This is a genomic window from Streptomyces sp. 11-1-2 (assembly GCF_003595545.1).
In the GTDB taxonomy this organism is placed as follows: domain Bacteria; phylum Actinomycetota; class Actinomycetes; order Streptomycetales; family Streptomycetaceae; genus Streptomyces; species Streptomyces hygroscopicus_B.
The window spans coordinates 10,179,476-10,237,146 of record NZ_CP022545.1 but is presented as its reverse complement, the minus strand read 5'-3'; the positions used below and the strand labels follow the sequence as shown (position 1 = coordinate 10,237,146).

The following is a 57,671-nucleotide window of genomic DNA, read 5'->3' as shown; positions in this document are numbered from 1 at the left end:
GTCGTGCCACCGCCCAGACGAGAGCGAAGGTGGCCAGGGCTCCCGCGAAAGCGGCACCGGACAGACCGAGGCCCAGCGCTCCCCCGGTGCCGAGGCCGAGGACGATGGCGGCGACGGCACCGAGGGAGGCGCCGTTGGAGACGCCCAGGAAGTACGGGTCGGCCAGCGGGTTGCGGACGAGGGCCTGCATCGCCGTACCGACCAGGCCGAGCCCGGCACCCACCAGAGCGGCCAACAGGGCGCGAGACAGGCGTAGTTGCCACACGATCAGGTCATTGGTGCCGGGCCGGGGGGCATCGCCGGTCAGTCTGCGCCAGACCACGCTCCACACCTCGCCCGGCGGGATCGACGTGGAACCCCAGGCGACCGCCGCTGTGAGGGCCGCGAGCAACGCGACCGCCAGGAGCAGCGCCAGCGGCCCGGCGGGCACGGAACGCCGCGTGCGTGCACGGGCATCGGTGCCCTTCCCTCTCACCGTGGCGTCGAGCGCCATCAGCCGACCTTGCCCGGGTAGAGGGCCTTGGCGATCTTCTGGACGGTGTCGGCGTTCTCGACTCCGGCGATGGTGATCCGCTCGGAGCCGATGCGCAGGAAGTGGCCCTCCTTGACGGCCCTCAGGCCCTTGGTGGCGGGGTTCGACTCCAGCCACTTCCGCGCCTCGTCGAACGCCTTCTCGTTCGCCACCTCGCTGCCCCGATCACGGACGCCCAACTGGATCCAGTCCGGGTTCCTGGAAATGACGTCCTCCCAGCCGACCTGCTTGTAGTCGCCGTCGCAGTCGGCGAAGACATTGCGGGCACCGGCCAGAGTGATCACCGCGTTGGCGACCTGGCGGTTGCAGACGACGGTGGGCTGCTTGGTGCCGGCGTCGTAGTCGAAGAAGAAGTACGTCGGCCGCTCGCCCTCCGCCGTCCGGCCGACGGCCTTGTGGACGGCGTCCACCTTCCCCTTCATTCCGTCGACGAGTTCCTTCGCCTTCGCGCTGGTGCCGGTGACCGCGCCGAGGGAGGTGATGTCGGCCTCCACCGCGGACAGGTCGGTCACCGCGCGTGTGTTCCGCGCCGCACAGGCGGTGGACTTGAGGTAGATGTGCTTGATCCCGGCCGCCTTGAACTCCTCCTCGGTCGGCGCGTCGCCCATGCCGCCGCCCATGTTCATCGAGGCGAAGGTGTCGATGTACAGATCCGCGCCGGAGCCGAGGAGCTTCTCCTTCGGGATCACCGATTGGCCGAGCACCTTCACCTTCCGCGCCTGCGCGTCGAGTTCAGCGGGCAGTGAGCCCTTGCCGGGCGGGAAGCCGGTGCCGATGACGTTGCCACCGGCGCCGAGGCGGAGCAGCAGCTCCAGGCTGGAGGCGTTACTGGTGACGATCTTCTTGGGGGCGTTGGAGAATATGGTTTTGGCGCCCATGCAATCGGTGACGGTGACCGGGTAGTCGCCGGTGGCCGACTTCTCGTCAGCGGGGCCCGCCTTGTCACCGTCGCCACTGCCGCCTCCGTCGCCGCAGCCCGCCACGAGGAGGCCGCCCAGCACGGCGGCCGTCGTACCCCACCACACACGAGAACGCATCGAAACTCTCCTGGATCCACTTGATACACGGGTTGCCCCGGATCAGTAGTCGTGGCGAATGCGGCATCGGTTCCCGCTCGTCGGGAGCCGGCGAGAGCCATGGTCACCGCGCCCGGCCCCTCGGCTCGGCCGGGGGTACAACCAGACCAGTAAGCGCGTAGAGGCAGACTACGTACGTGGCGTCGGTGACGCCCGGCTGATCGGGAGCGGCAGTTGATGGAGTCGACAGGAGAGATCGTGCACCGCAATTTTCGCCTGGCTCTGGGGCGACTGGCAGCCCTCGTCTGCGCGTCTGTCGTCGCCGTCACGGGCTGTGGCGGCGGCGACGACGAATCCGGGGCTCCGAAGCCGACCTCGAAGCCGACCGCCAACTCCGGGCTCGTACCTGTCGCCCAGGCCTGCGATGGCCTGTTCGACGAGGCCATCGCGAAGGAGGCCCGGGAGCCGAACGGGCCCGGCAAGGTCTATCCGGTCAAGACCGGGAGCACCGGTCACGTGGCGAAGGCGCTGCGGGAGGAGTCGGCCAGGAGAAGCACGCCCGAGGACCTCTGCACCTTGACGGACAAGGCTGAGGGGAAGGAACTGCTCGCCATCACCGTGGCGTGGACTCCCCACTCACCCCCGTCGGGCCAGTCGGCGCGCTACACGACCACCGTCGGTCCGGAGGACGCCGGCAGGCTCCTCGTCACGTGTGACATCGGCAGCGGCGGCGGGACGGAATCGGGAGGCGGGACGGAATCGGGAGGCGATCGTTCCCTGGAGTTCGCCATGCGCGACTACTTCACCGTCAGCGACCACTCCCACGCCAAACTGCTCATCGCCTCGGCGAAGAAGATAACGTCGCAGTTGAAGTGCCGGGAAACTCCCGAATACCCGGATCCGAAGGTTGTGGCACCGCCACCGAAGCGGGGGCTGCGGTAGCGCGGTCCTTTCACCTTGCGGCAGGTGATGGCGGTTTAATCGAGTCATGATCTACCACGTCGTACCGCTTGCCGAGTGGAACGCTGCTCCCGACCGCCCCTACAGCCCCGCATCCCTCACGGAGGACGGTTTCATCCACTGCTCTCCCGACGAGGAGACCACGCTGGCCGTCGTCAACGCCTTCTACCGCGATGCGCCGAGGCCACTGCTGGCGCTGCTCCTCGACGAGGACCGGCTCACCGCGAGATGTGAATGGGAGGCCGCTGACCCCGCCCCGCCGCCCGGCGTCGCCGAGAACAGTCTGTTTCCCCATGTCTTCGGGCCGCTCAACCGCGACGCGGTGGCGCGGATCCAGGAGGTCGCATGGGACTCGGAAGGCCGGGCGGTGGGGCTGACGGAGGTGAGCTGACGACGAGGGCCGTCACAGTGGCGCGAGGCGGGCCTTGAGCAGGCAGAACTCGTTGCCTTCGGGATCGGCGAGGACGTGCCACTGCTCCTCCCCGGTCTGGCCGATGTCGGCCGGGCGCGCACCGAGCTTCAGGAGACGTTCGAGCTCGGCGTCCTGATCGCGGTCGGTGGCGTTGACGTCGATGTGCAGCCGGGGTTTCCCGGGCTCCGGCTCGTCTCTACGGCTGAGGATGATCGTCGGCTGCGGACCGCCGAACCCTTCGCGCGGCCCGATCTCGAGGGTTCCGTCGTCCTCGCGATCGAGCACCACGAAGTCCAGGACCTCGCACCAGAATTGCGCCAGCACCTCGGGGTCGCGGCAACCGAGCACGAGTTCACTGATACGACATGCCATTGACGAAACCTACTCTCGGCGCGGGAACTGCCGGGGGTGGCCGCACGCAGATCTCAGGGGCTCCCCGCAGTGAGGACTCTCGGGACCGTACCGGGCCAGGCGAGCAGTGGCGAATGGATTTCACGCCCTCGCCTGCCTGTCTCCGTCGGGACGCTCGTCAGGACTGGGGCTAGGGCTGGAGCTGGGGCGGACGGCCTCGGCGGACGAGTGGGCAATGAGCAGCATCGGCGCGGCCGGCCATCAGCGTCGTGGACGGCCGAGTACGGCCACCGCGGAGACACGCAGCCAACCCCACCGCCACAGGACATCATCACGAGAACGAGCGTGGCCGCAGGCGTGCGAGGGGACAGGAGCCTTACCCCGGCTTCCCCGCGCCGCTCGTCTCGTTCCCTCCGGACAGCAGGGTGCCCAGCATGTACTGACGCGAGCGTTCGATGCCTTCGAGGACGACCTGTCTGATCTCCTCCTCCGAGCCCCTTCTGATGGTCTCGACCAACCGCCCGTGGTTGACGCTTGTGTAAGAGGGCCGGCCGAGTTCACCCCGGAGGTTGAGGAAGCGTTCGATCTCCTCGTGCAGCGTGTTGATCATCGGAATCATCAGCGACACGCGCGCGACTTCGGCGATCGCCACGTGCAGCAGCCGGTTCGCTTCGTTCAGGTCGGGACGTGAGGTGTTCGCCGCTACGGTCGCCGCGCTGAGTGCGTCCAGGCGATCCTCGCCCCCGTCGTGGTCCCCCTGGCGATGTACATCGGACTCTCCCCCCAGGCGGCGATGGTCTCCTTCATGATCGGGGACTCGGTCACCAACACCACGCCCATCAACGCCTACTTCGTCCTGGACCTGGGATTCCTCCAGCAGTTCCGGAAGAGCGCGGGCATCGGCACCATGCTCTCCTTCACGGTTCCCGTGGCTCTCGCCGTACTGGTCTCGTGGTCGTCCTTCTTCGCCCTCTGGTACGCCCTCGGAATTCCGCTCGGCCCAGGGGTGCCCGTCAGATGAGCCCCTGCCGCCCGTCCCGCCGATTCCCCGCGGACAACGGGCGCCCGATGACCGAAAGGAAGCCGCGAACGGCTGTCACGACATGACGGCTTCAGCTCCTCGCACGGCTCGGCAACACCGAGCCCACCCCCGCATCACGTCAGAACGGAAGAGTCACGCACTATGGGCAGCATCGCCATCATTGGCGCAGGAAACGTCGGCCAGGCAATCGCCGGTCATATGTCCTTCAAGGGAGATGACGTACGGATCTTCGACAGGTGGGGCCGCGACCTTGAACCGATCAAGGCCAACGACGGCATCGACATGACCGGCGACGTGGAGGGCCACGGCACACCCTCGGTGCTGACGACCGACCCCGGGCACGCCGTCAGCGGCGCCGAGGTGGTCATCGTCGCCGCGCCCGCCTTCGCCCACGCCTACCTGTCCAAGGAACTCGCGTCCGTCCTCGAGCCGGACCAACTCGTCCTCTTCCAGCCGGGCGTGCTCGGCAGCGGCGTCGAGCTCGCGCGCATGTTCGCGCTCGCCGGCCGGCAGCCCTGCCTCATCGCGGAGACGCCGACCAGTCTGTACACCTGCCGGCTGCGCCGTCCCGCGCATGTCTACATCGGGGCGATCAAGCACGCCGTCCCGCTGGCCGCCGTACCCAGTGCGGACACGCCCCGGGCCCTCGACATCCTGCGGACGTACTTCGGCGACCGGTACGTGCCGGACGAGGACGCGCTGACTGTCGGGCTCAACAACTGCAACCCCATCTACCACGTTCCGCCGGCGGTGCTGAACTTCAAGACGGTCGAAGACGCCGACTGCCACCCGCTGCACAGCCTGGTGACCCCGCGCATCGCCGAGGTCATCGACGCGCTGGACCGCGAACGCCTTGCCCTGGCGGACGCCCTCGGAGTGAAGGCGGCCAGCTTCTGGGACTTCCTCAACACCGCCTACGAGGTGACCGAGGGCAGCTTCGTGGAGCGCATCGTGCAGGGCTATGGCCGTCAGGGATTCCCCGAACCCGACTCGATCAAGCACCGGTACTTCACCGAAGACATCCCCTTCGGACTGGTCATCTGGAGTTCGCTGGCCGCGCAGATCGGACTCGCCCTGCCCCTGACCGACTCGTTCATCGCCTTGAGCGGGCCCCTGCGCGGACAGGACTTCGTGGCCGGCGGCCGCACAGCGCAGAAACTGGGCCTGCTCGGCTCCGACGTCGACGGCATCCGCGCCGCGTTCATCGACGGCGTGGTGTAGACGTGCGCCACACGCCGTGATCCGCCGCACGTCTTCGCGGGCGCCATGCTCATGCCGTGCTCCACCCGGTGGTCCGGGTCGGATGTCCTGGAATGCGAGAGGGCCCCCGGATGGTTCCGCGGGCCCTCGTGCGCCTGAGGCATCGTCAGTGCGTGGCGGTCGCCACCGCCCGGCCCTCATCGGCCGTCGCGGGCTTGGGATTCAGCAACCGCTCGGCAAGCTCGCCGAACAGGAGACCGAAACCACCCCACAGGACGACCTGCATGGCCAGAGCGGACAACCGGAATCGCCACAACACGGTGGCGGGGAAGTCCCCCGGCACCTCGTTGACCACGGGAAGGAAGGCATACGCCAGCCCGATCACCACGGCGAAAGCGGCCACCGCGGCCACGGTCGCGTACCAGGTACCCAGCCTCGGGGCGAGCCGCTTGCCCACAATGGTGGCGCCCACCGCGAGGAGCACGCTGAGCAGCATCATCAGGAAGTACAGCGTCGTGCGCTTGCCGATGGTGTCGCCGTTGCCGACCGCGGGCGGGTTGGCCGGGTACTTCAGGAACGGCACCACGTAGACCGCGAGCAGCGCGCAGCCGGACAGCAGCAGCGCGGTGGCCCGCGGGGTGAAGCGGCCGACGCGGCCCAGGGCGACGCAGTACGCGAGGGCGGCGATACCGCCGAAGGCGATCCCGTAGACCAGGACACCGGTGGCCAGCCCGGCCGTGGACTGCACACCACGCGAGACCAGCTCGACCTCGTGCTCATGCGCGGGGGCGTGGGCCCCCTCGAAACTGATCGCGCGGTCGACGCTCGGCTCACCGAGGAAGTAGGCGGCGACCAGGGCGAGCACGCCGGCCCCCAGACCGGCGAGCATGCCCCGGACGAGCAGATTTCTTACCATTGCGGAGTTCATGAGTGTGCGGCGTCCCTCGCGTCAGTGGCAGGGGAAGCCGAGCAGATGACGGGCGTCATGCACCCACTCATGGACGTTCTCACCGGAGACGACCGCGGTGGCGCCCTGCTCGGCACCGACGAAATACAGCAGGACCAGCATCAGAATGCCGAAGAAAACCGCCCACGGAGCTATCGCCTTCAGCGGCAGCGTGGCAGGCAGTTCGGGCGTGGTGGCTGTGGGCTGCGCGACATGCTGCGCCATGGCCAGGGCCTCCTTAAGGGAGTTCGCGTCCCATCTCGGTGGAGCACAGGACGACGGCTACGGGTCTGACTCACGAGAGACCCCGTCCGGGACCTCTCGCTCACAGTGGCGCGACCGTGCCGGATTCCCACCGGCTTCCGTCTTACCGTCGTCGATATCGCACCGACCGTACCGCGTGTCGGGTTCATGGCCAAGACCAGCCACCTGGCGAGACGCTGCGCTGGGGTGCCTGAGGACGGTGCGGGAGCCGGGGCCTGCCCCCGGGCAGGCCCTAAAGTCGCGGCATGCGTCCGTCCGCCGAAAAGCGGCAGGCCCGCGCGGCGGACGCCCCCACCGCTGCGATGACCGGCGCATGAGCGGGTGCTCGACACGTCTTGCCCACGATGTGCTGATGCAGGTGATGCGCACCGGTCTTGGCTCCCTCCCGGACGACACCCCGTGACGGACGTGATCCGCCGAGCCCTGACCGGCCGAGCCGCCCGGACCACGCCGCTGCTGGTCGTCTGCGCCCAGCTCCCGGTCACCCACTGGGCGGGCAACCGGCTCGATCTGCGCCGCTCGATGACCATCGGGCTGCTTCTCATCGCCGCCGGTTTCGCGGTGGTGGCCGCCGCGCGCCCTGCCGCCTGGACGGGCACGGTCGGATTGCTGCCCGCCGCGGGCTACGTCGTGCTGCTCACCCTCGGCCAGATGCTGGTCGTCCCGGCCGCCCGCGCCTGGGTGCCCGACCTCGCCGAGAACGGTCGGCTCAGCCTCTACACCGGCGCGCTGTCCTCCGTCTCCGGCCTGATCGTCCTCATCGGCAGCTCGGCCACCGGCGCCCTGCTCGACCTGGGCCTCCCGCCCGCCGCCCCCTGGCTCGTCCTCGCGGCCGTCCCGGCCCTCGCGGTGACACTGCTGCCCCGCCGCCCGAATCAGCCCAGGGTGAGCAGTTCCTCGTAGAAGCCGCCGAACTCCCGTTCCCGGTCGACGAGGTGGATCTCCTGGATCCAGTGGCAGCGGCGTCCGGCCTTGTCGGTGCGCCGCAGCGGGGTGTCGTTGTCGGGCGTGATGTACGACTCCACGCGCGCGCCGTCGATCGTCTCGTGCGGGAACTCCCCGACCAGGTGGCCGGCGTGCCAGCCGCCCAGCTCCCATCCGGCCTCGGTGGCCAGCCGCTCGACCTCGGCGTGCAACCGCTTCCCGGTGATCTCCGGGTCGCTCTCGAAGAACCGCTTGCCTGCGTCGAAGACCTTGGGCAGATCGTCCCGCAGCCGGTGCTTGACCGGGTCGTCGCCGAGGACGAAGGTCCGGCCGAAGTCGGCCTCGTACTCTTCGAAGATCGGCCCGAGGTCGGCGAATACGATGTCGTCCGTGCCGATCACCCGGTCCGGCGGATTCTCCCGGTATGGCAGGAGCGTGTTCGGCCCCGAGCGCACGATCCGCTTGTGCCAGTGCCGGGTCGTGCCGAACAGCTCGTTCGCCAGGTCCCGGATCCGGTCGCTGACCGCCCGCTCCCCCTCGCCCGGCGCCACCAGCCCGCGCCCCTCGATCTCCGCGAAGAGCCGTACGGCCTTCGCCTGGGCATCCAGCAACCGTTCCGCGCGCGTGGGTTCGTCGTCCGCCATGGGCCCGACGGTAGGCCGCTAGATCGTTTCCCGGCAACCGAATTAGGCAGTCCTCAGTCGGCCCGGCCAGTCGCCGCCACCGTCACGCCCAGGCCGATCATCGCGAGGCCGCCCGCCCCGCCGACCATCGAAAGGCGGCGGTCCGAGCGGGCGAACCAGGAGCGGGCCGCCGAGGCGCCCAGACCCCACAGGGTGTCCGTGACCAGGCCGATGGTGATCGGGACCAGGCCCAACACCATCATCTGGACGGGAACATGACCCACCGAGTGGTCGACGAACTGCGGTAGCACCGCCGCGAAGAAGACGATGCCCTTCGGGTTGGTGACGCCCACCAAAATGCCGTCCAGAATCGAACGCAGATCACCACGCCGCTCACCGGCCGGAGCGTCCATGTTCGCCACGCGCATCTCCCTGCGGTGCCGGAACGCCTGCACACCCAGGTAGACGAGATACGCCGCTCCCGCCAGCTTCACGCCCATGAACAGCGCCACCGAGCTCTCCACCAGCGCGCCGAGGCCCCAGGCCACGGCGATCACCAGGGCGTAGCAGCCGATCACATTGCCGAGGACCGTCGCGAGCGCCGTGCGGCGGCCGTGTGCGAGGGCCCTGCCGACCACGAACAGCACACTCGGCCCCGGGATCACGATCACCAAGAGCGACATCGCCGCGAACGTGAGAACACTCTCCGTGGACACCACGTGTCCGCCACCTCCTGAATCGCTCCGTCCAGGGGACATACAAACAGATGGTGGGTTGTCCGCTCCAGACTCAGGCCCCCGGCCGGGGCTCGCAAGAAAGGGGCCCCGGCCGGCGAGCCGGCTGCTTACGGCTGAGCGCTGGACACGGGCGCGTTGAGGTTCTCGTGGACCGCGCGGGCGATGCCCTCGATGTTGGCGATGCCATCGTCCATCGTGGCGTTGTCCTGCGAGAGCACCGTGATCGTGTAGTCGTGGTCGCCGCCGGTGAAGGCGCCGAGGCTGTGCACACGCCAGCCGTTCGTGGCCCGCTCCAGCCAGCCGTTCTTCACATGCACCTGGGCGTCGCTCGGCGCGCCGGCCGGGGTGCCCCAGCGCTGCGAGGGGATGACCTCGGCCGTCAGCTTCAGGATGTAGGCGCGGGAGTCATCGCTGAGCACCGGGTTGGTGTGGGTCACCAGTTGGAGGAGCTTTTCCTCGTCGTTCGCGGTGATCTGGGTGAGCCCCCAGTGGCCCTCGCTGTCGAGGGTGGTGTTGGTCATTCCCGCGGCCTGCAGGAACCCGTTGATCTTGTCCGCCCCGAGCTGCTTCCACAGCGCGGTGGTGGCGTCGTTGTCGGACTCTGTGATCATGGCGGTGGCATGATCCTTCTCCTCCTGTGTCAGGGCGCGATTGTCCTTCTGCGCGTCCCACAGCAGGGTGCTGAGCACGGTCACCTTGACCGTGCTCGCGGAGTCGAAGTGCCGGTCCGCATCCAGAGTGCAGGTGGTGTTCGTGGTGCGGTCGTGGAGGCTGATCGCCGTGGTGGCGGCGGAGCCCTCCAGCGCCGAATTGATGTCCTCGGAGAGCTTGTCGGCGAGTTCCGGCCGGTCCGAGGTGCAGATCGCCGCCTGCGGGGTGGCCGCGTGAGCCGACCCCACCGAGGCGATCGTCGGCACGAGCACCCCGGCGGCCAGCACCGCTCTTGTCGCCAGGGTGGTACGGGGAGGCTGGGTTATTCGTCGGTGTCGACCCATGGTGCGCTTGTCCATTCGTTCGTGGGGCAGTTGGACACGCGGTGCCTGCGCTCCGTTGCGAAGACATCCGGTGCTCCGACCCTGGATGACGAGCCGGAGGCGGGTGAGGTTCACGAACGCGTCCGAGTCTCACAAGATCGCTCCACAATAGGCACCGCGCCCGGGCGGGCCGGGCGCGGTGCGGCAGACGAACTGGGCGGCGACGGCCAGGACGGCGAAGAACATCGAGCCGCCCGGCTTCCACAGCCGACCCCGGCCCGGCTTCCACTGCCGACCCGGGACCCGGTCAGCGCTGAATGGCCGTGAGGAAGTCTCCGAGGGCTCGCGCGACGGCGCCGGGGGCTTCCGCGGGGAGCAGGTGGCCGGCGTCCGGGACAGTCGTCAGGGTCGCGTGCGGGATGTGGGGCAAGAGGTGTTCGCGCAAGATGTGCGGCGGCTCAACCACGTCGTTCTCCGCGGCCAGCACCGTCACCGGGACCTCGATACGCCGTGCGGCATCGGTGATGTCCCGCGCGATTCCGTGCAGGGGCCACTCCTGCCGGGCCTCGGCACCGGCGGCGAGGCTGTCGCGCTCCGCGGTGGCCCGCACTGCCTCGGGCAGCGGTGTGGCGGTCAGGACGTGGTCGAGGGCGTGCCCCACCGTCTCGGCCGAGTCATAGGCGTGTGACAGGCCCTGCCGGTACTCCTCGGTCACCATGGCGGGCGGCTGGGGCGGCGCGGGCGCGACGAGCACCAGGCCGACCAGGCCGGCCGGTCGGCGGGCCGCGACGAGCTGGCCCGCCTTGCCGCCCATCGAATGGCCGACGAGGACGAACGGCCCCGACACGCGCTCCTCGATCACACGGACGAGATCGTCGGCGAGCTGGTCGAGGTGATAGGGGCCGGGCAGCGCCCGCGAGGTGCCCCAGCCGCGCTGGTCGAAGCGGACCGTCGCCTGCCCGGGCGGCAGGTGGCCGATCACACCGTTCCAGGTGTCGGCGGAGCCGCCCCAGTAGTGGGCGAACACCAGCGTCGGGCCGGTATCGCCCCCGACTCGCACGTCGAGCGACCCGCCCGCCACGGGAACTCTCGTTGTCATTTCCATCATCTTCGCGCCTTCCCTGTCGGCCACGGAAGGCGACTCCGTCATCCTGCCGCAGCTCTGAACCAGTAACCTGACCTGCCGATCAGGCTCGGAATCGACCGTAGGCGAGGGGGTGTCCACTCCTTGACGGAAAGGAACACGTTCATTGTGGAAAACGGACACAGTGCGGTGCGGCAACTGCGCTACCTGCCTGCCGTGGGATCGGTGTACGGGGTGGAGGTCCTCGATTTCGCGGCGCTGCGTTCGATGGACACCCAGCGCCGTCGTACCCAGCCGCAACGCCCCGACTTCCATGTGTTCGCGCTGGTCGGTTCCGGAACCGGCAGCCACGAAGCGGACTTCCACAACTACCGGCTGAGGGAAGGCGGCGCCGTGTGGATCCGGCCGGGCATGGTGCACCGCTGGAGCGATATCGACGCCTGCGACGGCCCGCTGGTCCTCTTCCGGCCCGGCTTCCTTTCCGGCTTCACAGCGTCGGAGGCCACCGCGCCGGCGTGCTGGCACCTGGACCGGCAGCGCCTGTCCCTCGCCCTGCTCGCGGCCGAACATCTCGGCCGCGAGCACAGCACGGCAGTGCACACACCACGCCTGGCATCCCCCGCCCTGCTGTCCCACCTGCTGGCGGCACTGATCCTGCGCGCACTCCCCGGCACACCGCCCTCAGCCGGCCCGGCAAGCCCCGGCAGCCGACCTACCGAAGTGTTCCGCGCCTATCGGGCCGCCGTCGAAGAGCGCTTCACCGACTGGCACCATGTGGCCGACTACGCGCGGGCATTGGGCTACGACGTACGCACCCTCACCCGGACGACGCGTGCCGCCACTGGCACGGGCGCCAAGACATTCCTCGACCAGCGCATCCTGCTGGAGGCGAAACGGCTGCTCGCCCACACCGACCTGCCGGTCAGCGGCTGCGCCCGACGCCTCGGCTTCCGGGACGTCGGCAACTTCACCACGTTCTTCCGTCGCCAGGCCGGCCTGCCCCCCGCCGCGTGGCGCGCCGCATACAGCACCGCAGGCACACACGGCGGCTGACCCACCCTCAGCGGCCGGGGGCCTGGCGAGTCACTGTCGCGGGGGCAGGCTCACTGTTGCGGGGCAGGTTCACTGTCGCGGGGGCAGGTGCCGCAATCCGTTCTCCAGCAGGGCGAAGGCGTGTTCCATGTCGGCCACCGCACCCGCATAGCGCTCGTCGGCCGGCTCCCCGTACGCCAGGCGTTCGGCGTTGTCCTGCGCCAACGCCCAGTGGACCGCGACGATTTGGACGGCGGCGAGCCGCGCGGTGAGTTCCGGAGTGTCCGCCGTTTCCCGCAGTGCCTCAGTCAGTGCGCGCTCGGCGCCGGTCTTGAACCCTGCCATCCGGGCCACCAGCGAGGGCGCGTCGAGGATCATGCGGTGGAGCCTGCGTACCTCGGGCTGGTCGTTGAGCCCGGTGATCGGATCCCGCTCGCGCAGCCCCTTGAGGAAGTGCTCGCGCAGTGCGGTCAGCGGGGCGGTACGGGGCGGGCGGGCCCGCACGACGCGTGCGGATTCGGTCTCGTGGTCCGCCAGGCGGTGCACCACGAGGTCTTCCTTCGTCGGGAAGTAGGCGAAAAGGGTGCGCTTGGACACCTCGGCCGCTTCGGCCACTTGGGCCACCGAGACCTGGTTGAAGCCGTGTTCGAGAAACAGCGAGATCGCCGCGTCGGAGATCGCCGCGTGGGTCCGCTGCTTCTTTCGTTCCCGTAGCCCTGGCTTGCCGTCCACGGCGTCCACGGTAGCAGAAAACTGCCCCTGGTAAATTTCTGCACCGGGTATATATTTATCCTGAGTGAGCCGAGTCAGAGCGTTGAGATGAGATGGAGTGACGGTGTTGACGGAGAGCACGACCGAGGTCGTTGTCGCGGGTGCGGGCCCGACCGGACTGATGCTGGCGTACGAACTGGCTCTGGCCGGGGTCGAGACCCTGGTGCTGGAGAAGCTGCCCCAGCGGATCCAGCAGGTGAAGGGCGGCACGATTCAGCCCCGCACCGCCGAGCTGCTGGAGTCCCGCGGCCTGCTGGAGCCGCTGCTGCGGCGGGCCATTGCGCGTGATCCGGTGGGCGGCCATTTCGCGGCCCTGCCCGTGCCCTTGGACTGCGCCCCCTGGCGGACCGAGCACCCCTTCCCGATCGGGATCCCTCAGTGGGAGATCGAGGAGGTGCTCGAAGAGCGGGCGACCGCCGCCGGCGCGCGGGTGCTGCGCGGCACCGCCGTCTCAGCGGTCGCGCCGGAGGACGACGGTATGGTCGTCACGGCGGACGGCCTGCGGGCGCGGGCTCACTATCTGGTGGCGTGCGACGGCGGCCACAGTACGGTGCGCAAACTGCTCGGGCTGCCGTTTCCCGGCAGGGCCGGAACGCATCCGGCGGTGCTGGCCGATATCCGTCTATCCGCCGTTTCCTCGCTGGTGCCGCGGCAGATGGGGCATATGAGCACCCTGACCCGTCATGCGCGCGGCTACTGGTCCATGCTGGTCCCTCTCGGCGGCGACCGGTACCGGTTCACCTTCGGGCACGCGGACCAGGCGGACACCGCACGCGACACCTCCGTCACCCACGAGGAGATCGCGGCCGCGCTGCAGGCCGTGTACGGCCCTGAGACCACCCTCGGCGCCGTGGACAACTCCTCGCGGTTCTCCGACGCCACGCGACAACTGGAGCACTACCGCACGGGCCGTGTCCTCTTCGCCGGGGACGCCGCGCATATCCACCCGCCACTGGGCGGCCAGGGCCTCAACCTCGGCGTACAGGACGCGCTCAACCTCGGGTGGAAACTGGCCGCGGTCCTCCAGGACCGGGCGCCGAACGGCTTGCTGGACAGCTATCACGCCGAACGGCATCCAGTCGCGGCCCAGGTCCTGCATCACACCTCGGCGCAGCGCGTCCTGGCGGTTTCGAACCCGAGCGAGGACGTGGCCGCCCTGCGCGACATCTTCACCGACCTGCTGCGCCTGCCCGACACCAACCGCCATCTCGCGGGGCTGATGTCCGGCCTCTCGCTGCGCTACGACCTGCCCGGCGATCACCCGCTCACCGGACAGCGCATACCGGACGCCGATCTGGTGACCGAAACCGGCACCACCCGGCTGTCGACGCTCTTCGGCTCCGGGCACGCCGTCCTGCTCGATCTGACCGGAGCCGTCCCGGCCGACCTCCCGCTCCCGCCACGAGTCGACCTCGTCCGCGCCACATGCGCCGCCGACATGGGCGCCGCCGCCCTGCTCATCCGTCCCGACGGCTATGTCTGCTGGGCCACGGACACCTCCGCCGCCTGCGGCGACACCCTGCTGGCCGCGCTCACCGGCGACCTCGCGAGGGTGCGCTGAGCCGGGTGACAATGCGCTGAGCGGGGTGACAAAGAGGACGCCTACGCGAAGGCCCTCAGAGTGTCCTCGCCGTCGGTCCACCAGACGCCGAGCCGTTGGCGGACCAGGAGCCAGCCGTCCGGGCCCCGGCGGAATTCCCAGTCGTAAGGGCCGCCCATGGAGTAGGGAGAGGAGGTGCTCCCGGGCGCGGTGACGGCGACGAACCACATGTAGCCGATCCCCGTCGCCCGGTCGCCCGCCACGTCGACGTGCATGTTGAGGATGTGATGCTGCATGCTCGCGTAGGGTGCTTCCACCTCCTCCACCTTGGCCCGGACCGCCTCTTTTCCGTGGATCTTCTCCCACGGCCCGAACTCCAGCACCGCGTCCTCGGCCCAGCATTCGATCCAGGTCTGCCAGTCCTTGCGGTCCAGCGCACGCCATCCGCGGATCATGAGGGCGCGCAGGGCTTCCTTGTCCTCCAGGGCCTGCAGCCGGCGGGCCAGGCTGTCGTAGTCGGCTGTCGCTGTCATGACGGGCCTCTTTCGTCCATGGGTGGGGATCTGTCCTGCCCGACCGAGTCTGGACCGGTCGAAGACCGCCGACCAGGCCGAACGCCGCCTAGGAGCACCGCACCCAGGCGGCACACCGACGGCCTTATGGAGGGCAGTTGGGCACGGCCAGGGGTGAGCCGACCCCGGCCGGTCATGTCTCCAGCAGGTCGGGGGGAAGATCTCCTCGCTCGTCCAGCGGTGTGTGGTCAGGCCCTGCTCGTGGTGGTAGCGATCCCGGTGCGCCGGCCTGGGTCGTGTCGTACCGGAACCGTGTGCCCGATCCACCGTAAATCCGCCGGACGAGGCGACGTGGCCGCCGCACGCCATCGGGCGGCCGGAGCGGCCGAAGACCCCTTGTTCCCGCTGTCAGCCGCTGCCGCCGCCGTGGTCAGGGGGAATGAGGGGGATGTTTAGGGGACGGCCCGCTCGCTGCCGGAACAAGAATCACAACAACAGCAGCGAGCTTTCTCAAGCTCGTTCGAGCTTTCTCTCCCGGGCCTTCTTTCCCTTGGGCCGCGCAACCGGAGCGCGGCTGTCCCGCGCAAGGGGCGATCCCGCGCGGGTCGGTCGCTCCTCCCGCGCGCCCTGCTTCGAACCGAGAGGTGTGGCGGCATGCTACGGACTGACCTGATCCGGCCGGTGCCCGAACTGCTCCGGGCCAACGCGGATCGCTTCGGTGACAAGCCGGCCTGTTCCGACGGACACCGCACGGTCAGCCATGCCGAACTCGAACGCCGTACCCGGCGGCTGGCCGGTCATCTCGCCGGGCTGCGGCTGCACCCCGGCGACCGCGCCATGATCTGCCTGGGCAACCGCGTCGAGATGGTGGAGAGTTACTTCGGCGTCCTGCGGGCGAACGGCGTGGCGGTGCCGGTCAACCCGCGTTCGACCGATGCGGAACTCTCCTATCTGCTCGCCGACAGCGGCGCCCGGCTGGTGCTCACCGATGTCGCCCACGCCGACCAGTTCGACCGGCTGCGGGAACAGTTCCCGGAGCTGAGGGTGGTGGTCAGCGGGGACGGCCCGCTGCCGAAGGGCTTCATCGCGTTCGAGCCGCTGCCGGACACGGAGCCGCAGCTGGCAGCCCGCGACGACCTGGGCCTGGACGAAATCACCTGGATGCTCTACACCTCGGGCACCACGGGCCTGCCGAAAGGCGTGCTGTCCACACAGCGGAACTGCCTGTGGTCCCTGGCCGCCTGCTACGTACCCGTGACGGGGCTGACCGCCGAGGACCGCGTGCTGTGGCCGCTGCCGCTGTTCCACAGCCTTTCGCACATCGTGTGTCTGCTGGCGGCCACCGCCGTCGGGGCCAGCACCCGGATCGTGGACGGGGTGTCGACGGCCGATGTGCTGGACGCACTGCGTGAGGAGCGGTCGACCTTCATCGCCGGAGTGCCGACGCTCTACCACCACCTGATCGAGGCGGCCCGCGAGCGCGACTTCGCCACGCCCGAGCTGCGGATCGCGCTCGTGGGCGGGGCGGTGGCCACGGCGGACCTGGTCAGGTCGTTCGAGACCGCCTTCGGAGTGCCACTCGTCGACGCCTACGGCTCCACCGAGACCTGTGGCGCGATCGCGGTGAACTGGCCCACCGGCCCGCGGGTCGAGGGGTCGTGCGGGCTGCCGGTGCCGGGGCTGACGGTGCGGCTGGTGGACCCGGACACCGGTGTCGACGTTCCGGCCGGGCGGGAAGGCGAGTTCTGGGTGTCCGGGCCGAACATCATGGCCGGGTACCACAACCAGCCGGAGGCGACGGCCTCGGCGCTGCGCGACGGCTGGTACCGCACCGGGGACCTCGGCCGCCGCGACGAGGCCGGATTCTGCACGGTGACCGGCCGGATCAAGGAACTCGTCATCCGGGCCGGGGAGAACATCCACCCCGGTGAGGTCGAGGCCGTGCTGCGCACCGTGCCCGGTGTGGCGGACGCGGCCGTGGTGGGCAAGCCGCATGCGGTGCTCGGCGAGGTTCCGGTGGCCTTCGTGGTGCCCGGCCCGGACGGCTTCGACCCGTCGGCGCTGCTGGCCACGTGTCGCGAGCGGCTGTCGTACTTCAAGGTCCCGGAGGAGATCTACGAGATCGCGCGGGTGCCGCGCACCGCCTCGGGGAAGATCACCCGGCACGTACTGCTGGAGCTGCCCGCACGACTGCGGGCCGCCGGAGACGGCCAGTACGACTCGCTGCTGCGACTGGATTGGGTGCCGCAGTCCGCGCTGCCGGACGCCCCGGCCGGGACCGGTACCTGGGCACTGGCGGACGCCGACGCGCTCGGGCTCGCGGTGGGGCTGCGGGCGGCCGGAGTGGACGCGCGGGTGGTGGGCGAGCCGGTGGCCGACTCCGTGGCCGGTCTTGTGGCAGGCTCCGGGGCCGATCTCGTGGCCGACCCCGCGACCGACCCCGTGACCGACCTCGCTGGAGATGACGGTGCGGCCCCGGATGTGGTCGTGGTGGCGCCTCCGGTGGCGGGCCTCCCGGATGAGACCGGGGCCTCTGACGAGGCCGGGGTCACGGTTGGCGAGCGCGCCGACCGGCTGGCGGCCCGCCTTGGCGCCTGGCTGGCCGACGACCGGCTGGCCGGGACGACGTTCGTGGTGGCCACCACGGGCGCGGTGGCCACCGGCGCCGAGGAGGACGCACCGGAGCCGCTGTCGGCCGCGCTGTGGGGTGTGGTGCGCTCGCTGCAGGCCGCCTACCCCGGCCGACTGACGCTGGTGGACGTGGACCTGGACGTGGCCGGAGACGGGGACGGGGCCGGAGACGGGGAGGACGGTCGGGAGGCCGCGCTGTTGCGGGCCGTCCAGGGCGGGCACGACCAGGCGGCGATCCGTGGCGGAGTACTGCTGGTCCCGCGCCTGACCCGGATCTCGGTCCCCGCGGAGCCGGGGCCCGCCCCAGCCCTGGATGCGGGCGGACTGGTCGTGATCACCGGTGGCGACACCACCCGCGGCACCGCGCTGGCCCGCCATCTGGTGACCGCGTACGGCGCCCGTAACCTGCTGCTGCTCAGCGCGAATGGCCTGCCGGAAGAGGCGGCGGCCCCGTTGCGGACCGAGTTGGCGCGGGACGGGGCCCAGGTCTCGATGGCCGTATGCGACCCGGCCGACCGGACGGCGCTGGACTCGGTGCTGGACTCACAGGACCGGCCGGTGACCGCTGCCGTACACATCGAGGAGCCGAGCCCGGAACGGTCGCTCGACACGTCACTGCGCGCCATGACACACCTGGAAGAACGGACCCGGGGGGCCGCCCCGGCGCTGTTCGTCGTCGTCACCTCCGCCGCCGGGGTGCTGGGCTCGCCGGGCCGCCCGGACCGGGCGGCCGCCGACCAGTTCGGCGAAGCCCTGGTGCGGCGGCGCCGGGCGCTTGGCCTTGGCGGGCTGGCTCTGGCCTGGGGCCCGCTGCCGGGCGAGCATGGCACGGCGCCGGTGGCCGGTGCCGTTCCCCTGCCCGAGGCGCTGGCCCTGTTCGACGCGGCGCTGACGGCTGGTCAGGGGCCACTCGTGCTGCTCAGGCCGAGCACGACGGGGCTGCCGGGTGGCGAGCCGGTGCCCGCGGTGCTGCGTCATCTGGTGGACGCGCCGTCCGGCGTACCGGCATCGGACGAACCCGCCGTCGCGGAGTTCCGGCGGCGGCTGGCCGCCGAGAGCGAGTCCGGCCGACAGCGCATGGCGCTGGCGCTGGTGCGCGAGCACGCCGCGGCGACGTTGGGGCTGGCCTCGGCCGACCCGGTCGAGGCAGGCCAGGCGTTCAGCGCGTTCGGCTTCACCTCACTGACCGCGGTCGCGCTGAGGAACCGGCTGAACGCGGCCACCGGGGCACGGCTCGCCGCCACGGTGGTCTTCGACCATCCGACTCCCGCCGGGCTGGCGCGGCATCTGGTGCGGGAGATCACCGGGAGGCGAGGCGTGCAGGCGCCGGTGCGAGCGCGCGGCGTGTCCGACGAGCCGGTGGCGATCGTGGCGATGGGCTGCCACCTGCCGGGCGAGGTCGCGACGCCCGAGGACCTGTGGCGGTTGGTGGCCGACGGGCGGGACGCGATCGCCAGGTTCCCGGAGGACCGGGGCTGGGACCTGGCCGGGCTCTTCGACTCCGACCCGGACTCCGTAGGCAAGTCCTATGTGCGCGAGGGCGGTTTCCTCACCGACGCGGGCGGATTCGACGCCGCATTCTTCGGCATCTCGCCCCGTGAGGCGCTGGCAATGGACCCGCAGCAGCGGTTGCTGCTGGAGACCGCGTGGGAGACCTTCGAGAACGCCGGAATCGACCCGGGTTCACTGCACGGCACCGACGTCGGTGTGTTCAGCGGAGTGATGTACCACGATTACGGGGCCGACGCCGGGACGGCGGCGGAGGGCCTGGAGGGGCATCTCGGCGTGGGCAGCGCGGGGAGCGTCGTCTCCGGGCGGGTGGCCTACGCACTGGGGCTGACCGGGCCCGCGGTGACCGTGGACACCGCCTGCTCGTCCTCCCTGGTGGCGCTGCACCTGGCGGTTCAGGCGGTGCGCACGGGCGAATGCTCGCTGGCGCTCGCCGGGGGTGTCGCGGTGATGAGCAGGCCGACGTCGTTCATCGAGTTCTCCCGCCAGCGTGGCCTCGCCCCCGACGGCCGCTGCAAGTCCTTCGCGGAGGGCGCCGACGGCACCAACTGGTCCGAGGGTGTCGGGTTGGTGTTGCTGGAGCGGCTGTCCGAAGCCCGCCGCAATGGGCATGAGGTGCTCGCCGTCGTCCGTGGCACCGCCGTGAACCAGGACGGCGCCAGCAACGGCCTGACCGCGCCCAACGGCCCGTCCCAGGAACGGGTGATCCGGCAGGCGCTGGCGAACGCCGGACTGACGGTGGCCGATGTGGACGCGGTCGAGGCCCACGGCACGGGCACGAGTCTCGGCGACCCGATCGAGGCCCAGGCACTCCTGGCCACCTACGGGCAGGAGCGGCCGGAGGATCAGCCGCTGTGGCTGGGGTCGTTGAAGTCGAACATCGGGCATGCGCAGGCGGCGGCGGGCGCGGCCGGTGTCATCAAGATGGTGCTGGCCATGCGGCACGGCGTACTGCCCAAAACGCTGCACGCCGACGAGCCCACCAGCAAGGTCGACTGGACGTCAGGTGCGGTGTCGCTGCTGTCCGAGGCCCGGCCCTGGCCGGAGACGGGACACCCCCGCCGCGCCGGAATCTCCTCCTTCGGCGTCAGCGGGACGAACGCACACGTGGTCCTGGAACAGGCACCCCTGGAAGCGGCTGCACCCGAAGTAGACGTAGACGAGGCGGGCGCTCCTGGGCTCGTGGCCACGGGCGGCGTGGTGCCGTGGGTACTGTCTGGTAAGACTCCTGCGGCGCTGCGGGCTCAGGCGGAGCGTCTGGTCAGCCATCTGGAATCGGGGGATGCTCCGCGTGCGGTGGACGTGGGCTGGTCACTGGCCACCACCCGGGCCACCCTCGATCACCGCGCGGTCATCCTGGCCACGGATACCGAAGGGGGCATGGCGACGGCGCGGGCTCTGGCGGAGGGGCGGCCTGACCCGCTCCTGGTCACCGGACAGACCGGAACAGACGGCAAAACCGTGTTCGTCTTCCCCGGCCAAGGCGCTCAGTGGGTGGGGATGGGGGCACAGCTCCTCGACACTTCCCCCGTCTTCGCCGCCCGGCTGCGCGAGTGCGCTGATGCCCTGGCCCCGTACACCGACTGGTCGCTGATCGACGTCATCACCGGCACGCCCGACGCTCCCTCGCTCGACCGTGTCGATGTCGTACAGCCCGCCACCTTCGCCGTCGTCGTCTCCCTCGCCGCACTCTGGCAATCCGTGGGCATCCACCCCGACGCCGTCATCGGCCACTCCCAAGGCGAAATCGCCGCCGCCTGCGTCGCCGGACACCTCACCCTCACCAACGCCGCCAAAATCGTCACCCTCCGCAGCCAGACCATCGCCGCTCACCTCGCCGGACACGGCGGCATGATGTCCCTCGCCACCCCCGCCGACACCATCGACCTCACCAACTGGCACGGCAAACTCTGGATCGCCGCACACAACAGCCCCAACGCCACCGTCATCGCAGGCGACACCGACGCCCTGCACCAACTCCACACCCACTACACCGACCAGGGCATCAGAGCCCGCATCATCCCCGTCGACTACGCCTCCCACACCGGACACGTCGACACCATCAAAAACCAGCTACAAGACGTACTCGACGGCGTCACCCTCGAGCCCGGCACCATCCCCTGGCTCTCCACGGTCGACGGACAGTGGATCGAGCCCAGCACGGTCGGCGACAGCTACTGGTACCGGAACCTGCGCCAGACCGTGCAGTTCGACGCCACCATCACCACCCTCGCCGACCAGGGCTACCGCACCTATATCGAAATCAGCCCCCACCCCGTCCTCACCACCGCCATCCAAGAAACCCTCGAAGCCAACGACACACCCCACACCACCATCACCGGCACCCTCCGCCGCGACGACGACACCCCCACCCGCCTCCTCACCAACCTCGCCCACCTCACCACCAACGGAACACCAGTCAACTGGCCCACCCTCTTCACAGGCACCCAACCCACCCGCATCCCCCTCCCCACCTACCCCTTCCAACACCACCACTACTGGCTCCCCCGCAACACCAACGCAGGCGATGTGAGTGCCGTGGGCCTCCAGGGCACGGGCCACCCGCTGGCCGGGGCCGTGGTGAGCGTGCCCGACACCGGGGGTGTGCTGCTCACCGGGCAACTGTCGGTGGCCACCCACCCCTGGCTGGCCGACCACGCCGTCTCCGGAACGGTGCTGCTGCCGGGCACCGCAATGGCCGAACTCGCCATCCGCGCCGGAGACGAGACCGATACCCCCACCCTGGAAGAGCTGGTCATCGGCCAGCCGATGACACTGCCCGAAGACGGTGCACTACATGTCCAGGTACTGGTCGGCGGCGTGGAGGACGGGCGCCGAGGGGTGCGGATCTACTCTCGCCCCGAGGCGGCCCAGGAACAGGAATGGCTGGAGCACGCCTCGGGCACACTCGCCACGCAGCCGGACGGTTCGGCCGAGGGCGGCATGGAGAACGGCATGCCCGAGTGGCCGCCGCCCGGTGTCGAGCCGATCGCTCTGGATGACTTCTACGACGACCTCGCCCAGGCCGGGTATGAGTACGGGCCCGCCTTCCGCGGACTGAAGGCGGTCTGGAAGCGCGATGGCGAGGTGTTCGCGGAGGCCGCGCTGCCGGAGGAGCAGACGGACGTCGCCGGCCGGTTCGGTATCCATCCGGCGCTGCTGGACGCCGCGTTGCACGCGAGCAACTTCTGTGTGCCTCCGGCCCCGGGCCAAACGCTCCTCCCCTTCGTGTGGAACGGCGTACGGCTGCTGGCGGCGGGAGCCACGGCCGTCCGTGTGCGCGCCCGCGCCACCGGCACGGACTCGTTCACGATCAGCTTGTTCGACAGCACCGGCTCCCCTGTCGCCTCGGTGGACTCCCTGGTGCTCCGGGCGATCAGTCCCGAGCAGCTCGCCGCCGCTTCCGGCGGTGCCGGTCGGTCCGCTGATGCGCTGTTCACGCTGGACTGGACCGAGCACCCCACTGCCCTGGGGACCGAGGTTTCCTGGGCCACCCTCGGCGATGCCCACGCCGACGCGGACGCCCACGTGGACGCTCTCATCGCGGGAGGGGACCGGCCCGGGGCCGTGGTCGCCGACACCGCGGCCTGGGCCGCCGGGGACACCGGCCAGCCCGCGCGGGCCCGGGATCTGGCCGCCCGCGCGCTGGACCTGGTGCAGCGGTGGGTCGGCCGACCCGAACTCGCCGACGTCCGGCTCGTGTTGCTCACCCGTGGGGCGGTGTCCGTGCACGACACCGCGGAGGTCACCGATCCGGCCGCCGCCGCGATCTGGGGCCTGGTCCGCTCCGCCCAGTCCGAACACCCGGGCCGGATCGCCCTGGTGGACACCGACGACGTGTCGCGGGGGGCGCTGCCCAAGGCGGTGGCGTCCGGCGAACCGCAGGTGGCGCTGCGCCGTGGGCTGCTGTGGGTGCCTCGTCTGGTGCGGTCGCCGCAGGGTCTCGCCGTACCCGCGCACGAGCACTGGTACCTCGACGTCTCGGAGAAGGGCAGTCTGGAGAACCTGGTGCTGCGGCCGGATCCGGAGGCCACCGCGCCGCTGGCCACCGGTCAGGTCCGGATCGAGGTCCGCGCCGCCGGTCAGAACTTCCGGGACGTACTCGTCGCGCTCGGCGGCGTGGCGGGTCAGGAGGGTCTGGGCGGCGAGGGTGCCGGTGTGGTGACCGAGGTCGGGCCCGGGGTCGAGGGCCTGGCGGTGGGCGACCGGGTGATGGGCCTGTTCCCGCGCTCGTTCGGCCCGCTGGCCATCGCGGACGCGCGCACGGTCGCGCCGATTCCCGAGGGCTGGTCGTACGCCACGGCCGCCGGGGTGCCGGTGGCCTATCTGACGGCGCTGTACGGGCTGCGGGACCTGGGCAATGTCCAGCCGGGTGAGACGGTGCTGGTGCACGCTGCCGCGGGCGGTGTGGGCATGGCCGCCGTCCAGTTGGCGCGGCATTTCGGCGCCACCGTGTACGCCACCGCCCACCCGTCGAAGCACCATGTGCTGACCGCGTTGGGGGTGCCGGAGGGGCATCTGGCGTCCAGCCGCGACCTCGGTTTCGCCTCGGCGTTTCCCGCGCTGGATGTGGTGCTGAACTCCCTCACCGGCGAGTATGTGGACGCCTCGCTGGGGCTGCTCGGCACGGGTGGCCGGTTCGTGGAGATGGGCAAGAACGACATCCGCGATCCCGCCTCGGTCGCCGCAGCGCATCCCGGTGTGGGTTATCAGGCGTTCGACCTGGGAGGTGACGCGGGCCCTGACCGGATCCGGGAGCTGCTCGCGGAGCTGGTGGAACTGTTCGAGGCGGGCCGGATCGAGCCGCTTCCGATACGGCACTGGGACGTCACCCAGGCGCCGACGGCCTTCCGGTGGATGAGCCAGGGGCGGCACACCGGCAAGATCGTGCTCACCCTCCCCCGAGCCCTGGACCCGGACGGCACCGTCCTGATCACCGGTGGCACCGGAACCCTGGGCGCCACCATCGCCCGCCACGTCGTCACCCAACACGGCGCACGCCAGTTGCTCCTCATCAGCCGTCAGGGTCCCGACGCCCCCGGCGCCACCGATCTCACCACCGAACTCACCGAACTCGGCGCCACCGTCCGCATAACCGCCTGCGACACCGCCGACCGCGACCAACTCGCCGCGCTCCTCGCCGACATCCCGGCCGCCCACCCCCTCACCGCCGTGATCCACACCGCCGGCGCCCTGGACGACGGTGTCCTGACCGCGCTCACCCCGGACCGCCTCGACACCGTCTTCCGCCCCAAGGTCGACGCCGTCACCCACCTCCACGACCTCACCCGCGACCAGGACCTGGCCGCGTTCGTCATCTACTCGTCCGCCGCCGGAACGCTCGGCAACGCGGGTCAGGCCAACTACGCCGCCGCCAACGCCTTCCTCGACGCCTTCGCCCAGTGGCGGCACGCCCGCCACCGGCCCGCCACTTCGCTGGCGTGGGGGCTGTGGAGCGACACCAGCACGCTCACCTCGACGATGGACGCCACCGACGTACGCCGCACACGGCGGGCGGGGGTGCTGGGCATGGACAACGCCGAGGCGCTGCGGGTGTTCGACACCGGGTTGCGGTCCGGGCGGCCCGCGCTGGTGGCCGCGAAGATCGACCTCACCGCCCTGCGCGCGCCGGACGCCGAGTTGTCGCCGCTGCTGCGCGGTCTTGCCCGTCCGGCGCGCCGCACCGCGCGCACCGCGGCCCCGGCGGCCGGTGGTCTGTCGGGGCAGCTGGCCGGGCTGTCCCCCGCCGGGCAGCGGGAGTTCCTGCTCAACCTGGTGCGGGCGGAGGCCGCGGTGGTCCTCGGCCACGCCGGTCCTGAGGCGATCGAGCCGACCGTGGCGTTCAAGGAGATGGGTTTCGACTCGCTGACGGCGGTCGAACTGCGCAACCGGCTGAATGCGGCGACCGGGCTGCGGCTCCCCGCCACGTTGCTCTTCGACCACCCCACTCCGGCTCTTCTCACCGAGCTGTTCCATACCGAGCTGGGCGGCGGCCCGGCACCCGCCGCGGCGGCCCCGGTGACCGTGCGCGCCGCCGCTGACGAGCCGATCGCCGTAGTGGCGATGAGCTGCCGTCTGCCGGGCGGGGTGACCGACCCGGACGGGCTCTGGAACCTGCTGCTCGAAGAGCGCGACGGCATCACCGACTTCCCCCGCGACCGGGGCTGGGACTTGGAGGCGCTGTTCGACGCCGACCCGGACCGGAGTGGCACCTCCTATGTGCTGCGCGGCGGGTTCCTCGAGGACGCGGCCGGTTTCGACGCGGACTTCTTCGGCATCTCGCCACGTGAGGCGCTGGCGATGGACCCGCAGCAACGGCTGTTCCTGGAAGCCTGCTGGGAGGTGTTCGAGCGGGCGGGCATGGACCCGACGACGGTGGGAGGCGGCGACATCGGCGTGTTCGCCGGCGTCATCAACCAGGACTACGGCGTGCGGAGCGGGCCCGCTCCCGAGGACCTTGAGGGCTATATGCTCACCGGCTCGGCAACGAGTGTCGCCTCCGGCCGGGTGGCCTATGTGCTGGGCCTGGAGGGCCCGGCGGTGACGGTGGACACGGCGTGCTCCTCCTCACTGGTGGCCATGCACTGGGCCGTACAGGCGCTGCGCCAGGGCGAGTGCTCGATGGCGCTGGCCGGGGGTGCCACGGTGATGGGGCGGCCGTCGGCGTTCGTGGAGTTCTCGCGCCAGCGTGGCCTGGCGCCGGACGGCCTGTGCAAGGCGTTCGGCGCGGGTGCCGACGGCACCACCTTCAGTGAGGGTGTCGGGGTACTGCTGCTGGAGCGGCTCTCCGACGCCCGCCGCAACGGTCACGAGGTGCTGGCCGTGATCCGCGGTACGGCGGTCAACCAGGACGGCGCCAGCAACGGCCTCACCGCCCCCAACGGACCTTCCCAACAGCGGGTGATCCGGCAAGCACTCGCGAACGCCGGGCTGTCGGCCACCGACATCGACGCCGTCGAAGCCCACGGCACCGGCACCGCCCTCGGCGACCCCATCGAAGCCCAGGCACTGCTGGCCACCTACGGCCAGGACCGGCCGGGGGACGAGCCCGTATGGCTCGGCTCGCTGAAGTCGAACACCGGGCACACGCTGGCCGCGGCGGGCGTGTCCAGCGTCATCAAGATGGTGCTGGCGATGCGGAACGGTACGCTTCCGCGCTCCCTGTACGCCGACGAGCCCACGCCGGAAGTGGATTGGTCCCAGGGCGCGGTGTCCCTGCTCACGGAGGCCCGGCCCTGGCCGGAGACGAGCCACCCACGCCGCGCCGGGATCTCCTCCTTCGGCATCAGCGGCACCAACGCCCACCTCATCCTGGAGCAGGCGCCCCAGTCCGAGACCGAGCCCGAAGCCGCGCCGAAGGCGGACGGCGGCATGGACACCCCAGGGCTCGTGGCGACCGGCGGGAGCGTGCCCTGGGTGCTGTCCGCCAAGACCGCCGCAGCCCTGCGCAATCAGGCTCAACGGCTCCTGGACCAACTGGAATCCGGGGTGACCGACCGCCCCCTCGACATCGGCTGGTCCCTGGCCACCACCCGCACCCTCCACGACCACCGCGCCATCATCCTCACCGACACCGAGGGCGGTGACGCCACAGCCGCCCTCACCGCCCTCGCGACCGGACAACCCCACCCCCGCCTCACCACCGGCCACGCCACCACCCACGGCAAGACCGTCTTCGTCTTCCCCGGCCAGGGCGCCCAATGGCAAGGCATGGGAGCCCAACTCCTCGACACCTCACCCGCCTTCGCCACCCGCCTCCACGAATGCGCCGACGCCCTCGCCCCCTACACCGACTGGAACCTCATCGACGTCATCACCGGCGCACCCCACGCCCCTTCGCTCGACCGTGTCGATGTCCTGCAGCCCACCACCTTCGCCATCATGGTCTCCCTCGCCGCACTCTGGCAGGCCAACGGCATCCACCCCGACGCCGTCATCGGCCACTCCCAAGGCGAAATCGCCGCCGCCTGCGTCGCCGGACACCTCACCCTCACCAACGCCGCCAAAATCGTCACCCTCCGCAGCCAGACCATCGCCCACCACCTCACCGGACACGGCGCCATGATGTCCGTCCTCGCCCCCCACACCTGGGTCCAAGAAACACTGGCTCCCTGGCACGGACACCTGTGGATCGCCGCCGTCAACGGCCCCGCCTCCGTATCCGTCTCCGGAGACCCCGACGCACTCGCCGAATTCGGCATCACCCTCTCCAAAGCCAAGGTCTACCGCTGGCAATTGCCCGGCGTCGACTTCGCCGGACACTCCGGACACGTCGACACCATCAAAGACCAGCTACACCACATACTCGACGGCGTCACCGCCTCCCCCGGCCACATCGCCTGGATGTCCACCGTCGACGCCGACTGGACCAACCCCACACACATCGACGCCCACTACTGGTACCGCAACCTCCGCGACACCGTCCGCTTCGAAGAAGCCACCCGAGCCCTCCTCACCCAGGGCCACCGCACCTTCATCGAAGTCAGCACCCACCCCGTCCTGACCACCGCCATCCAGGACACCACCGAAACCCTCCCCGAGGTCCGGGCCACCATCACCGGCACCCTCCGCCGCGACGACGGCGCCGCCGACCGCGTCCTCACAAGCCTCGCGGAGCTCTCCACCGCCGGAATTCCGGTCCACTGGCCCACCGCGTACGCCGGAACCACACCCTCCCAAGTCCCCCTGCCCACCTACCCCTTCCAGCACCAGCACTACTGGCTGGCCGCCACCGGCCACCACGGGGATGTCGGCTCCGTGGGATTGCGCGACGCGGCGCACCCGCTGCTGGGGGCCGTGGTCAGCGTGCCGGACACCGGAGGGGTGCTGCTCACCGGGCGGCTGGCACCGTCGGCGCAGTCCTGGCTGGCCGACCACATGCTGTCCGGCGTCGCCCTGGTGCCGGGTACGGCGATCGTGGAACTGGCCGTACGGGCCGGGGACGAGACGGGCACGCCGGTGCTGGAGGAGCTGGTCCTCGGCCAGCCGATGCTTCTCCCCGAGGACGGCTCGCTTCAGGTGCAGGTCCTGGTCGGCGCTGCCGAGGACGACGAGCGCCGTGCGGTGCGTGTCTACTCCCGCGGCGACGAGTCCGAGCCCTGGGTCGAGCACGCGTCCGGCGTCCTGTCCGCGCACGCGCTCGTTCCTGTCGAGGCAGAGCGGCAGTGGCCGCCCACCGGGGCGGAGCCCGTTGTCCTGGAGGGCTTTTACGACCGCCTGGCCCAGGCAGGCTACGAGTACGGTCCGGTGTTCCGCGGGCTCACCGCAGCGTGGACCCACGGCGATGATGTGTTCGCCGAGATCACCCTCGGCGAGGACCAGCACGACCTCGCGGGCCGCTTCGGGATCCATCCGGCGTTGCTGGACGCGGCACTGCACGCGAGCAACTTCTGCCCGGGCAACGAGCCCGGCGGCGGGACGTATCTGCCGTTCTCCTGGAACGGCGTGCAGTTGCACGCCGACGGCGCCACCGCCCTGCGGGTGCGGGTCACCTCCACCGGGCCGGACAATCTGTCCCTGCACGCGACCGATCCGCACGGGGTGCCCGTGGTGACCGTCGGCTCGCTGGTGCTCAGGGAGACCACCGCGGAGCAGCTCCGCACCACATCGGCCACGTCCGCCGCGGACTCCCAGTTCACCGTGGAGTGGACCGAACATCCCCTGGCCCGGGACGAGGTGGCGTGGGCGGCGCTGGAGGCCGTGCGTGACGACGATACGTGGCCGCCGGTGGTCGTCGCCGACACCCGGGCGTACGCCGCGCAGGACGGCGGACTGCCGGACGAGGGCGGACTGCCGGAGGACGGCGAACTACCGGAGCGCGCCCGTGAGCTGACCGGCCGGGCACTGGCCGCGATACAGCGTCTGATCAGCGACGACGGACTCGCCGACAGCCGCCTGACGCTGCTCACCCGGGGTGGCATGGCAGTGCATGACGACACCGAGGTCACCGACCCGGCCGCCGCCGCGGTGTGGGGCCTGGTGCGCGCCGCGCAGGCCGAGCACCCGGGCCGGGTGTGCGTGATCGACATCGACGACCGGTCGGCCGAGGCCCTGACCGCCGCGCTGGCTACGGAGGAACCCCAGCTCGCGCTGCGTGGCGGAACCGCGTGGGTGCCCCGCCTGGTGCGAGCGCGCCCGGGACTGGCGGTCCCGGCGGCCGTGGCGTGGCATCTGGACGTCACCGAACACGGCACGCTGGAGAACCTCGCCCTGGTGCCCCATCCTCGGGCGGAGGCGCCGCTGGAGGCGGGCCAGGTGCGGATCGCGGTGCGCGCCGCCGGCCAGAACTTCCGCGATGTGCTCATCGCCCTCGGCATGTACGAGGCGGAGATCGGCACCGAGGGCGCCGGCGTGGTGACCGAGGTCGGCCCGGGCGTGGCGGACCTGACCGTGGGCGACCGCGTGATGGGCATGTTGCCCGGTTCGTTCGGGCCGCTGGTGGTGGCGGACCGGCGGACGGTGGTGCGGATGCCGCGCGGCTGGTCGTTCACGGCTGCGGCCGGGGTGCCGGTCGCCTATCTCACCGCGTTGTACGCGTTGCGGGATCTGGGCGATGTCCAGCCGGGTGAGACGGTGCTGGTGCACGCCGCCGCCGGTGGTGTCGGCATGGCCGCCGTACACCTCGCCCACCACTTCGGCGCCACCGTCCTCGCCACCGCCCACCCGGCCAAACACCACAGCCTGGAACAGCTCGGGGTGCCCACGGAACGACGCGCCTCCAGCCGCGACCTCGCCTACGCCCGCACCTTCCCGACCGCCGACATCGTCCTCAACTCCCTCACCGGCGAACACATCGATGCCTCCCTCGGGCTCCTGGCCCCCGGCGGCCGTTTCATCGAGATGGGACGCACCGACATCCGGGACGTGGACGAGGTGCGCGCGTCCCATCCGGACCGGACATATCGCGCGTTCGACCTGGGCGCGGACGCTGGGCCGGACCGCGTCCAGGAGCTGCTGGTCGAGCTGGTGGACCTGTTCGAGCAGGGCCTGATCCCTCCGCTGCCCACCCGGCCGTGGGAGATCACCCGCGCCCCCGACGCATTCCGCTGGATGAGCCAGGGCCGCCACACCGGCAAGATCGTGCTCACCCTCCCCCGCATCCCCGACCCCGAGGGCACCGTACTGATCACCGGCGGCACCGGCACCCTCGGTACCGCCATCACCCGCCACCTCGTCACCCACCACGGCGTGCGCAACCTGGTCCTCGCCAGCCGCCAGGGGCCGAACGCCCCCGGCGCGGCCGACCTCCACGACGAACTGACCGCACTGGGCGCACAGGTACGCATCACCGCCTGCGATATCGCCGACCGCGGCCAACTCGCCGCGCTCCTCGCCGACATCCCGTCCGACCACCCCCTCACCGGCATCGTGCACACCGCCGGCGCCCTCGCCGACGGCACCCTCACCACACTCGACCCCGACCGCATCGACACCGTCTTCCGCCCCAAGGTCGACGCCGTCACCCACCTGCACGACCTCACCCGCGACCAGGACCTGGCCCTCTTCGCCGTGTACTCCTCCGCCGCCGGAATCCTCGGGAACGCGGGTCAGGCCAACTACGCCGCCGCCAACACCTTCCTCGATGCCTTCGTACAGCGGCGGCGCGCGGCGGGGCTCGCCGGGCTGTCACTGGCCTGGGGCCTGTGGGCGGAGACCAGCGACCTGTCGGCCGCGCTGATCACGGCCAACCGGGATCGCACCCAACACGGTGTCGTCCGCCCGATGGCCACCGAGCACGCCCTGAGCCTCTTCGACTCCGCGCTCGGTCTGGGGCTGTCCCTGGTGGTACCGGCGAAGCTGGACCCGGGCGCGCACGAGTCCGCCGCGGGCGCTGTGTCGCCGCTGCTCACCGGCCTCCTCCGGCCGACCCGGCGCACCTTGCGGTCCACGGCGGGCCAATCCGGCGAAGGTGGTCTCACGGCCCGGCTGGCGGCGCTGTCCGAGGCCGACCAGCACCGGCTGCTGCTGGACCTGGTACGGGACCATACGGCGACCGTGCTCGGGCACGCCGGGAAGGACGCCGTGGACGCCAGGCGCGCGTTCAGCGAGATCGGGGTCGACTCGCTCATCGCGGTGGAACTGCGCAACCGGCTCGCCGGCGCGACCGGGCTGCGCCTGCCCGCGACGGTCGTGTTCGACTACGCGACACCGGAGGCGATGGCCGGGCATCTGCGGTCCGTGGTGGCCGGAGACACGGCCGCCCCTGCCTCCCCGTCGACGTCGGCGGTGGCGCCCGCTTCCGCGGTGGCCCCGGCGGACGACCCGGTGGCCATCGTGTCGATGAACTGCCGGCTGCCCGGCAAGGTCACCGGCCCCGGGGAACTGTGGGATCTGGTGTCCCAGGGCCGGGACGCGATCGGCCCGTTCCCCACGGACCGCGGCTGGGACGTGGAGACGCTGTTCGACCTCGATCCGGACGCCGTGGGCAAGTCCTACGTACGCGAGGGCGGTTTCCTCACCGGCGCCGGCGACTTCGACGCCGAGTTCTTCGGCATCTCGCCGCGTGAGGCGCTGGCGATGGATCCGCAGCAGCGACTGCTCGCCGAGACCTCATGGGAGCTGTTCGAGCGGGCGGGCATCGACCCGGTGTCCGTGCGCGGACAGGCCATCGGGGTGTTCGCCGGGGTCATCGACCAGGGATACATCGCCCACTCCGAGGCCCCTCCGCCGGAGTTGGAGGGCTACCTGATGACCGGCAGCACCACGAGTGTGGCCTCCGGCCGAGTGGCCTACCTGCTGGGCCTCGAAGGCCCCGCGGTGACGGTGGACACGGCGTGCTCGTCGTCGCTGGTGGCGCTGCATCTGGCCGTGCAGGCGCTGCGGGCGGGCGAGTGCTCGATGGCCATCACCGGTGGCGTGACGGTGATCGCCAAGCCCGGCGGTTTCATCAGCTTCTCCCGCCAGCGCGGGCTCGCGCCGGATGGCCGCAGCAAGTCCTTCAGCGAGGGCGCCGACGGCACCACCTTCAGCGAGGGCATCGGTCTGGTGTTGCTGGAACGGCTCTCCGACGCCCGCCGCAACGGCCACGAGGTGCTGGCCGTGATCCGTGGCACGGCGGTGAACCAGGACGGCGCGAGCAACGGCCTCACCGCGCCCAACGGACCCTCCCAGCAGCGAGTGATACGGCAGGCGCTGGCGAACGCCGGGCTGACGGTGGCCGACGTGGACGCGGTCGAGGCCCACGGCACCGGCACCGCCCTCGGCGACCCCATCGAGGCCCAGGCACTCCTGGCCACCTACGGCCAGGACCGGCCGGGGGACGAACCGCTGTGGCTCGGTTCGCTGAAGTCCAACATCGGGCACACCCAGGCCGCCGCGGGCATCGCGGGCCTCATCAAGATGGTGCTGGCGATGCGGCATGGCACGCTTCCGCGGTCCCTGCACGCCGGCGAACCCACCACCAAGGTCGACTGGACGTCGGGCGCGGTGTCGCTGCTGTCCGAGGCCCGGCCCTGGCCGGAGACGGGACACCCCCGCCGCGCCGGAATCTCCTCCTTCGGCATCAGCGGGACGAACGCACACGTGATCCTCGAGCAGGGGCCGGAGGTGGCTGTGCCCGCAACGGAGGCGCGCGACGCGGGCGCTCCTGGGCTGGTGGCCACGGGCGGCGTGGTGCCGTGGGCGCTGTCCGCCAAGAGCCCTGCGGCGCTGCGGGCCCAGGCCGAGCGTCTGGTCAGCCACCTGGAATCCGGGGACGCTCCGAATGCGGTGGACGTGGGCTGGACGCTGGCCACCACCCGGGCGGCGTTGGAACACCGCGCGGTCATCCTCGCCACCGACACCGAAGACGGCATCGCCACCGCCCGCGCCCTGGCGGAGGGACGGCCTGACCCGCTCCTGGTCACCGGGCAGACCGGGACGGACGGCAAGACCGTGTTCGTCTTCCCTGGTCAGGGGGCCCAGTGGGTGGGCATGGGAGCCCAACTCCTCGACACCTCCCCCGTCTTCGCGGCTCGCTTGAACGAATGTGCCGAGGCCCTCTCCTCGTATACCGACTGGTCGCTCATCGACGTCATCACCGGCGCTCCCGGCGCCCCTTCGCTCGAGCGTGTCGATGTCGTACAGCCCGCCACCTTCGCCGTCGTCGTCTCCCTCGCCGCACTCTGGCAATCCACCGGCATCCACCCCGACGCCGTCATCGGCCACTCCCAAGGCGAAATCGCCGCCGCCTGCGTCGCCGGACACCTCACCCTCACCAACGCCGCCAAAATCGTCACCCTCCGCAGCCAGACCATCGCCCACCACCTCGCCGGACACGGCGGCATGATGTCCGTCCTCACCTCGCGGGAACAGGTCGAGGAAGCCCTCACCCCGTGGCACGGCAAACTCTGGATCGCCGCACACAACAGCCCCAACGCCACCGTCATCGCAGGCGACACCGACGCCCTGCACCAACTCCACACCCACTACACCGGCCAGGGCATCAGGGCCCGCATCATCCCCGTCGACTACGCCTCCCACACCGGACACGTCGACACCATCAAGAACCAACTCCACCAGACCCTGGCCGACACCACGACCGAGCCCGGCACCATCCCCTGGCTCTCCACCGTCACCGGACAGTGGATCGAACCCGACACCGTCGACAGCGGCTACTGGTACCGCAACCTCCGCCAGACCGTGCAGTTCCACACCGCCATCACCGCCCTCGCCCATGAGGGCTACCGCACCTTCATCGAAATCAGCCCCCACCCCGTCCTCACGACCGCCATCCAAGAAACCCTCGAAGCCAACGACACCCCCAACACCACCATCACCGGCACCCTCCGCCGCGACGACGACACCCCCACCCGCTTCCTCACCCACCTCGCCCACCTCACCACTCACGGCCACACTCCCAACTGGACCGCCCTCTATTCCGCTACCCACCCCCGCCCCACGCCCCTCCCCACCTACGCCTTCCAACACCACCACTACTGGCTCACGCCGTCCGAGGTACCGGAGGCGGTGGCCGACGGTGTGTTCTGGGACGCCGTGGAGCGGGGCGACCTCGCCTCCCTGGCCGATTCACTCGGCGTCGAGGAGAAGACGCTGGAGCCCGTGCTGCCGGGGTTGACGTCGTGGCGGCGCCGCAATCAGGACCAGTCCACCGTGGACACCTGGTCGTATCGCATCGCCTGGGATCCGGTGGCGACCGGAGAGGCGCCCGTACTGCCGGGAGCGTGGCTGGTGGCCGTGGCCTCACCGCAGGCGAGCGACGCCGCGGTGACGGACGTGGTGGCCGCACTGGCCGCGCACGGTGCCGATCCCGTGGTGGTCGAGGTCGACACGGTGGAACAGGCGGAGGTGACCGCGCGCCTGCGGGAGCGGATATCCGATTCCGATGACGAGTACGCCGGAGTGGTGTCCCTGCTGGCGTGGGACGAGCGGAGCTACGAACCCGGCACGCTCTCCCGGGGCGTGGCGGCCACGATGGCGCTGATACAGGCCGTGGAGGAGATCGGGCTCGCCGCTCCCCTGTGGTGCCTGACGCGTGGCGCGGTCGCCGTGCGTGAGCCCTCCGAGGTGACCAGCGAGTTCCAGCCGCTGGCCTGGGGAATGGGCGTGGTGCAGGGGCTGGATCAGCCGTCCACCTGGGGCGGGATCGTGGATCTGCCGCGAACGCCGGACGAGACGGCCCTTGTCCGGTTGTGCTCGGTGCTTGCCGGAGTGGACGCGGAGGACCAGGTCGCGGTGCGCGCGTCGGGGGTGTTCGCCCGGCGGATGCGGCGCGAACCGGTGACGTCGGCACCGGCGTGGCAGCCACGGGACACGGTGCTGATCACCGGTGGCACCGGCGGGCTCGGTTCGTACGTGGGCCGTTGGGCCGCGGGTCACGGCGCCCGGCGTGTGGTGCTGCTCAGCCGTCAGGGTGCGCAGGCGCCGGGCGCGGCGGAGCTGGAGGCCGAGCTGACCGCACTGGGCGCGGATGTGACCATCGCGGCGTGTGATGTGACCGACCGGGACCAGCTAGCGGCCGTCCTCGCGGAGATCCCGGATGACGCGCCACTGTCGGCCGTGGTCCACGCCGCGGGGCTGGCGCTGCCGGAGAAGCCGCTGTCGAAGATGACACTCGCCGAGTTCGCCGACATCGGCCAGGCGAAGATCGCCGGTGCGCGGCATCTCGACGACCTGTTGGGGGAGCGGGAGTTGGACGCCTTCGTCCTGTTCTCGTCCGGAGCGGCGGCCTGGGGCAGCGGCGGCCAGAGCGCCTACGCCGCCGGCAACGCCTACCTCGACGGGCTGGCGCAGCGTCGCCGCGCACGGGGGCTGGCGGCCACGTCGGTGGCGTGGGGCGCCTGGGGCGGTGGCCTTGGCACGATCGACGAGATGATGGGCGCGCAGTGGCGCCGTACGGGTCTGATGACCATGGACCCGCGGCTGGCGGCGCTGGCGATGGCACACACCGTGGGCAGCGGCACCGCCCACGGTGTGGTGGCCGACATCGACTGGGAACGGTTCGCCCCCGGCTACACCATGGCCCGGTTCCGGCCCCTGCTGCGGGGACTGCCCGATGTCATCGACCTGCTGACCGAGGACACACACGAGGGCGGCGCGGGACAGACGGAGCTGATCGCACGGCTGGCCGGGCTGAGCCCCGAGGATCAGGAGCGGCTGCTCACCGAGCTGGTGCAGGCCGAGGCCGCGGCCGTACTCGGACACGTGAGCGCCGACGCCACCGGGGACCGTCCGTTCAGCGAGATCGGATTCGACTCGCTGACGGCGGTGGAGCTGCGCAACCGCCTCAATGCCAGCACGGGGCTGAGGCTGCCCGCGACGATGGTGTTCGACCACCCGCGGCCCAGTGTGCTGGCACGCCGTATCCGCACCGAACTCGGCCATACCGACACCTCGTCGGTGGACTCGGTGCTGGCCGAGCTGGAGCGGCTGGAAGCACATTTGGCGGCGCTGCCGAAGGAGAAGATCGAACGCGCCCGGATCACCTCGCGGCTCCAGCGGATGACCACCAAGGTCGCCGAGATCGAGGCCGTCGGCGCGGGCGGCGAAACCGTCACCGAACGACTCGACACGGCGAACGCCGACGACGTGTTCGCCTTCATCGACCAGGAGTTCGGCGTGGACTGATTCCCCGTCTCGTCTCCGCTCACCGATTTCACCCACGAGGCTCTTGGCGAGGTCCAGATGGCGAATGACGAAAAGCTCCTCAACTACCTCAAGCGGGTTACCGCCGACCTGCACCAGACGCGGGAACGGTTGCGCAAGGCCGAGGCTGCGACGGAGGAGCCGATCGCGATCGTCGGCATGGGCTGCCGCTTCCCGGGCGGCGTGACCACCCCGGACGGGCTGTGGGATCTGGTGGCCGACGGCCGGGACGCGATCGCCGGGTTTCCGGAGGACCGCGGCTGGAACCTGGAGAACCTCTTCGACGCCGACCCCGACTCCGTCGGCACCTCCTATGTGCGGGAGGGCGGCTTCCTCACCGACGCGGCGGAGTTCGACGCCGAGTTCTTCGGCATCTCCCCGCGTGAGGCGCTGGCCACCGACCCGCAACAGCGGCTGCTGCTGGAGACCGCGTGGGAGACCCTCGAGCACGCGGGAATCGACCCGAGTTCGCTGGAGGACAGCGACGTCGGCGTGTTCACCGGCCTGGCCAACGGCGACTACGCGCTGACCGTGGACCAGGTGCCGGAAGGCTTCGAGGGGTATCTGGGCCTTGGTGGCGCGGGCAGTATCGCGTCCGGCCGTATCTCGTACTCGCTCGGTCTGCTCGGCCCGGCGGTCACTCTGGACACCGGGTGCTCCTCGTCCCTCGTGGCGATGCACTTGGCCAGTTATGCGCTCCGGTCCGGGGAGTGTTCCATGGCGCTCGCCGGTGGGGTGATGGTGATGGCGACCCCTGGCGGCTTCGTCGGATTCTCCCGGCAGCGGGGGCTGGCGCGCGACGGGCGCTGCAAGTCCTTCGGTGAGGGCGCCGACGGCACCAACTGGTCCGAGGGCGTCGGTCTTGTGCTGCTGGAGCGGCTGTCCGAAGCCCACCGCAACGGCCACCCGGTACTCGCGGTCATCCGTGGCACGGCCGTCAACCAGGACGGCGCCTCCAACGGCATCACCGCGCCCAACGGCCCGTCCCAGGAACGGGTGATCCGGCAGGCGCTGGCGAACGCCGGACTGTCGCTGGCCGATGTGGACGCGGTCGAGGCCCACGGCACGGGCACGAGTCTCGGCGACCCGATCGAGGCCCAGGCACTCCTGGCCACCTACGGGCAGAATCGCCCGGAGGATCAGCCGCTGTGGCTGGGCTCCATCAAGTCCAACATCGGCCATACCCAGGCCGCCGCGGGTGTCGCGGGTGTCATCAAGATGGTCCAGGCCATGCGGCACGGCGTACTGCCCAAAACGCTCCACGCCGACGAGCCCACCAGCAAGGTCGACTGGACGTCAGGTGCGGTGTCCCTGCTGTCCGAGGCCCGGCCCTGGCCGGAGACGGGACACCCCCGCCGCGCCGGAATCTCCTCCTTCGGCGTCAGCGGGACGAACGCACACGTGGTCCTGGAACAGGCACCCCTGGAAGCGGCTGCACCCGAAGTAGACGTAGACGACGCGGGCGCTCCTGGACTGGTGGCCACGGGCGGCGTGGTGCCGTGGGTACTGTCCGCCAAGACTCCTGCGGCGCTGCGCGCTCAGGCGAAGCGTCTGGTCAGCCACCTGGAATCCGGGAGCGACACCAACCCGGTCGATGTGGGCTGGTCGCTGGCCACCACCCGGGCGACTTTGGAACACCGCGCGGTCATCCTCGCCACGGATACCGAAGGGGGCATGGCGACGGCGCGGGCTCTGGCGGAGGGGCGGCCTGACCCGCTCCTGGTCACCGGACAGACCGGAACAGACGGCAAAACCGTGTTCGTCTTCCCCGGCCAAGGCGCTCAGTGGGTGGGGATGGGGGCACAGCTCCTCGACACTTCCCCCGTCTTCGCCGCCCGCCTGCGCGAGTGCGCTGATGCCCTGGCCCCGTACACCGACTGGTCGCTGATCGACGTCATCACCGGCGCACCCGACGCTCCCTCGCTCGACCGTGTCGACGTCGTCCAGCCCGCCACCTTCGCCGTCGTCGTCTCCCTCGCCGCACTCTGGCAATCCAACGGCATCCACCCCGACGCCGTCATCGGCCACTCCCAAGGCGAAATCGCCGCCGCCTGCGTCGCCGGACACCTCACCCTCACCAACGCCGCCAAAATCGTCACCCTCCGCAGCCAGACCATCGCCGCTCACCTCGCCGGACACGGCGGCATGATGTCCCTCGCCACCCCCGCCGACACCATCGACCTCACCAACTGGCACGGCAAACTCTGGATCGCCGCACACAACAGCCCCAACGCCACCGTCATCGCAGGCGACACCGACGCCCTGCACCAACTCCACACCCACTACACCGACCAGGGCATCAGAGCCCGCATCATCCCCGTCGACTACGCCTCCCACACCGGACACGTCGACACCATCAAAAACCAGCTACAACACGCACTCGACGGCATCACCCTCGAACCCGGCACCATCCCCTGGCTCTCCACCGTCACCGGACAGTGGATCGAACCCAACACCGTCGACGACAGCTACTGGTACCGCAACCTCCGCCAAACCGTGCAGTTCCACACCACCATCACCACCCTCGCCGACCAGGGCTACCGCACCTACATCGAAATCAGCCCCCACCCCGTCCTCACCACCGCCATCCAAGAAACCCTCGAAGCCAACGACACCTCCAGCACCATCGTCACCGGCACCCTCCGCCGCGACGACGACACCCCCACCCGCCTCCTCACCAACCTCGCCCACCTCACCACCAACGGAACACCAGTCAACTGGCCCACCCTCTTCACAGGCACCCAACCCACCCGCATCCCCCTCCCCACCTACCCCTTCCAACACCACCACTACTGGCTCCCCCGCAACACCAACACAGGCGACATCGCCTCGGCCGGTCTCCACGACCCCGGGCACCCGCTGCTCACCGCCGCCGTCCACCTCCCCGACACCGGTGGCACCGTTCTCACCGGGCGCCTCTCCCTGACCACCCACCCCTGGCTGGCCGACCACACCGTGTCCGGCGCCGTCCTCCTCCCCGGCGCCGCGATGGCCGAACTCGCCATCCGCGCCGGAGACGAGACCGACACCCCCACCCTGGATGAGCTGGTCATCGAGCAGCCACTGGCGCTGCCGGACAGTGGCTTCCTGGACATCCGGGTGGTCGTGGGCGGCCCTGACGAGTCCGGGCGTCGGGACGTACGCATCTATTCCCGCGCCGAAGAACAAACCGCGCAGTGGACGGAGCACGCCACCGGCACGCTGGCCAAGGACACCACGGCTCCGCCGTCGCCCGCCAGGGCCGAATGGCCACCCGCAGGCACCGAGCCAGTGGCCGTCGAGGGGCTGTACGAGCAGATGGCCGAGGGGGGCTACGACTACGGTCCGACCTTCCAGGGCCTGAAGGCGGTATGGACCCGCGACGGCGAAGTGGGCGAGGTGTTCGCGGAGGCCGCGCTGCCGGAGGAACAGACGGAGGCCGCCGGCCGGTTCGGCATCCACCCGGCACTGCTGGACGCCGCATTGCACGCGAGCAACTACTGCCTGCCCGGGGAGCCCGGTAGCCGCATGCTGCTGCCGTTCGCGTGGAACGGCATACGCCTGCACGCCACCGGTGCCACGTCGGTGCGCGTGCACGCCCGTTACACCGAGGACGGCGGGCTCTCCGTGGTCCTGGTCGACGCGGCCGGCGGGCTGGTCGCGTCGATCGGTTCGCTGGTTCTGCGGGAGGTCGACGCGGCGCAGCTCGAAGCACTGACCTCCACGTCGGTGAACGACTCACTCTGGACGGTCACTTGGACCGAACACACCGCCACCACGGACGAGATCCGGTGGGGCACCGTCGGGGACGTCTCACCCGTCCTCGCCGCCGCCGAAGCCCCGGCCTTCGCCGATGTCACAGAGATCGCCACGGGGATGGGCACGGAGATCGCCGGGGCCGAGGAGCGGCCCGCGCTGGTCGTCGCCGACACCACCGCATGGGAGTCCCGGGACGCCGACCCCATCACGCGGGCGCGGGAGCTGGCCACGCGGGCACTGGACCTGTTGCAGCGGTGGGTGACGCTGCCTGAGCTGTCGGAAACACGGCTGGCGGTCCTCACGCGCGGTGCGATGGCCGTACACGACTCGTCCGAGGTCACCGACCCCGCCGCGGCGGCGATCTGGGGTCTGGTCCGCTCGGCCCAGTCCGAACACCCCGGCCGCGTCCACCTCATCGACACCGACGGCCACTCGGACCACGCACTGCGCAGCGCACTGCCCACCGCACTCGCCACCGACCAGCCCCAACTGGCCCTCCGCGACAACACGCTCTGGGCGCCCCGGCTCACCGCCGCGGCACCCGTCGGCACACCGGCCCAGCCGCTCCCCCTCAATCCCGAGGGCACCGTTCTCATCACCGGCGGCACCGGCACCCTCGGCGCCCTCACCGCCCGCCACCTCATCACCCACCACGGCGCCCGGCACCTGCTGCTCACCAGCCGCCAGGGTCCCGACGCCCCCGGCGCCACAGACCTCACCACCGAACTCACCGAACTCGGCGCACACGTCCGCATCACCGCCTGCGACACCGCCGACCGCGGCCAACTCGCCTCCCTCCTCGCCGACATCCCGGCCGACCACCCCCTCACCGCCGTCATCCACACCGCCGGAACCCTCGACGACGCCCTGCTCACCGACCTCACCCCGGACCGCCTCGACACCGTCTTCCGCCCCAAGGTCGACGCCGTCACCCACCTCCACGACCTCACCCGCGACCACGACCTGACCGCCTTCGTCATCTACTCCTCCGCCACCGGCACCCTCGGCACCCCCGGCCAGGCCAACTACGCCGCCGCCAACACCTACGCCGACGCCCTCGCCCACCAGCGCCACGCCGCCGGACTCCCCGCCACCTCCCTCGCCTGGGGCCTATGGGAAACCACCAGCGCCCTCACCGCCACCATGAACACCGAGGACCGCCGGCGCACCCACCGCGGCGGCGTGGCCCCCCTCACCGACGACGAGGGGCTCGTCCTCCTCGACACGGCCCTCACCGCCACCCACCACCCCCACCTCGTCCCGATCAAGATCAGCCCGGCCTCCCTGCGGGCCGATGACACGGCGCGGCCCGTTCCCCCGCTCCTCCGCCACCTCGTACGACGCCCCACGCGCCGCACGGCCCACACACCGGCCCCAGCGGACACCCTGTCGCTCACCCGACGGCTCGCCGCCCTCGACCACGGCGAACGGCTACGGCACCTCATCGAGCTCGTCCGCACCGAGGCGGCAGCCGTGCTCGGACACCCGACGATCGACAGCATCGGACCGGACCAGCCCTTCCGGGACGCCGGGTTCGACTCGCTGACGGCGGTGGAACTGCGCAACCGCCTCAATACGGCCACGGGACTGCGGCTCCCCGCGACCGTGGTGTTCGACTACCCCACCTCGGCGATCACCGCCGGGTATCTGCGGGACGAGCTGTTCGGCTCGACGGAGGCGGCTCCGGCCGCCGTCGCCGGGCGGGGGGCCGACGCGGACGACCCCGTGGTCGTCGTCGGCATGGCCTGCCGACTCCCCGGACGGGTGACCGACCCGGACGGGCTGTGGCAGCTGGTGGCCGACGGGGAGGACGGCATCGGGGCGTTCCCCACCGATCGCGGTTGGGATCTGGACACGCTGTTCGACCCCGACCCGGACCGGGTGGGCGCGACCTACGTCCGCGAGGGCGGGTTCGTGGCGGGTGCCACCGAGTTCGACGCGGACTTCTTCGGCATCTCCCCGCGTGAGGCCGTGGCGATGGACCCGCAGCAACGGCTGCTGCTGGAGACCGCGTGGGAGACCTTCGAGCAGGCCGGTATCGCCCCGCGGTCGGTGCAGGGCACCGACACCGGCGTGTTCGCCGGGGTCATCTACCACGACTACGGGACGAACGCCGGTGAGCTGCCCGAGGGCTCGGAGACCTATCTGAGCACGGGCAAATCGGGGAGCGTGGTGTCCGGGCGGGTCGCCTACGCACTGGGCCTGACCGGTCCCGCGGTGACGGTCGACACGGCGTGCTCCTCCTCGCTGGTGGCCATCCACTGGGCGGCCAAGGCGGTGCGGGAGGGCGAGTGCTCGATGGCCCTGGCCGGGGGCGTGACGGTGATGTCGACCCCGGAGGGGTTCGTGAGCTTCTCGCACCAGCGCGGGCTCGCCCCCGATGGCCGCAGCAAGTCCTTCGGCGAGGGCGCCGACGGCACCACCTTCAGCGAGGGTGTCGGGCTCGTGCTGCTGGAGCGGCTCTCCGAGGCCCGGCGCAACGGTCACGAGGTGCTGGCCGTGATCCGCGGTACGGCGGTCAACCAGGACGGCGCCAGCAACGGCCTCACCGCCCCCAACGGACCCTCCCAACAGCGGGTGATCCGGCAAGCACTCGCGAACGCCGGGCTGTCGGCCACCGACATCGACGCCGTCGAAGCCCACGGCACCGGCACCGCCCTCGGCGACCCCATCGAAGCCCAGGCACTCCTGGCCACCTACGGCCAGAACCGCCCCGCCGACCAGCCCCTCTGGCTGGGCTCGCTGAAGTCCAACATCGGCCACACCCAGGCCGCCGCGGGCATCGCGGGCGTCATCAAGATGATCCAGGCCATGCGGCACGGCATGCTGCCCAGGACACTCCACGCCGACGAGCCCACCACCAAGGTCGACTGGACATCGGGCGCGGTGTCCCTGCTGACGGAGGCCCGCCCCTGGCCGGAGACCGGCCACCCACGCCGCGCCGGGATCTCCTCCTTCGGCGTCAGCGGCACCAACGCCCATCTCGTCCTCGAACAGGCCCCGGAAGACGCGGCCACCGCACCAGAAATCACGGAACCGGAGGCTCCCGGGCTGGTGGCCACGGGCGGCGCGGTGCCGTGGGTGCTGTCCGCCAAGAGCCCCACGGCCCTGCGGGCGCAGGCCGAACGCCTGATCGCCCACCTTCACGCCCACCCCGAGACCGACCCGGTGGACGTGGGCTGGTCACTGGCCACCAGCCGCGCCGCCCTGGAACACCGCGCGGTCGTCCTCGCCACCGATCTCGACCAGGCGACCGCCGCCCTCACCGCTCTCAGCGAGGGGCAGCCGCACCCCGGCCTGGTCACCGGGGAGACGGGCAGCGACGGCAAGACCGTCTTCGTCTTCCCCGGCCAGGGCGCCCAATGGCAAGGCATGGGAGCCCAACTCCTCGACACCTCACCCGTCTTCGCCACCCGCCTCCACGAATGCGCCGACGCCCTGGCCCCGTATACCGACTGGTCGCTCATCGACGTCATCACCGGCGCACCCCACGCCCCTTCGCTCGACCGTGTCGATGTCCTGCAGCCCACCACCTTCGCCATCATGGTCTCCCTCGCCGCACTCTGGCAGGCCAACGGCATCCACCCCGACGCCGTCATCGGCCACTCCCAAGGCGAAATCGCCGCCGCCCACATCGCCGGACACCTCACCCTCACCAACGCCGCCAAAATCGTCACCCTCCGCAGCCAGACCATCGCCCACCACCTCACCGGACACGGCGCCATGATGTCCGTCCTCGCCCCCCACACCTGGGTCCAAGAAACACTGGCTCCCTGGCACGGACACCTGTGGATCGCAGCCGTCAACGGCCCCGCCTCCGTATCCGTCTCCGGAGACCCCGACGCACTCGCCGAATTCGGCATCACCCTCTCCAAAGCCAAGGTCTACCGCTGGCAATTGCCCGGCGTCGACTTCGCCGGACACTCCGGACACGTCGACACCATCAAAGACCAGCTACACCACATACTCGACGGCGTCACCGCCTCCCCCGGCCACATCGCCTGGATGTCCACCGTCGACGCCGACTGGACCAACCCCACACACATCGACCCCCACTACTGGTACCGCAACCTCCGCGACACCGTCCGCTTCGAAGAAGCCACCCGAGCCCTCCTCACCCAGGGCCACCGCACCTTCATCGAAGTCAGCACCCACCCCGTCCTGACCACCGCCATCCAGGACACCACCGAAACCCTCCCCGAGGTCCGGGCCACCATCACCGGCACCCTCCGCCGCGACGACGGTGGCCCCGACCGCGTCCTCGCGGGGCTGGGAGGGCTGTTCGCGGCCGGGGTGCCGGTGGACTGGGGCGCCCTGTTCGCCGGTACCGGGGCCCGTCGGGTGCCGCTGCCCACGTATGCCTTCCAGCACCGGCACTACTGGCTGGAGCCCGCCAGGACACCAACGCGGGCCGAGAGCGCCGACGGCTCCCTGTGGGCGGCCATCGAGGACGGAGACGCGCAGTCCCTCGCGCGGGATCTCGAGGTGGACGCGGCGGCCCTCGGCACGGTGCTGCCCGCGCTCGCCTCATGGCGTCGGCGCAGCCGGGAGGACTCCCTCACGGACGCATGGCGGTACCGGATCGGCTGGTCCCGGGTGGCCACGGCCGACCCGCAGTTGTCGGGCCGGTGGCTGGTGCTGGTCCCGGCCGTGCGGGCGGGCTCGGCGCGGGTCCGTGCGGTGCTGGACGGGCTGGCCGCGCGGGGCGCCGAGGTGGTGGCCGCCGAGGTCTCCGAAACCGGCCGGGAGGCACTGGGCGACCAGGTCAAGTCGGCGGACGGCGGTGCCGGGGTGGTGTCCCTGCTCTCGTGGGACGACCGCGCCGACACCGAGTACGGCACCGTGTCCACGGGCACCGCCGCGACGCTCGCGGTGGCGCAGGCGTTGCGGGACCACGGCGTCACCGCTCCGCTGTGGTGCGTCACCAGTGGCGGGGTCGCGGTGGCCGGTGAGGCGGCCGACCCGGTGCAGTCCGCGGTGTGGGGATTCGGCGCCGTGCTCGGGCTCGACCACCCGGACACCTTCGGCGGCCTGATCGATCTGCCGGCCGAAGGGGAGGGTGACGACGAGGCGTTGCCGGACGGGCTGTTCGCGGCGTTGTCGTCCCCCGAAGGGGAGGACCAGCTCGCGGTGCGCGCCGACGGGCTGTTCGCACGCCGGATGGTGCGCGACCGGGACGGCTCCGGCAGCCCCTGGAAGCCGCGCGGCACCGTGCTGGTCACGGGCGGCACCGGCGGGCTCGGTTCGCATGTGGCGCGCTGGCTCGCCACGAGCGGGGCGGACCATGTGGTGCTGCTCAGCAGGCAGGGTGGTGACGCGCCGGGCGCGGCCGAACTGGTGGCGGACCTGGCGGGGGTGGAGGTCACGCTCGCCGCGTGTGATGTGACCGACCGGGACGCCGTGGCCGCGGTGCTGGCCGAGACGGAGCGGACCCATCCGCTGACCGCGGTGGTGCACACCGCCGGTGCCGGGCTGCCCTCGGCTCCGGTCACCGAGGTGACCGCCGAGGAGTTCGCCGCCGTCACGGGGGCGAAGGTGCGCGGCGCGCTGGTGCTGGACGAGCTCGTCGGCGACCGGGAGCTCGACGCGTTCGTGCTGTTCTCCTCCGGCGCCGGTGTCTGGGGCAGCGGCGGGCAGGCCCCGTACGCGGCGGGCAATGCCTTCCTGGACGGGCTGGCGGCCCGGCGGCGGGCGCACGGGCTCGCGGCCACGTCGGTGGCGTGGGGCGGCTGGGGCGGCGGGCTCGGCATGATCGACGCCGACGGCGGCGACCAGTGGCGCCGTATCGGCATCCTGCCGATGGATCCGGCACCCGCGCTGCGTGCGCTGGCGCGGGCCGTTGGGGGTGGTCTGCCGAATGTGATCGTCGCGGATGTCGACTGGGCGCGGTTCGTGCCGGGCTACACGATGGCCCGGGAGCGGCCGCTGCTGCGGCAGTTGCCCGAGGTCGCCGAGATCCTGGCGGCGGACACGCAGGGCGGGGGCGCATCGCGGCGGGAGGTGCTCCTGGGCAGCCTGGCCGAGCTGACCGGCCCGGAGCAGGAGGTGTTCCTTACCGACCTGGTGCGGCGTGAGGCGGCGGCCGTGCTCGGGCATGCGGACGGGGACGCGGTGGAGCCGGAGCGTGCGTTCAAGGACACCGGGTTCGACTCGCTGACCGCGGTGGAGCTGCGCAACCGGATCAACACGGCCACCGGTCTCCAGCTCTCCCCCACGGTGGTGTTCGACTATCCGAAGCCGACCACGCTGGCGAGGAGGCTGCGTACGGAGTTGGTCCCCACGGTGAACGGGGACGTGAACGGGGACGTGGACGTGGACGGGGACGGGACCGCGGACGGCGGGGCCGCCGGCGCGGACGGCCGCGAGCGGGAGATCCGGCGGGTGCTGGCTTCGGTGCCACTGCGCCGCTTCCACGAACTGGGGGTGCTGGACGCGCTGGTGCGCCTCGCGGACTCCGCGGCCGGCGACCTGAGCGGTCTGCGCGACCTGGGCGACCTGGGCGACCTGGGCACCGCCGCGGAGGCGGAGACCTCCGCGCTCGCGGAGCTGGATGCCGACGAGCTGGTGAGCCGGGCGATGCGCGGCACGACCTTCGGAAACGACTGACGCCGCGGTTGCGGAGAGGAGTACATATGGCTGCGTCCCGGGAAGACCTGGTCAAGGCGCTGCGTACCTCGCTGATGGACGCCGAGCGGCTGAAGCGGGAGAACGACCGGCTGATCGCCGAGTCCACCGAACCGGTGGCGATCGTGGCGATGGCGTGCCGGCTGCCGGGTGGGGTGACCGACCCGGAGTCGCTGTGGGAGCTGGTGGACGAGGGGCGGGACGCGATCGGGCCGTTCCCCACGGATCGCGGCTGGGACCTGGAGACCCTGTTCGACTCCGATCCGGACGCCGTGGGCAAGTCCTACGTACGCGAGGCGGGGTTCCTGGAGGGGGCGGGCGGATTCGACGCCGCCTTCTTCGGCATCTCGCCGCGCGAGGCCCTGTCGCTGGACCCGCAGCAGCGGCTGCTGCTGGAGACCGCGTGGGAGACCTTCGAGCGGGCGGGGATGGATCCGCGGTCGGTGGAGGGCCGGGACATCGCGGTGTTCGCCGGGGGCAGCGGCCAGGGGTACGGCGGCGGTCCGGGTGAGGCGCCCAAGGGCCTGGAGGGCTATCTGGGGGTCGGCGCTTCCGGCAGTGTCATCTCCGGGCGCGTGTCGTACACGCTCGGGCTGACCGGTCCCGCCGTGACGGTGGACACCGCCTGCTCGTCCTCGCTGGTGGCCGCCCATCTCGCCGTGCAGGCGCTGCGGTCCGGCGAATGTTCCATGGCGCTGGCCGGTGGTGTCGCCGTGATGGGCCAGCCCACCGCTTTCGTCGAGTTCTCCCGGCAGCGTGGCCTGGCGCCCGACGGGCGCTGCAAGTCCTTCGGCGCGGGTGCCGACGGCACCACCTGGTCCGAAGGTGTCGGGCTCGTTCTGCTGGAGCGGCTGTCGGACGCCCGCCGCAACGGCCACGAAGTGCTGGCCGTGATCCGGGGCACCGCGGTCAACCAGGACGGCGCCTCCAACGGACTCACCGCGCCCAACGGCCCCTCCCAGGAGCGGGTGATCCGCCAGGCCCTGTCCAACGCCGGGCTGACGGTGGCCGATGTGGACGCGGTCGAGGCCCACGGCACCGGCACCGCCCTCGGCGACCCCATCGAAGCCCAGGCCGTTCTCGCCACCTACGGCCAAAGCCGCCCGGAGGGCCGGCCGCTGTGGCTCGGCTCCCTCAAGTCCAACATCGGCCACGCGCAGGCCGCAGCGGGCATCGCCAGCGTCATCAAGACCGTCATGGCCTTACGCCACGGCCGGTTGCCGAAGACCCTCCACGCCGAACAGCCCACCTCCCAGGTGAACTGGACGTCGGGCGCGGTGTCCCTGCTCGCCGAGGCGCGGGCGTGGCCGGAGACCGGACACGCCCGCCGCGCCGGGATCTCCTCCTTCGGCGTCAGCGGGACGAACGCCCATGTCATCCTGGAACAGGCCCCTGAGGAAGCCGAGGCGACCGGGGAGAACACCGCCGATCAGGAACCGCCCGTACGCTCGGCGGAGTCCGCCGGCCCCGGCCCGGTCGCCACCGGCCACGTGGTGCCGTGGCTGCTCTCGGGCCATACGCAGGAGGCGCTGCGTGCCCAGGCCGCCCGGCTGCTGACCCAGGTGCGCGACACGCCCTCCGACAGCCCGCGGGACGTGGGCTGGTCACTGGCCACCACCCGGACCCGGCTGGACCACCGCGCGGTCGTACTGTGCGCCGATGCCGAGCAGGCCGTCGCGGGGCTGGAGGCGGTGGCCTCGGGCACGTCCGCCCGGTCGGCGGTCACCGGGTCCGTGGCCTCCGGAAAGGTGGCGGTGCTGTTCACCGGGCAGGGCAGCCAGCGGGCCGGAATGGGCCGCGAACTGCACGGCGGCCACCCGGTGTTCGCGCGGGCCTTCGACGCCGTGTGCGCCCAGTTCGGCGACCTGCGCGACGGGGACGACAAGGTCTCGCTGGCCGAGGTGGTCTTCGCCGAGGAGGGGTCGGCGACGGCAGCGCTGCTGGACCGGACCGAGTTCACCCAGCCCGCGCTGTTCGCGCTGGAGGTGGCGCTGTTCCGGCTCGTGGAGTCGTGGGGAGTGCGCCCCGCGTATGTGCTGGGCCACTCGATCGGCGAAGTGGCGGCGGCCCATGTGGCCGGGGTCCTGTCCCTGCCGGACGCCTGCACATTGGTGCGGGCGCGCGGGCGGCTGATGCAGCAACTCACCGCGACCGGGGCGATGGTGGCGGTGGAGGCGGCCGAGGACGAGGTGGCGCCGCTGCTCGCGGGGAAGGAGCACAAGGTCTCCATCGCCGCGGTCAACGGCCCGGCCTCCGTGGTCGTCTCCGGTGACGAGGACGTGGTCACGGCGGTGGCGGAGACGCTGGCGCGGCAGGGCCGCAAGACCAAGCGGCTCGTGGTCTCGCACGCCTTCCACTCCCCCCACATGGACGGGATGCTGGACGCGTTCCGCGAGGTGGCGTCGCGGCTGGCCTACGCGCCACCCCGGATACCCGTGGTGTCGAACCTCACCGGCGCGGTCGCCGATCCCGAGGAGCTGTGCTCCCCCGAGTACTGGGTACGGCATGCACGTGGCGCGGTGCGGTTCCTCGACGGTGTCCGCACACTGGCCGACGAGGGCGTGCGCACCCATCTGGAACTCGGCCCGGACGGGGTGCTGACCGCGATGGGGCAGGACTGTCTGCCCGAGGCGGACGCGGCGTTCGTGCCGTCCCTGCGTCCGGGCGTCCAGGAGCCGCACGCGGTGCTGGCCGGGCTCGCCGGCCTGTACGTACGGGGTGTGCGGGTGGACTGGGACGCGATGTTCGCCGGGTCCGGCGCCCGGCGCGTCGCCCTTCCCACGTACGCCTTCCAGCACGAGCACTACTGGCTGGAGCGGGCCGCCGGCTCCGGCGACGTGGGCGCGGTGGGGCTCGGCGAGGCGGGCCATCCGCTGCTGGGCGCGGTGGTGCAGCTCCCGGAGACGGGCGGGGTGCAGCTCAGCGGGCGGCTGTCGGTACGGGCCCAGCCCTGGCTGGGCGAACACGTCATCTCCGGGGCGGTGCTGGTGCCCGGCACCGCCATGGTGGAACTGGCCGTCCGCGCCGGGGACGAGACCGGCACCCCGGTGCTGGAGGAGCTGGTGATCGGGCAGCCGATGGTGCTGCCCGGCGACACCGCCCTCAGTGTCCAGGTCGTCGTGGGCGCGGACGAGGGCGGGCGGCGTACGGTGCGGATCTACTCCCGTACCGACGGGGGCACCGACTGGACCGAGCACGCCACCGGCACGCTCGCGGCGCAGGGCCCGGCACCGCTGGACGGGGCCGCGGACGGGGCCGCCGTCGAGTGGCCGCCCGCGGAAGCCGAGCCGATCCCCGTGGAGGACTTCTACCGCTCGCTCGTCGACGCCGGATACGCGTACGGACCGGCGTTCCGCGGGCTCGTCGCCGCGTGGCGCCGGGACGGTGAGATCTTCGGCGATGTGGCGCTGCCGGAGGCGTCCGTCGCGGAGGCCGAGCGGTTCGGCATCCACCCGGCGCTGCTGGACGCCGCACTGCACGCGGGCAGCTTCTGTCTGCCCTCCGACCCGGCGCGACAGGTGACCCTGCTGCCGTTCGCCTGGAACACCGTGCGTCTGCACGCGGGCGGCGCGTCCGCGGTCCGGGTGCATGTCCGCCCGGTCGGCGACGACGCCTTCTCGGTACGCCTGACCGACGGCTCGGGCCAGACGGTGGCCTCGGTGGACTCGCTCACCCTGCGGGCGGTGGACCCGGCCCAGCTCAAGATCGGCACGGCCGACGACGCGCTGTGGACGGTCCGCTGGAGCGAGACCTCGCTGCCGGACGGCGCGGTCTCCTGGGCCCCGCTCGGCGAGTCGGCCACCGGGGCAACCGGGGGCTACGGCGCCACAGGGGACGGCGGAGGCCCAGGGGGCGCGCTTCCCGACGTCCTCGTGGCCGATACGCGCGCCTGGGCCGAAGACCTCACCGGGCCGCCGACCGCGCGGGCCCGGGGGCTCACCGGCCGCCTGCTGGAGGAGATCCAGCGGTGGGTCGCCGACGACGCCATGGCCGGGACGCGGCTCGCCGTGGTCACCCGCGGCGCGGTCGCGGTCCATGACGACACCGAGGTCACCGACCCGGCCGCCACCGCGCTCTGGGGCCTGGTCCGCTCGGCCCAGGCCGAACACCCGGGGCGGGTGGCCCTGGTAGATGCCGACGGAGCGTGCGAGGAACTGCCCGCCGGGGTGTGGTCCGGGGACGAGCCCCAACTGGCGGTGCGCGGTGGCACCGTGTGGGTGCCACGCCTGACCCGGGTCGAGCCCGGCCTGCGCGTGCCCGCGCAGGCGTCGTGGCATCTGGACTCGGCCCAGTACGGCACCCTGGACAGTCTGGCGCTGCTGCCCGACGAGGCCGAGCCCGCACCGCCGGCGGCCGGTCAGGTGCGGATCGAGGTCCGCGCCGCCGGGCTCAACTTCCGGGATGTCCTGGTGGCTCTCGGCATGTATCCGGGCCGGTCGGTGATCGGCACGGAGGGCGCCGGTGTGGTGACCGAGATCGGTCCGGGCGTCACGGGCCTGGCCGTGGGCGACCGGGTGATGGGCCTGTTCTCCGGCTCGTTCGGACCGCTGGCCACCGCCGACGCGCACACGGTGATCCGGATGCCGGAGGGCTGGTCGTTCGGCACGGCGGCCGGGGTGCCGGTGGCCTATCTGACGGCGCTGTACGCGTTGCAGGACCTCGGGAGGGTCCAGCCGGGCGAGACGGTCCTGGTGCACGCCGCCGCGGGCGGTGTGGGCATGGCCGCCGTCCAGCTCGCACAGCACTTCGGCGCCACCGTCCTGGGCACCGCCCACCCCTCCAAGCACCACGCACTCCACCGGCTGGGCGTTCCCGCCGAACGGCTCGCCTCCAGCCGCGACCTCGCCTACGCCGACACCTTCCCCACCGCCGACGTCGTCCTCAACTCCCTCACCGGCGAGCACATCGACGCCTCTCTCGGACTTCTCAACCCCGGCGGCCGGTTCCTGGAGATGGGGAAGACCGACCTGCGGGAGCCCGGCGAGGTCGGGGTGCGGCATCCGGAGGTCACCTACCGGGCGTTCGACCTCGGCGGAGAGGCCCCCGCGGAGCGGGTGCGGGAGTTGCTGCACCAGTTGGTGGAGCTGTTCGAGGCGGGCCGGATCGAGCCGCTGCCGGTACGGCAGTGGGACATCACCCGCGCCCCCGAGGCGTTCCGCTGGATGAGTCAGGGGCGGCATACCGGCAAGATCGTGCTCACCCTGCCACGCGCCCTGGACCCGGACGGCACCGTCCTGGTCACCGGTGGCACGGGCACCCTCGGCGCCACGATCGCCCGCCACCTTCTCACCCAGCACGGCGCACGCCATCTGCTGCTGGTCAGCCGCCGGGGACCGGACGCACCTGGCGCCACAGACCTGACCACCGAACTCACCGAACTCGGCGCCACCGTCCGCATCACCGCCTGCGACACCGCCGACCGCGACCAACTCGCCGCGCTCCTCGCCGACATCCCCGCCGACCACCCCCTCACCGCCGTGGTCCACACGGCCGGGACCCTCGACGACGGCATCCTGACCGCACTCACCCCGGACCGCCTCGACACCGTCTTCCGCCCCAAGGCCGACGCCGTCACCCATCTCCACGACCTCACCCGCGACCACGACCTGGCCGCGTTCGTGGTGTACTCGTCCGCCGCCGGAGTCCTCGGCGGGCCCGGCCAGGGCAACTACTCCGCCGCCAACGCCTATCTGGACGGACTCGCACAGTGGCGGCGTGCGCACGGGCTCCCCGCCACCTCGCTGGCGTGGGGCATGTGGGCGCAGACCAGTGGCATGACGGCCGGGCTCGGCTCCGGCGATCTGCACCGGGTACGGCGCGGCGGCATCGTCGGGCTGTCCACGGCGGAGGCCCTGGACCTGTTCGACCGGTCGGTGGCGTCCGGGCTGTCCCTGCTGGTGCCGTTGCGGTTGGACATCGCCGCCCTCGGTGCGGAGGCCGCGGAACCGCCGCCGCTGCTGCGGGGTCTGGTCCGGCCGGCCCGGCGTACGGCCCGGCCGGTGCCGAAGGCCGGTGAGGGCGGCCTCGCCGAACGGCTGGCCGGGCTGTCGGCGGCCGAACAGGAGCGTCTGCTCATCGAGTTGATCCGCGAACAGGCCGCTTCGGTGCTCGGGTTCCCCACGGTCGACCCGATCGGGCCGGAGCAGGCGTTCCGCGACATGGGGTTCGACTCGCTGACCGCGGTGGAGCTGCGCAACCGCCTCAACACGGCCACCGGGCTACGGCTCCCCGCGACGCTGGTCTTCGACCACCCGAGCCCCTTGGCCACCGCCGAGTTCCTGCGGGATCAACTGGGCGGGCGCGCGGTCGAGGCGGCGCCCCGCCCGGCCCGGCGCGACCGGTCGGCTCCGGACGGGGCCGAGGATCCGGTCGTCGTGGTCGGCATGGGCTGCCGCCTGCCCGGCGACGTCCGCACCCCCGAGGACCTGTGGCGGCTGATCGCCACCGGAACCGACGCGATCGGGCCGTTCCCGCAGGACCGGGGCTGGGACCTGGCCGGGCTCTTCGACTCCGACCCGGACGCCCAGGGCAAGTCCTACGTACGCGAGGGCGGTTTCCTCACCGACGCGGGCGGATTCGACGCCACCTTCTTCGGCATCTCCCCACGCGAGGCCCTGTCGATGGACCCGCAACAGCGCGTCCTGCTGGAGACCGCGTGGGAGACCCTGGAACGCTCCGGGATCGTTCCCACGTCACTGCGCGGGCAGGAGGTCGGGGTCTTCGTCGGGGCCAGTGGCCAGGGGTACGGCACCGGCCCGGGCGCGGCGCCGGAAGGCTTGGAGGGCTATCTCGGGGTAGGCGGTGCGACGAGCGTGGCGTCGGGCCGGGTGTCGTACACCTTCGGCCTGACCGGTCCGGCGGTCACGGTGGACACGGCGTGCTCCTCCTCGCTGGTGGCCCTGCACCTCGCCGCGCAAGCCCTGCGCTCCGGCGAATGCACGATGGCACTCGCCGGCGGCGTCGCCGTCATGGGCCAGCCCGGCGCCTTCGTCGAGTTCTCGCGCCAGCGCGGTCTCGCGTCCGACGGCCGCTGCAAGTCCTTCGGCGAGGGCGCCGACGGCACCAACTGGTCCGAAGGTGTTGGTCTGGTGCTGTTGGAACGACTGTCCGACGCCCGCCGCAACGGCCACGAGGTGCTGGCCGTGATCCGTGGCACGGCGGTGAACCAGGACGGGGCGAGCAACGGCCTCACCGCGCCGAACGGACCCTCCCAGCAGCGAGTGATACGGCAGGCGCTGGCGAACGCCGGGCTGACGGTGGCCGACGTGGACGCGGTCGAGGCCCACGGCACCGGCACCGCCCTCGGCGACCCCATCGAGGCCCAGGCGCTCCTGGCCACTTACGGCCAGGACCGGCCGGGGGACGAGCCGCTGTGGCTCGGTTCGCTGAAGTCCAACATCGGGCATGCCCAAGCGGCCGCAGGCGTGGCCAGCGTCATCAAGATGGTGCTGGCGATACGGCAGGGCACGCTTCCGCGGTCCTTGCACATCAACGAACCCACCACCCAGGTGGACTGGACGTCCGGTGCGGTGTGCCTGCTCACCGATGCCCGCCCCTGGCCGGAGACCGGCCACCCCCGCCGTGCCGGGATCTCCTCCTTCGGAGTCAGCGGCACCAACGCCCATCTCATCCTGGAGCAAGCACCTCAGCCCGAGCCCGAGCCCGCATCGAAGGCGGACGAGGGCACGGACACCCCTGGGCTGGTCACCACCGGCGGAACCGCCCCCTGGGTGCTGTCCGCCAAGACCCCGGCAGCTCTGCGGGCTCAGGCCCGACGCCTGCTGGACCATCTGGAATCCGACGTGGACGCACACCCAGTGGACATCGGCTGGTCACTCGCCACCACCCGCACCCTCCACGACCACCGCGCCGTCGTCATCACCGACACCGAAGCCGATAGCGACGAAGCGGCGGCTGCTCTCACCGCCCTCGCGACCGGACAACCCCACCCCCGCCTCACCACCGGCCACGCCACCACCCACGGCAAAACAGTGTTCGTGTTCCCTGGCCAAGGCGCCCAATGGGTGGGCATGGGAGCCCAACTCCTCAAGACCTCCCCCGTCTTCGCCGCCCGGCTGCGCGAGTGCGCCGCGGCCCTGGCCCCGTACACCGACTGGTCGCTCATCGACGTCATCACCGATGCACCCGACGCTCCCTCGCTCGAGCGTGTCGACGTCGTACAGCCCGCCACCTTCGCCGTCGTCGTCTCCCTCGCCGCACTCTGGCAATCCGTGGGCATCCGCCCCGACGCCGTCATCGGCCACTCCCAAGGCGAAATCGCCGCCGCCTGCGTCGCCGGACACCTCACCCTCACCAACGCCGCCAAAATCGTCGCCCTGCGCAGCCAGATCATCGCCGATCACCTCGCCGGACACGGCGGCATGATGTCCCTCGCCGCTCCCGCCGACACCATCGACCTCACCAACTGGCACGGCAAGCTCTGGATCGCCGCACACAACAGCCCCAACGCCACCGTCATCGCAGGCGACATCGACGCCCTGCACGAACTCCACGCCCACTACACCGACCAGGGCATCCGGGCCCGCATCATCCCCGTCGACTACGCCTCCCACACCGGACACGTCGACACCATCAAGAACCAACTCCACCAGACCCTGGCCCACACCACGACCGAGCCCGGCACCATCCCCTGGCTCTCCACCGTCACCGGACAGTGGATCGAACCCAACACCGTCGACGACAGCTACTGGTACCGCAACCTCCGCCAGACCGTGCAGTTCCACACCACCATCACCACCCTCGCCGACCAGGGCTACCGCACCTTCATCGAAATCAGCCCCCACCCCGTCCTCACGACCGCCATCCAAGAAACCCTCGAAAACACCAACACACCCCACACCACCATCACCGGCACCCTCCGCCGCGACGACGACACCCCCACCCGCTTCCTCACCAACCTCGCCGAACTGTCCACCAGGGGAACACCAATGGACTGGCCCACCGCGTACACCGGATCACAACCCTCCCAAATCCCGCTCCCCACCTACCCCTTCGAGCACGAGACGTTCTGGCTGGACCGCGGCGGTCCGGGCGACGTCCGTGCCGTGGGGCTGGAGGACACCGGCCATCCGCTGGTCGGGGCCGTGGTGAGCGTGCCCGACACCGGAGGTGTGCTGCTCACCGGACGTCTCTCCCTGCGCAGCCACCCCTGGCTGGCCGACCACGCCGTCTCCGGCACCGTCCTGCTCCCGGGTACGGCGATGGTCGAGCTGGCGGTGCGCGCCGGGGACGAGGCGGACACCTCCACCCTGGAAGAGCTGGTCATCAGCCGGCCGATGACGGTGCCGGACGAGGGCACTCTGCACGTCCAGGTCCTCGTCGGTGGCGAGGACCGCGGGCGCCGCAAGGTGGGGGTCTACTCGCGCCCGGAGGGCACACGGCAGTGGACCGAGCACGCCACCGGCACCCTGACCGGACGGGCTACCGGCACCCTGACCGCAGGGGCCACGGCCCCGCCGCCCGAGGCCGCTCAGCCGTGGCCGCCCGAGGGCTCGGAGCCCGTCGCCCTCGAGGGATTCTACGAGCATCTGGCCGAGGTCGGGTACGAGTACGGCCCGGCTTTCCGCGGTCTGAGGGCGGTGTGGAAGCGGGACGACGAGGTGTTCGCCGACGTGTCCGTGCCGGAGGAGCAGACCGGGGTCGCCGGGCGGTTCGGCATCCACCCGGCGCTGCTGGACGCCACCCTGCACGCCGGGAACTTCTGCTTCCAGTCCGATGGTGAGCGGCCCACGATGCTGCCGTTCGCATGGACCGATGTGCAGCTCCACGCCGTGGGCGCAACCACCGTGCGGGTGCGGGCGAGGGTGTCCGACGGGGACGGGCTGTGCGTACGGATCTCCGATCCGCAGGGCGTACCGGTCGCCACGATCGGCTCCCTCCAGCTCCGGGAGACCACACCCGACCAGTTGCGCGCCCTGTCCGCCGCATCGGGCGGCAATGCGCTGTGGGCGGTCGACTGGGCCGAGTGCGGGCTCGATGCCACGGAAGCGCGGTGGGCCACCCTCGGGGAGAGTCGGCTCCCGGATTCCCCGCCGAGCTACCCCGATCTCTCCGCGGCTGTGGAGGCCGTGGAAAGCGCGGAGGCCGGAGAGCGGCCCGCCGTGCTCGTCGCCGACGTGTCCGCCTGGGTTCCGGAGAAGACCGGACCCATCGACCGTACGCACGCGCTCTGTGCCCGGGTCCTGGATCTGCTGCGGCAATGGGTGGACCGGCGCGAGCTCGCGGACACCCACCTGGTCGTCCTCACCCACGGCGCCATGGCCGCCCACGACACCGCCGAGGTCACCGACCCGGCCGCGGCCGCCGTCTGGGGCTTGGTCCGCTCGGCCCAGTCCGAGCACCCCGGCCGTATCCGGCTCATCGACATCGACGACCACTCCCACCAGGCCCTGCCCACCGCACTCGCCACCACCGAGGCCCAACTCGCCCTCCGCGACGCCACCGCCTACACCCCCCATCTGACGCCCGCACCCGCCACCGCGCCCGAGCCCCTCACCCTCGCCCCCGAGGGCACCGTTCTCATCACCGGCGGCACCGGCACCCTCGGCGCCCTCACCGCCCGCCACCTCATCACCCACCATCACGCACGCCATCTCCTCCTGGTCAGCCGCCAGGGCCCCGACGCGCCCGGCGCCACGGACCTCGCCACCGAGCTCACCGAACTCGGCGCCACCGTCCGCATCGCCGCCTGCGACACCGCCGACCGCGACCAACTCGCCGCCCTCCTCGCCGACATCCCCGCCGACCACCCCCTCACCGCCGTCATCCACACCGCCGGAACCCTCGACGACGCCCTGCTCACCGACCTCACCCCGCAGCGCCTCGACACCGTCTTCCGCCCCAAGGTGGACGCCCTCACCCATCTCCACGACCTCACCCGCGACCACGACCTGACCGCCTTCGTCATCTACTCCTCCGCCACCGGCACCCTCGGCACCCCCGGCCAGGCCAACTACGCCGCCGCCAACACCTACGCCGACGCCCTCGCCCACCAGCGCCACGCCGCCGGACTCCCCGCCACCTCCCTCGCCTGGGGCCTATGGGAAACCACCAGCAGCCTCACCGCCGGCATGACCGCCACCCAGCAGCAACGCACCCGCGACAGCGGCGTCGTTCCCCTGACCGACGCCGACGGCATGCGGCTCCT

Annotated in this window: 21 protein-coding genes, 1 pseudogene and 1 riboswitch (2 of these 23 running past the window's edge); of the genes and pseudogenes, 10 read left to right on the top strand and 12 right to left on the bottom strand. The window is 71.4% G+C overall.

Annotated elements, in window-relative coordinates:
- Together CGL27_RS43825 and CGL27_RS43820 are read right to left on the bottom strand one after the other, a co-directional pair.
- On the bottom strand, positions 1–493 hold the start of the coding sequence (locus CGL27_RS43825) for an iron ABC transporter permease (RefSeq protein ID WP_119993179.1). 590 nt of this gene lie to the left of the window's left edge; the window shows 493 of its 1,083 coding nt (coding positions 1–493); it begins with the start codon at positions 491–493; the stop codon falls past the left edge of the window.
- Positions 493–1,569, bottom strand: a complete 1,077-nt coding sequence (locus CGL27_RS43820; RefSeq protein WP_205587846.1) for an ABC transporter substrate-binding protein — start codon at positions 1,567–1,569, stop codon at positions 493–495. Before CGL27_RS43820 ends, CGL27_RS43825 begins: the two co-directional genes overlap by 1 nt.
- Positions 1,570–1,785: 216 nt before the next feature.
- On the opposite strand from CGL27_RS43820, the gene CGL27_RS43815 reads away from it, so the two are divergent.
- The gene (locus CGL27_RS43815) at positions 1,786–2,490 is read left to right on the top strand and encodes a hypothetical protein (RefSeq protein ID WP_162953206.1); all 705 of its coding nucleotides are present in this window, start codon (positions 1,786–1,788) and stop codon (positions 2,488–2,490) included.
- A gap of 46 nt (positions 2,491–2,536) precedes the next feature.
- Positions 2,537–2,899 (top strand): DUF952 domain-containing protein, encoded by a 363-nt coding sequence (locus CGL27_RS43810; protein ID WP_119993175.1) that lies wholly within the window; start codon positions 2,537–2,539, stop codon positions 2,897–2,899.
- Positions 2,900–2,911: 12 nt separating this feature from the next.
- Here the strand turns inward: CGL27_RS43810 and CGL27_RS43805 are convergent, their stop codons facing one another.
- On the bottom strand, positions 2,912–3,292 hold the full coding sequence (locus CGL27_RS43805) for a VOC family protein (protein WP_119993173.1): 381 nt from the start codon (positions 3,290–3,292) through the stop codon (positions 2,912–2,914).
- Between the two features lie 355 nt (positions 3,293–3,647).
- Entirely contained in the window at positions 3,648–4,001 is a 354-nt protein-coding gene (locus CGL27_RS52670) for an FCD domain-containing protein (RefSeq protein WP_276147936.1), read from the bottom strand.
- A 3-nt stretch (positions 4,002–4,004) separates the two neighbouring features.
- On the opposite strand from CGL27_RS52670, the gene CGL27_RS43795 reads away from it, so the two are divergent.
- Positions 4,005–4,292, top strand: coding sequence for an AbgT family transporter (locus CGL27_RS43795; RefSeq protein WP_276147935.1), 288 nt, complete (start codon positions 4,005–4,007; stop codon positions 4,290–4,292).
- A gap of 162 nt (positions 4,293–4,454) precedes the next feature.
- A complete protein-coding gene (locus tag CGL27_RS43790) occupies positions 4,455–5,534 on the top strand; it encodes an NAD/NADP octopine/nopaline dehydrogenase family protein (protein ID WP_119993170.1) in 1,080 nt (359 codons plus the stop codon).
- A gap of 145 nt (positions 5,535–5,679) precedes the next feature.
- Here the strand turns inward: CGL27_RS43790 and CGL27_RS43785 are convergent, their stop codons facing one another.
- Both CGL27_RS43785 and CGL27_RS43780 read right to left on the bottom strand, forming a co-directional pair.
- A complete protein-coding gene (locus tag CGL27_RS43785; RefSeq protein WP_119993168.1) occupies positions 5,680–6,441 on the bottom strand; it encodes a CbtA family protein in 762 nt (253 codons plus the stop codon).
- Between the two features lie 21 nt (positions 6,442–6,462).
- Complete coding sequence (locus CGL27_RS43780) at positions 6,463–6,684, bottom strand: CbtB-domain containing protein (RefSeq protein ID WP_014058848.1); 222 nt, start codon at positions 6,682–6,684, stop codon at positions 6,463–6,465.
- 37 nt (positions 6,685–6,721) lie between these two features.
- Positions 6,722–6,866: riboswitch (cobalamin riboswitch) on the bottom strand.
- Positions 6,867–7,170: 304 nt separating this feature from the next.
- Between CGL27_RS43780 and CGL27_RS43775 the strand changes: the two are divergent.
- Positions 7,171–7,626, top strand: a pseudogene (locus CGL27_RS43775) (MFS transporter); the annotation flags it as partial.
- Here CGL27_RS43775 and CGL27_RS43770 read toward each other — a convergent pair.
- The 4 genes from CGL27_RS43770 to CGL27_RS43755 all read right to left on the bottom strand — a co-directional run bounded on the left by CGL27_RS43770 (position 7,599) and on the right by CGL27_RS43755 (position 11,080).
- A complete protein-coding gene (locus CGL27_RS43770) occupies positions 7,599–8,291 on the bottom strand; it encodes a M24 family metallopeptidase (protein ID WP_078645596.1) in 693 nt (230 codons plus the stop codon). The pseudogene CGL27_RS43775 and the gene CGL27_RS43770 overlap by 28 nt on opposite strands.
- A 53-nt stretch (positions 8,292–8,344) precedes the next feature.
- Positions 8,345–8,989 carry a LysE family translocator gene (locus CGL27_RS43765; RefSeq protein ID WP_119993166.1) on the bottom strand — a complete coding sequence of 215 codons (645 nt, stop codon included), beginning with the start codon at positions 8,987–8,989 and terminating at the stop codon, positions 8,345–8,347.
- A gap of 125 nt (positions 8,990–9,114) precedes the next feature.
- Entirely contained in the window at positions 9,115–10,002 is an 888-nt protein-coding gene (locus tag CGL27_RS43760) for a serine hydrolase (protein ID WP_119994844.1), read from the bottom strand.
- A 286-nt stretch (positions 10,003–10,288) separates the two neighbouring features.
- Positions 10,289–11,080: an alpha/beta hydrolase gene (locus CGL27_RS43755; RefSeq protein WP_162953205.1), complete on the bottom strand. Its 792-nt coding sequence runs from the start codon at positions 11,078–11,080 to the stop codon at positions 10,289–10,291.
- Positions 11,081–11,233: 153 nt separating this feature from the next.
- Between CGL27_RS43755 and CGL27_RS43750 the strand changes: the two genes are divergently transcribed.
- The gene (locus CGL27_RS43750) at positions 11,234–12,118 is read left to right on the top strand and encodes a helix-turn-helix domain-containing protein (RefSeq protein WP_119993164.1); all 885 of its coding nucleotides are present in this window, start codon (positions 11,234–11,236) and stop codon (positions 12,116–12,118) included.
- A gap of 69 nt (positions 12,119–12,187) precedes the next feature.
- On the opposite strand, the gene CGL27_RS43745 is transcribed toward CGL27_RS43750, so the two are convergent.
- A complete protein-coding gene (locus CGL27_RS43745; RefSeq protein ID WP_205587845.1) occupies positions 12,188–12,829 on the bottom strand; it encodes a TetR/AcrR family transcriptional regulator in 642 nt (213 codons plus the stop codon).
- A 97-nt stretch (positions 12,830–12,926) separates the two neighbouring features.
- On the opposite strand from CGL27_RS43745, the gene CGL27_RS43740 reads away from it, so the two are divergent.
- The gene (locus tag CGL27_RS43740) at positions 12,927–14,429 is read left to right on the top strand and encodes an FAD-dependent monooxygenase (protein ID WP_162953204.1); all 1,503 of its coding nucleotides are present in this window, start codon (positions 12,927–12,929) and stop codon (positions 14,427–14,429) included.
- 41 nt (positions 14,430–14,470) lie between these two features.
- On the opposite strand, the gene CGL27_RS43735 is transcribed toward CGL27_RS43740, so the two are convergent.
- Complete coding sequence (locus tag CGL27_RS43735) at positions 14,471–14,941, bottom strand: nuclear transport factor 2 family protein (protein ID WP_119993161.1); 471 nt, start codon at positions 14,939–14,941, stop codon at positions 14,471–14,473.
- 633 nt (positions 14,942–15,574) lie between these two features.
- Here CGL27_RS43735 and CGL27_RS43730 point away from each other — a divergent pair.
- The 3 genes in view from CGL27_RS43730 to CGL27_RS43720 are tightly spaced (at most 57 nt apart) and all read left to right on the top strand, a layout consistent with a single transcriptional unit that may run on beyond the window.
- Positions 15,575–36,124 carry a type I polyketide synthase gene (locus CGL27_RS43730; RefSeq protein WP_119993160.1) on the top strand — a complete coding sequence of 6,850 codons (20,550 nt, stop codon included), beginning with the start codon at positions 15,575–15,577 and terminating at the stop codon, positions 36,122–36,124.
- Positions 36,125–36,181: 57 nt separating this feature from the next.
- Positions 36,182–46,486, top strand: coding sequence for a type I polyketide synthase (locus CGL27_RS53335; protein ID WP_119993158.1), 10,305 nt, complete (start codon positions 36,182–36,184; stop codon positions 46,484–46,486).
- 26 nt (positions 46,487–46,512) lie between these two features.
- On the top strand, positions 46,513–57,671 hold the 5' portion of the coding sequence (locus CGL27_RS43720; RefSeq protein ID WP_276147898.1) for a type I polyketide synthase. 526 nt of this gene lie beyond the right edge of the window; only the first 11,159 of its 11,685 coding nucleotides appear in the window; it begins with the start codon at positions 46,513–46,515; the stop codon falls past the right edge of the window.

Coding starts and splice junctions, on each gene's coding strand:
- CGL27_RS43820 (WP_205587846.1), bottom strand. CDS start 1,569: ATGCGTTCTCGTGTGTGGTGGGGTACGACGGCCGCCGTGCTGGGCGGC.
- CGL27_RS43815 (WP_162953206.1), top strand. CDS start 1,786: ATGGAGTCGACAGGAGAGATCGTGCACCGCAATTTTCGCCTGGCTCTG.
- CGL27_RS43810 (WP_119993175.1), top strand. CDS start 2,537: ATGATCTACCACGTCGTACCGCTTGCCGAGTGGAACGCTGCTCCCGAC.
- CGL27_RS43805 (WP_119993173.1), bottom strand. CDS start 3,292: ATGGCATGTCGTATCAGTGAACTCGTGCTCGGTTGCCGCGACCCCGAG.
- CGL27_RS43790 (WP_119993170.1), top strand. CDS start 4,455: ATGGGCAGCATCGCCATCATTGGCGCAGGAAACGTCGGCCAGGCAATC.
- CGL27_RS43785 (WP_119993168.1), bottom strand. CDS start 6,441: ATGAACTCCGCAATGGTAAGAAATCTGCTCGTCCGGGGCATGCTCGCC.
- CGL27_RS43780 (WP_014058848.1), bottom strand. CDS start 6,684: ATGGCGCAGCATGTCGCGCAGCCCACAGCCACCACGCCCGAACTGCCT.
- CGL27_RS43770 (WP_078645596.1), bottom strand. CDS start 8,291: ATGGCGGACGACGAACCCACGCGCGCGGAACGGTTGCTGGATGCCCAG.
- CGL27_RS43760 (WP_119994844.1), bottom strand. CDS start 10,002: ATGGGTCGACACCGACGAATAACCCAGCCTCCCCGTACCACCCTGGCG.
- CGL27_RS43755 (WP_162953205.1), bottom strand. CDS start 11,080: ATGACAACGAGAGTTCCCGTGGCGGGCGGGTCGCTCGACGTGCGAGTC.
- CGL27_RS43735 (WP_119993161.1), bottom strand. CDS start 14,941: ATGACAGCGACAGCCGACTACGACAGCCTGGCCCGCCGGCTGCAGGCC.
- CGL27_RS43730 (WP_119993160.1), top strand. CDS start 15,575: ATGCTACGGACTGACCTGATCCGGCCGGTGCCCGAACTGCTCCGGGCC.
- CGL27_RS53335 (WP_119993158.1), top strand. CDS start 36,182: ATGGCGAATGACGAAAAGCTCCTCAACTACCTCAAGCGGGTTACCGCC.